Raw genomic sequence first — 57129 nt, forward strand, 5'->3', positions numbered from 1 at the left:
GGCTTTGCGCCCGCCAAGCCACAACCTGCGGCCGGGGCGGGCCAGAGTCTGGGCCAGTGCGCGCCCCAGGCCCGAGGATGCACCGGTAATAAGAATACTGTCGTGTTTCATGGTGGTGTCCGCCTTCCTTTGGCATAAAGCGCGGTGGCGCAGCATGGCCGCTTCTGGCATGAAGGGGCAAGATCGTCAGTTTGAACAGACAGGGTGTGAAAGAGCAGCATGGCGCACAATGGAAAGGCTCATCCGGGGCACACAACACGGCGGGGTGTATGCCTTGTTATTTCCGCCCCATCGGGTGCTGGCAAATCGACCATTGCCAATGCGCTGCGCGCATCGGACACAAAACTCAAGCATTCTGTTTCCGTCACCACACGCCAGCCCCGACCGGGGGAAAAGGAAGGCGTGCATTATTATTTTCGGACCATGGAACAGTTTGAGGCCATGGCGCAGGCGGGCGAGCTGCTGGAGTGGGCCATTGTGTTTGGCCGTGGCTATGGCACGCCCCGTGCGCCGGTGGAGCAGGCGCTTGCCGCAGGGCATGACATGGTGTTCGACATAGACTGGCAAGGCCACAGGCAGATACGCGAGGCCCTGCCGGATGATGTGGTCGGCCTGTTTGTGCTCCCCCCATCCCTTGAAGAACTTGAACGTCGGCTAACGGGCCGTGGTTCCGACCACCCGGACGAAATTGCCCGCCGCATGGCCGCGGCACGTGATGAAATTTCGCACTGGCAGGAGTTTGATAGCGTTATTGTCAACACCGAGCTGGACAGGGCAGTCACCGAGGCACGCTCCGTTCTGGTGGCGGCACGGCTGTTAACGCGCAGGCAGACCGGCCTTGCCGACTTTGTAGCGACTTTTGATGCCAGCTAAACCGCAGCCCCAGCCTGCACGCTGGCCATGCGCCAGCCCCGCCCCCGTAACAGGCCCATGATGTGAGCATGACAACACAGACCGACAAACCAAAAGAAGATGGCCTGCTGGGTTTAACCCTGCGCCAGCCCCCGGCCAATATTGAGGCCGAACAGGCCCTGCTTGGGGCCTTGCTGACCAACAACCGTGCGTATGACCGCGTATCCGACTTTCTGGCGGGTGAGCATTTTGCCAACCGGGTAAATGGCCAGCTTTATGCAGCTATTGCCCGCAGGGTGGAAAACGGCCAGCTGGCCGACCCGGTGACCATGCGCGCGGAGCTGGAAAACTCGGGCATGCTCGATAGCGTCGGCGGCATGGCCTATCTGGCCAAACTGCTGACATCCATGGTCGGGATTATCAACGCAGGGGATTACGGGCGCGCGATCCATGATGCGTGGATCCGCCGCCAGTTGATTGATATTGGCGAGACCGTTGTTAACAACGCCTTTGGCGCGACAGGTGACCTGTCCGGCCCGGACCAGATTGAAGCGGGGGAAGAAGCCCTGTTCAGACTGGCGACCGAAAAAGGCAAGGACGGAGATTTTGTCGCCTTTAACAAAGCGCTGACCGGAGCGCTGAATGTTGCAGCCCTTGCCTTCCAGAGTGCAGGGCATGTGACGGGCCTGACATCGGGGCTGCGGGATCTGGATAAAAAGACCGGGGGGCTGCACCCATCCGATCTGCTTATTCTGGCAGGGCGCCCGGCCATGGGCAAAACGGCGCTGGCTACCAAAATTGCGTTCTCGGCTGCGCGCGCCATTATGGACGAGGCAGAGGAAAAAGGGGGCAAACCCAATGGGTCTGTTGCCATTTTCTCGCTCGAAATGTCGGCCGAGCAGTTGGCAACCCGTATTTTGTCCGAACAGGCAGAAGTCTCGGGCGAGCGGATCCGCCGGGGGGACATCGGGCAAAAGGAGTTTGACCGCTTTGTAAGGGTCAGCCACGAACTGGCCCGCCTGCCCCTGCTGATTGATGATACGCCCGCCATCTCGCTCTCGGCCATGCGCACCCGGTGCCGCAGGCTCAAGCGCACACAGGGTCTGAGCCTGATTGTGGTGGATTACCTGCAGCTCATGCGGCCCTCCGTCGGCACGCGCCCAGAAAGCCGCGTGCTGGAAATTTCCATGATTACGCAGGGTCTCAAGGCCATTGCCAAGGAACTGGAAGTGCCGGTTATTGCCCTTTCCCAGCTTTCACGTCAGGTGGAAAGCCGTGAGGACAAGCGGCCCATGCTCTCCGACTTGCGTGAATCAGGCTCCATTGAGCAGGACGCGGATGCGGTCATGTTTGTCTATCGTGACGAATATTACCTGCAACAGCGTATGCCCAAGGAAACAGCCTACGATTCCATGGACAAATACTCAGTGGCCATGGACGAGTGGCAGCGCAAGATGGGGCTGGTCCACAACAAGGCCGAACTTATTCTGGAAAAGCAGCGTCATGGGCCAACCGGCACCATCAACCTGTTCTTTGAAGGGGAATACACGCGCTTTGCCGATCTGGACAATATCCACGAGCAGTAACGTGTATTCCGGGGTGGGGCTTACGGTGCGCGCACGGTCTGGCGGAAGGTGACGGGAATTTCGTTTTCCTGAAACGCCTGCCAGATTGCAAAAAGCGCGCTGCTGCGAGCCGTTTTGATTTCCACCCCATCGCGCGCCTTGGCCGAGCCGGTCAGCACGGCGGAGCCATCGGCAACCGATGTCATGCTCACGGTAGGGGGGCTGTCGGGGTCTGTATCCTCGCACGCGCTTAAGGTGGCAATGACCACGCTGCTGGCCTTGTTCAGGTCCGAGGCAAAGGGCAGGTCCAGTTCCACGGTAAAAACACCGGGTTTTTGCGCCCGTGTTGCGTTTTTGACCGCCGATGTAATGAACTGCGAGTTCGGGATAATCATGGTCGATTTGTCATCGAGCCGTATGTCCGTGGAGCGTACGCTAATGCGTTCCACCTTGCCGGTCACGCCTGCAATGGTCACCACATCCCCGACCGATACGGGGCGTTCGGCCATAAGAATAATGCCTGAGACAAAGTTCTGCACAATGGATTGCAGGCCAAAGCCGATCCCCACGGACAGGGCGCTGACAACCCATGTCATGCTTTTGAGTGTCACCCCAAGAGCTGCAAACATGGCCAGCCCGATCAGGATCCATGCGGCATAACCCAGTATGCTCAGGATGGAGGCCTGCGCCCCGATATCCAGCGACGTTGCGGGGAAAAACCTTTGCTGGAACCATGACTTTACAATTTTAATCGCCTGATACCCTACAAGAGGGAGGGCAATGCACAGCAAAATGGCGTCAAGCGAGACGGAGGAGGCATTGCTGTCCTCCGTGCCGTGGAACAGGGAGTAGAGTTGCTGCCATATCTGGGGTGGGTCAAAATTAGCACCCGATGTGGCCACGGCATACGCCACTGCCAGCAAAAGAACATTGACCAGACCGGGGATAAGAATACTGGCCTGGTTAATCAGCCGCGGTGGCAGCCCCAGCTCCACCAGATGGCGACCCAGAGGCGCGCGTGAGGCAAATAATGCGCCCCCGGCAGCCGTAACAAGCATGGACAGCAGCAAAAGCGTTGTCATGCTCAGGGCCATAACACTCACCCACGAGATAAGCGTGTAGGCAAGGGGGATGTAACCCGTCAGAACCGCAATCCAGCAGATAATGGAAATGCCCATGGCCAGACTGCGCAGGAACTGTGCAAGAGGGGGCGTCTGCTCGGTGCCGGTCTGTTCCGCATCCTCATCCTGTGCTGCAGTCAGGCGCAGCTTGCGCGGGATGGCAAACAGCAGCGGGCTGACCGCCAGAGTGTAAAGTCCATCCATCAACTGCACACTCAGCAGGGAGAGGCCGCTCTGCGTATCCACATAACGCAGGATTCCACGCACGATCATGGCAATGGCCAACCATGATGGGAACAGGCGCAGGTTGCGCGCCAGATCGTCCGACATGGTAAAAATGCGCCATTCCGCGTGGCGGCTGAGAAAACAGAACCCAAGCTCCAGCACCAGCCCGCACAGGGGGGCCTGTGTTGCCACCATGCTGGCAAGCTGGTCCAGATCATCCCCCACGGCGGGGTTGTCAAAAGCCAGCGTGTTCCAAAAAACCTGAAACGAAATGGCGCAGGCCAGCACACTCACAAGCCCACACACGACTGTTGCAGCAATGGGGCGTATGCGCCCCTGCGGCAAAAAGCGGGTTGTCAGCAGGCGGATGGGTTTGCGCGCACACAGCCACCCGACCAGCAGCAGCACGGAGCCACATAGACCGGCGAATGTGATAAAAATGCGCTTGCCAGTCATGGCGACGGCCAGCATGGCCAGTGTTTCCGCCCCAAGAGCGTGCAGTCTGCGGCCATCTTGCGGTACGGCCTGAATGAACTGGGACCAGAAGTTGATCCCCAGTGGGGAGGGCAACTGCTGCCACAGCGTTGCCTGCTGGATTGCGCTGTCATGCTGGCGCAGTTCGTTAACCAGTTGCTGTGCTTCCACCTGATAAAGCTTCAGCCGTGTCATGCGGGCGGAAATATCTTTTTGCCGCCTGTTCAGGCTTTCGCGCTGTTCGGTAATGGAGGCAACTTCGGGTGGATCGTCCTTGGTGGGGGGCTTGCCCAGAATGTCCACAAAGCTCTGGTACACATCCTGATAAGGCTTGATGCGCGCCATGAGCTTGTCAGTCCGGGTGGAAACGGCCGCTGCGCGCTGGAGCAGTGTGCTCAGGTCAATAGCGCTCTGCCCGGCATGTTCAGCCACACCACTTTTGTAGATGGAGCGTATTTCTGCCCCGATGTCATCCAGTGTTTTGTCAGAGACAATATCCTGCGCGCTGATAATCAGCGGGGAGGAGACGTTGCCTGCATTCAGGGCCGCTCTGGGCTGCTCCGTGGTCTGTGCCGTGCCCGGCTCTGCCAGCAGGGGAGTGGAAAAGAAAAAGAGCGAGAGCACAAATAATACGCGAGCAGGCATACGAAGCATCAGGCAACCTTGCGCCGTGGGAGGGAATACAACAGCTTAATACGGTTATGGTGGGTCACGGGTTGCGTGCCACCGTGGCGTAAAGCCAGAGTGCTTTATACCATGCCGCTATACTGTCGGAAAAGTTTATCGGTCTTTAAAATGCGGCGCAGGAGTTGGCATTGCCGGTTGAACGCAGCAGCAATGCCGGGGGTTTTGCGCATATATTGCCCCAGTAGGGGTGCTAGTTTTCGTTGCTGCTCAGGTGGTCATGGTAGCCCAGAGGCTCCCACTGTGCGGGTTTGGTCAGGTGGCGCGGCGGGTGGTGGAACATTCCGCAGGCGGAAAGCCCAAGTGCGCATGTCAGCAGCAGAACCGCACGTTTCATTGTGTGTTTTTCTCCACAGTATGGATCATCGTGTTTCTATCTCATCCGTGTTTGTTGCGGGCAAGAAAATTAGGGATATTGCGGCCTTTAACGCCTTAATTCCATGGTAATCGGGCCTTCGCGGCGGCCATGGGTAAACTGGTCCACGTAATCGTTCCCGCTGTGCATCAGCGATGCGGCAGCACCCTGCCAGACCAGCCTGCCTTTGTAGAGCATGGCGGCCTCATCCCCGATCCGCTGTGCGGAGGCCATGTCGTGCGTAATGGCTATGGCCGTAGAGCCCAGTTTTTTAACGCAGTCCACAATCAGCCCATCAATCACGGCCCCCATAATCGGGTCCAGCCCGGTTGTGGGTTCATCAAAAAACAGGATGTTGGGCTGGGCGGCAATGGCGCGGGCAAGCCCCACGCGCTTTTGCATACCGCCTGAAAGCTCGGAGGGGAACAGGTCCCCCACGGATGGGGCCAGCCCCACCTGCTCCAGAATGGCCCCAGCCTTGGCGCGCGCTGTAGTACGGGTCAGCTTGTTGAGTGCAAGCAGGCCAAAGGTCACGTTTTCCCAGACTGGCAGGCTGTCAAACAGCGCGCCGTTCTGGAACAGCATACCAATTTCGCTGCGGAGTTGGTCACGCCGTCTGGCAGAGGCTGCCAGAACATCCTCGCCATCAATTTCGATAGAGCCCGAATCCGGGGTCATCAATCCCAGAATACAGCGTAGCAGGACGGATTTGCCCGAGCCCGAACCGCCAATAATGACAAACGACGTTCCCTTGGGCACATCAAGCGAAATGCCGTCGAGCACCTTTTTATCCCCGAAGGATTTGTGCAGGTCGCGGATGCGGATTTTGGGGGGAGCACTGGTCATGCTCTGGTCCATGGCTGCGGCACTCATTGTGAGAAAAACAGGTCTGTAATCAGGTAGTCAAAGGCAAGCAGCAGAATGGAGGCCACCACCACGGCCGATGTGGTGGCCGAGCCTACGCCCTCGGCCCCGCCTTTGCTGTTGTAGCCGTAATAGCAGCCCATCAGCGCGATCAGGAACCCGAACAGGGCGGCTTTGACCAGACCGACCGTGACGTCCATGACCTTAACGGAGTTCATTGTCGCCGTAATATAGGCCGTGGGTGAAAAACCGAGCTTGACCACAGCAACCGTAAAGCCACCCGCAACCCCCAGTACGTCCGCTACCAGCACAAGCAGGGGCAGGGCGATCATGCCCGCCAGCAGGCGCGGTGCGACCAGATACTTCATGGGGTTGGTGGAGAGGGTGCTCAGTGCGTCAATCTGGTCGGTCACGCGCATGGTGCCAATCTGTGCCGCCATGGCAGCCCCAACACGACCGGCGACCATAAGCCCTGCCAGCACCGGCCCCAGTTCGCGGGTTACGGCCAGCACCACAATGCCTGCAATAGCGCTTTGGGCATGGTACTGGGCAAAACCCGTATAGGATTGCAACGCAATGACCCCACCCGAAAACAGGGCCGTAAGAGCCACGACCGGCAGGGAGAAGAACCCTGTCTCCATAAACGTGCGTATGAACACACGTCCGTAGAACGGTGGCCGCATGATGTGGGACAACCCGGCAAGTGCAAAGAGCGCCAGAGCGCCCGCACTGCGGATGAGCGAGAGTGTGGCGCGGCCTGTGCGGGCCACAAGATCAAGCACCATATCCATGGGTTCGGGCTGTCTGTTCCTGTTGTGTGTGGTCTGGGTCTGCTGTGGTGTGAGCCGTAACCCGTTCGGGCCGGGTTCGTCAAAGCATGGTTTTGTTCTGTCTGCTTTAATGGGGTGTTCCAGCGCTGTGGGGTGGTCTGGAGTGGGTCTTGAGTTTGTTCTTGTTTTATTCCATTTATGGGGTTCCAGAGCAAGGCAGGAACAGGGGAATGTCCGTGGCCAAAAAAACCTCCCGCCAGTATGTGTGCAGAGCCTGCGGGGCTGCCCATGCCAAATGGGCAGGCCAGTGCGATGCCTGCCAGGAATGGAACACGCTGGAGGAAATGGCGGTAGAACCCCTGGCCGCGTCTTCTGCCACAACCCGCGCAGGCAAGGGGCGGCGGGTGCAGTTGCATGGGCTGGGGGGCAAGGTGGAACTGCCACCACGCACGGGAACAGGCATTGCAGAGCTGGACCGCGTGCTGGGTGGGGGGCTGGTGCCAGCCTCGGTGGTGCTGGTGGGGGGGGACCCCGGCATTGGCAAATCCACCCTGCTGTTACAGGCAGCCAGCAGGCTGGCGGGCAAGGGGGAGCGGGTTCTCTATATTTCAGGCGAAGAGGCGGTGGACCAGATTCGGCTGCGCGCCATGCGGCTGGGTGTGGTGGAGAACAGCCTTGATCTGGCAGCCTCCATTAATGTTGCGGATATTGTGGCAACGCTGGAGGCCGAACCAGACGTAAAAGTTGTTGTGATCGATTCCATCCAGACCATGTGGCTTGAGACGGTGGATAGTGCGCCCGGCACGGTCTCGCAGGTGCGGGCCTGCGCGTTTGAGCTGATCCGGGCTGCCAAGCGGCGGGGCTTCAGCCTTATTCTGGTCGGGCATGTGACCAAGGAGGGCGCACTGGCTGGCCCGCGTGTGCTGGAGCACATGGTGGATGCGGTCATGTATTTTGAAGGGGATCGGGGGCACCAGTTCCGTATTCTGCGGGCTGCCAAAAATCGTTATGGCGCCACGGACGAAATTGGGGTGTTTGCCATGACAGACCGTGGGCTGGAGGAGGTGAGCAACCCTTCCGCCCTGTTTTTGGCGGAGCGGCGGGGCAACATAGCGGGCTCTGCCGTATTTGCAGGGCTGGAGGGGACACGCCCCGTTTTGCTGGAAGTGCAGGCGCTGCTGGCCCCCAAAGGGGGAGATGGCGCGCCCCGCCGGGCTGTGGTGGGGTGGGATACAGGACGGCTGGCCATGTTGCTGGCGGTGCTGGAGACCCGGTGCGGGGTCAAGCTCTCTGGCATGGATGTGTATCTGAATGTGGCGGGTGGGCTTAAAGTGGCCGAGCCTGCGGCTGATCTGGCGGTGGCGGCGGCTTTGGTTTCTGCGGCCACCGGGGTGCCGACCAGCCCCGGCGAGGTGTATTTTGGCGAAGTGGGTCTGTCGGGCGAGGTCCGGCAGGTTGCACAGGCGGATGCGCGGCTCAAGGAGGCTGCCAAGCTTGGCTTTACGCAGGCCGTTCTGCCGCGCCGCATAGCACGTGGCAACGCGCGCTCACGCCCCCCTGAGGGCATGAGTCTGCGGGAGCTTGGCCATATTTCCGATCTGGTTGGCCCGGATGTGGAGGCGGAATAATTGCCAGCCCTGCCGGTAAGGCATTGCACGTCGGGCGGGGGCACGCTATAAGCCGCCCACGCGCTATGCGGATGTAGTTCAATGGTAGAACGGCAGCTTCCCAAGCTGCATACGGGGGTTCGATTCCCCTCATCCGCTCCATGCGCTTTTCCCCCTTATGGCCATTCATGCTTCTGCTGCGCTGCTCTGGCGTGCCGCATGTATATTTTGTTGCCATTTGCTCCGGGTTCTTTGCTGCAACCGTAATAAAAATGCGGAGCACATGCGTGCAATGTATCCGTTTGGGCATGGTTGGCGGCACATGCCCAAAAGGGTGCAATTTGTTGCCGTATATATTATTTCGATCTCGGTACATTTAATCTGTTTTTCAGTCGAGAACGGAAAAGAAATGATATAAAATTCAATAATTACTTGTCTGTATAGCAATATAATTTAAAGAATACATAAAAGCATGGTAGGCATATTTTTCGTTATATAACCTTGAACATATTATAATATAATGCAATTATTATAAATAATTGCTCCATCCCTACAGTGGGGAGCGCAGGCTCTATAGCTTATTTTGGAGGGGAGTGCTTCTGAGCGTGAATGGTCTGCTAAAAAAAACCAAAAATCATAATGGACTGTTCTGTAACCCCATACGCCGGATGCAGCGTCCCGCGCCGGGGCGTAGGGTGGGGGAGCGTTGGTCTGCCCATGTCGGGGGCCGGGTTACTGGCGCATTCAGGTTTGGGGTCTGCTCCTTGTTGCTGGGCACAGCAGGGGAGGTTCTGCCCGCTAGGGCGGAGCAGACTCTTATCTCCGTCAGTGGGGTCAAGATTCAGAGTGGGCTGGATATTGGCGGCGCTGCTTTTCATCTTCCCAACACCAACTTTGGGGGTGGGTCCTATACCGCTCATCCATCGGGTGGGTACACGCGGCACGCAAACACCACCTATGGCGAGTTGTATGCCAAGCCCATGCTCAAGGGGGAGTGGCAGACCGGATGGGGGTTTGACGTAATCGGCAGCGCCTCGGCAATCGGGGCGACGACCCTTGGGGATGGGGATGCGCAGCAGGTCTCGCAAACATCTGGCACGCCGCGTTCAGTGTATCTGGAGGAGGCTTATGCCGGTGTTCGGGTGCCGGTCAGTCTGGTGGGAGGGCATCAGGTGCTCACCGTACAGGGCGGACGGCAGGCGTTTGCAGTGGATGACGGCTTCCTGATTGGTAAAGGCACGTATAGCGCCGGGGAGCGTGGGGCATGGTGGTACGCACCACGTTTTGCCTTTTCTGGTCCCGGTGTCATCAAGCTGGAGGGGGACCCCGTCCGTGCGGATGTGTTTATGCTCGAAAGCAATGCGGACAACAGCATTGACCGTGGTTACGACCGGCCCAAAACCAGCTTTGTCGGGTTTGACGTAACATGGTTTGTCAATAAATCGGGCGGGCATGGCGCTTCTGTTTATGCCGACCGTGCTGCCTATGTGACGCTCACCTATTTTCATGTACGCGACGCCGATACATCGGCCCATTATAACTATTCAACCCGCGCGGACCGTGACGGCATGAATGTGGCCGCCCTGAGCTGGGGCGGTACGCTGCTGCCGGTCAAGGCTTTGGGTATTTCCAAGAACTTTACGTTCTATGGCAATTTTGTCTCGGAACAGAATAGCCATCCGGGCAATGGGTACACGGGTGTTTCGGCTTTTGGTATGTATTTTGAGCCGGGGTACACGTTTTCCACACTGCCGTGGGCGCCACATCTTTTCTACCGGTACACCCGCTTTGGTGGTGGCAGCAATGCCGAAGGCGGCGTCAAGCATAACTATGACACGTTCTTTCTGTACGATGGCAAACGCTACACCTATGGCGGTTACTGGCCGGGCGAAATTGTGGGCATGTACCTTGCCCCCCTGTCAGACCTTGAGGACCACCAGATTGATCTGACGGTCATTCCCCCTGTGCATCTGTTCCGCCCTAAGGATTCGCTCAAGCTGGGGCTGCATTTTTATGACCTGTCCCTTATCCATGCCTCTGGCATGGGGCTGAAGAACACTGGCCGCCATGTCTCGGACGAGCTGGATGCCTCGGTTGAATACACGCTGGATGAAAACACATCCGCAGCCCTTGCCGGGGGGGCAGCTTTTGCCGGGCCTGCCGGTCGGGCGCTGTCCAAGGCCGGGGTGCCGGGGGACCAGCCCATGCCAAATATCAGCCGCCATGCCGGGGTGATCGAGGCTTATTTTTACAAGCATTTTTAAGGGACATTTCCCAGTTTGTTCCTCTTGAGTTATGAACGCACCAAGCCAACAAGAATAAAGGACCTCTCCATGGCCGAGCCGAATACCAAGTCTGTTGTTAAACCCGCGACAGGTCTGCGTAGCCGACACATCGCGATGATCGCACTGGGCGGGACAATTGGCGCAGGGCTGTTTGTGGGGAGCGGAGCTGCCATTCAGGCCACAGGGCCCGCAGTTCTGCTGGCTTTTTTGCTGGTAGGGCTGCTGGTTATTCTGGTCATGCGCATGCTGGGCGAAATGGTGGTGGCGGACCCCGGCCGTGGGTCATTTGTGGAATATATCCGTGCAGCACATGGGGACAGGCTGGGCTTTACCTCGGGCTGGCTGTACTGGTTTTTCTGGGTTGTGGTGCTGGGCAGTGAGGCAATAGCCGGTGCAATTCTGCTACAGGACTGGATTCACCTGCCTATATGGGTTTTGTCCATTGGGTTGATTGTGCTGCTTAAGCTGGTCAATTTTGCCGCCCCGCGCGTGTTTGGCGAGTGCGAGTTCTGGCTTTCTGCCATCAAGGTTTTCAGCATTCTGGCGTTTGTGGCCATTGGCGCGCTGTATGTGGTGCATGTGTTTGGCCCCGGTGTACCCGTGTGGCACAACCTGATCGGCCATGGTGGGCTGATGCCGCATGGCATTGTGGCTGTTCTGTCCATCATTCCCACCATTCTGTTCACCATGATGGGGTCGGAAATTGCAACGGTAGCTGCCGGGGAATCCCCCGAGCCAGACAAAAACGTGGCGCGGGTTACGCGTAGCCTTGGTACACGTGTAACCCTGTTCTATCTGGCCTCCGTTGCCATGATCCTGCTTGTGGTGCCGTGGAGCAGCATTGTTGCTGGTCGCTCTCCGTTTGTCACGGCCATGGACACAATGGGTATTCCCGGTGCGGGTATGATGATGCGCATTGTGGTGCTGAGCGCCATTCTGTCGTGCCTTAACTCCGCGATGTACATTACTTCACGCGTGTTGACCGAACTGGCCACACAGGGGGATGCCCCTGCCTTTCTGACCCGTCGCTCGGCCAGTGCGGCCCCTCGCATGGCCATTACGGTCAGCAGCGTGGCGGGTACGCTGGTGGCGTTCTCGTCCATTCTGGCGCCGCAGACCATTTTTGCGTTTCTGCTGAGCTGTAGTGGTGGGGTTATCCTGCTGATTTATAGCCTGATTGTAACGGCCTACATCACAACCCGCTTTGCAGCCCGCCGCAACGGGACGGAAAAAGACAACTACACGCTGTTCCTTTTTCCGCTGTGCAATTACGCAACCCTTGTGGGTGTGGTGCTGGTGTTTGTTGCCATGCTGATCAACCCCGCAGAGCGCATGACCGCGCTGGCCACATTGGGCACCTCGGTTGTCTGTTATGCCATGGCCTCGTATTTTGCGGCGCAGAATAAGCGGCAGGCCTGATTTTTTGTAACGCCTCACGTATCAAAAAAGGCCCGCCAGATTCTGGCGGGCCTTTTTTGTTTGTATGTTCAGGTCCGCTTACAGCCAATGCATCAGGGGATGCTCATCCGGTCCAGATGGAAGGCCAGTGGGTGTTTGCGCAGGAGCAGCAGGCCGCCTGCAACAACAATGGTGCCCCCCGCCAGCGCAATACCAAGCGAGACACTCCTGCTGGAAACCAGCGTGCCAATGGCTGCCCCCGCAAACAGGCTGAAAATGGCAGCCACGCGGCGCAGGGTGCCTGAACTGCTCCCCCCGGCGGCAGAGCTGTTGTGGGCCAGCCCATGCAGCACCATGGTTGCGGCGGGCAGAACCATGTCGGGCAGTTTGGCGTGCCGTGTGGCTGATGTCTGCAATCCCATGGCGCAGGACAACAGGGCGAGGGTTACGTAAATGTCGCCCGGAATATTGGTCGACCAGATCCATGCGGCAATGCCAACCATTGCGCCTACGCCAAGCAGAATATCGCCTACGGTCGCTCGTATGCTGCGCTGGCGGCGCACAAGCCGCCCCCCGACCATAGCACCCAGAAAGTAAAAACCAATTGCCTCAAGCCCCGACAGCACAATGGCCTGGGAAGTAGCGATGTTGACAGCCATCAGAATAATGGTGGCGGTCATGTAGCCTGCAAAAATCTTGAGATGCAGCAGAGAAATGGCGTCCAGCATGCCCATGGCCATGGTTACAAGCAAAATGGCGATGACCAGTTTGGCATCATGCCCCGCGCGGGTTGTCATTGTATCTCCTGAGAACAAGGGAAGAAAAAAATGGACCTGCGGCTTACGCCATAGTGTCCGTCTGGTGTTGTAACACTCTGCACGCTCACGGAAAAATGATCTTAATTGGATGGTGCCATGCTCCATGCCCAGAACATGGGCATGCAGGGTCAAACAAAAAAGGCCCGGCGGAAGGCCGGGCCAGTAACAGGGTTTATGCGCTCTGTCAGTTCAGGGTCATCAGGCTGGCGTTGCCGCCTGCCGCGGTTGTGTTGATGCTGCGTGACTGCTCCTCCAGCACGGCTTCAATCGAAGGCAGGCCACTGCCTGTAATATAGGCCGATACAATGGGGCCGTTCCCGGTGCTGAGCAGGGCACGCGTTGCGCAAAATGCGCTGTTGTCCTCCTCACTCAGGAGAATGCTGCACGTAACCGACTGGGCGGAGGAGACCGGGCGGACAAACTGCCCGATGGATGCAGGCAGGCTTGCAACGGCGGCAAGGAGTGTGGCGTCGGCCATAATGGCCGCGGTATTTCCCCCCGCCAGTGCGAGCGAGATCTGGTCATACAGACCAGCCTTGGTCTGGGCCATGCACAGCACGGTGCCACGGGCACCCAGCCTGTACAGGTTCTGCTCACCAACCGGGCCGGGCAGGGTGATCTGCCCGTTAACAACCGGCTGGCTGGCAAGGGTGTGGGCGCGTTGGGCGGCCTCGCTCTCGCCCTGTGTCCGCAGCCAGTCGGTCCAGCCTGCCATGGCCTGCGGGGTGCTGCCCCGTACAATCTGTGCTAGCGGTGGCACCTGCGCCAGCAGGCGGCGCAGAATAAGCGGGCCACCAGCCTTTGGTCCTGTCCCGGACAGGCCACGCCCGCCAAAGGGCTGCACGCCTACAACCGCGCCAATGGTGTTGCGGTTCACATACAGGTTGCCAGCATGCACATGCTCCAGAACGCTCTGTACGGTGGTGTCCAGACGTGTGTGCAGGCCAAAGGTCAGGCCGTAGCCGGTTGCGTTAATGTCTTCCAGCACTGTGGCCAGTTGCGCGCGCGGGTAGCGCAGAACATGCAGGACCGGGCCAAACACCTCCTGCCCGACTTCCCGAATGGACGTGACCTCAATCAGCGTTGGCGGCACAAAGCTGCCGTTGGCGCAGCTATCTGGCAGAGGTAGGGCATGGACCGGCGCATTTTTGCTACGGAATGCCTGAATATGCGCTGTAATGCCAGCCGCCGCTTCGGGGGTGATAACTGGCCCCACATCAGTTGCCAGTATGGACGGGTTGCCCAGCCGCAGTTCGGCCATGGCCCCACGGAGCATGGCCAGAATATGGTCTGCGCAATCATCCTGCACGCACAGGATGCGCAGCGCGGAGCAGCGCTGGCCTGCACTATCAAAAGCAGAGGCCAGCACATCGGCCACAACCTGTTCAGCCAGCGCGGACGAATCCACGATCATGGCGTTCTGGCCCCCGGTTTCGGCCACAAAGGGAACTGGCTGGCCCGTGGCTGTCCGGCGGTCCTGAAGCTGGCGGTTGATAAGCTGGGCAACGGCTGTGGAGCCGGTAAACATGACCCCCATAATCCGCGCATCACCAACCAGGGCCGCCCCTACATCGCCCTCTCCGGGCAGCAGGTGCAGCGCGGTGGCGGGCACGCCTGCTTCATGCAGGATGTTGACTGCTACGGCCGCGATCAGGGGTGTTTCTTCCGCCGGTTTGGCAATGACCGCGTTGCCTGCGGCCAGTGCTGCGGCAATCTGGCCGATAAAGATGGCGAGCGGGAAGTTCCACGGGCTGATACAGGCCACAACACCAAGGGGGATGTGGGTGGTGTTGGCAAAATCGCGGCGGATGGTGGCTGCATAATAGCGCAGGAAGTCCACAGCCTCGCGGATTTCGGCCACGGCATTGGGCAAGGACTTGCCCGCCTCGCGGCAGATCAGGGCCATAAGGGCGGGGTGGCGTTCTTCCAGCAGGTCGGCGGCGCGGAGCAGGCAGTCCGCCCGTGCGGCGGGGGAGGTGCTGGCCCAGTCTGGCTGCCCCTGCTGTGCGCTCTGTGCTGCCAGTGTTACGGTTTCGGGTGTTGCGTAGGTCACGTGGCCGACCACATCACGCCGGTCGGCAGGGTTGGTAACCGGGCGTGCCGTGCTCTGCACTGGTGCGCCCGGAACAATGGGGGCGGCCGTCCACTGCTGCGGTGCGGAGGCCATGCCCGCGGCCAGAGAGTCCAGAACACTGTCATCGGCCAGATCAAGCCCGGCGGAGTTCTGGCGTTCTGGTGCAAACAGGTCAAGCGGCTTGCGGATTTCGGTATGGGGTGCGCCAAAAGGGGTGTAGCGCTGGGCCGATGTTACGGGGTTTTCAATCAGCGAGGAAATGGCAATGGCATTATCCCCGATCTGGTTGACAAAGGAGGAGTTGGCGCCGTTTTCCAGCAGGCGACGCACCAGATAGGCCAGCAGGGTTTCATGCGTGCCAACAGGCGCGTAAATGCGGGCCGGGCGGTTGAACCTGTCTGCCCCGACGACCTGACGGTACAGGGGCTCGCCCATGCCATGCAGGCACTGGAACTCGTAAGACCCGATCTTATAGTCCTGCCCGGCCAGCGTGTAGATGGTGGAGAGGGTGCGTGCATTATGCGTGGCGAACTGTGGAAAAATCACATCCCGTGCGTCCAGCAGTTTGCGAGCACAGGCAATGTAGCTGATGTCCGTGTGGCATTTGCGGGTATAAACGGGATAATCCGCCATGCCCTCAACCTGCGCCTTTTTAATTTCGCTATCCCAGTAAGCGCCTTTTACAAGGCGGACCATAATGCGGCGGCTTGTGCGCCGTGCGAGGTCAATAATGTAATCCAGCACAAACGGGGCGCGTTTGCCGTAGGCCTGCACAACAAAGCCAATGCCGTTCCAGCCTTTCAGCCCCGGTGTGGCGCACAGGGCCTCCAGCAGGTCGAGCGACAGGTCAAGGCGCTCGCTTTCTTCGGCGTCAATGTTGATGCCAATGTCATACTGGCGGGCCAGCAGGGTGAGTTCTTGTACAATGGGCAGCAACTCGCCCATAACCCGTGCATGCTGGGCGCGGGCGTAGCGTGGGTGCAGGGCGGAAAGCTTGATGGAAATGCCGGGACGCTCGTAAACATTGGCCCCCTGAGCGCTGCGGCCGATCACGTTAATGGCGTTAATATAGTCCTGCCGGTAACGCTGGGCGTCTGCTGCAGTGTAGGCGGCCTCGCCCAGCATGTCGTAGGAATAGGAGAAGCCGATATCTTCGAGCTTTTTGCTGTTCTTGCGGGCCTGCTCAATGGTCTGGCCCAGCACAAACTGTTCGCCCATCAGGCGCATGGCCGCATCGACTGCCTTGCGGATAACGGGGCGGGTGCTCCGTTCCACAAAACCCATAAGGGCGCCACTCAGGGTTTTGTCATTATGTTCGGCGACAACACGGCCAGTCAGGGCCAGCCCCCATGCGGCGGCATTGGCAAACAGCGGTTTGCCCCGCCCGGCGTGGGCAAGCCAGTCACTCTCCCCGATCTTGTCCTGAATAAGCGCATCGCGCGTTGCCATGTCGGGAATACGCAGCAGGGCTTCTGCCAGACACATGAGCGCCACACCCTCGGCGGAGGACAGGGCAAATTCCTGCACCAGTGTTTCCACCAGTCCGGGGTTGCGCTGGTTGCGCAGGGTCTGGGCCAGTTGGGTGGCCATGTCCGCCACGGCACTGTCCTGTGCCGGGCTTAGGGTGGCGGCGGGGGCCAGAGCGTCCATGCATGTCTGCTCGGGGCGACGGATGGCTTGGATAATGGCTTTGCGCAGCGGGGTGCGGGATGCGAAGTCAGGAGCAAATGTGTTGGTGGAGGACATGGCGTTGTTCATCCGGATCAGCCGCCAAACCCATGGTCCTGCGGGTATGCAGGTTGGTTTTGGCTTCATAATGATTTTTTCGCTCTGACACGATAATATACGATTTGCAATAACATATATTATAATATCAGCCGTGCGATGGAGCGCCCTTGAGTAAGCCCCTGTAAATTATGGTTTTTTAAGTGCTGAAAATGCTTAACAGACAGTCAGGCCAGCGTGCCTGCGCCGGAAGACCTCTACCGAGATTCTGGATGCTTCCATAATATGTGCGCGGGTCAGACTGGCGCACAGGTCGGCATCGCGGTTGCGGCAGGCGTCCAGAATGGCCTTGTGCTCGTCGTGGGTTATCTCTGTGCGACCTTCAATAATCAGGTGGCCGCGTATGTAGCGGTCCAGTCTGGTGTTCAGGTCGGCTATCATTTCCAGCAGGCGGGGGCGGGGGGCTGCCGCGTAAATGGAATGGTGGAAAGCACGGTTGAGCGCTCCGGAGCGGACCATTCCCTGTGGTCCTTCCACGCCAGCTACAAAGGCCTCGTAGGCGTCTTCCACCCGGGCAAAGTCCACGCGGGTCATGTGGCGCACCCCTTCGGCTGCGGCCTGTTCCTCCAGCATTGCGCGGATCTGGGAGTATTCCAGAATATCGGCTTCATCCAGCCCGATCACCAGCGCGCCCTTGTTGGGCATGAACGCGACCAGCCCTTCCGCCTCCAGGTGCTTTAGCGCCTCACGCACGGGAATGATGCTGACCCCAAACCCCGCAGCAAGTTCTGATTGTGGCAGGGCGCGCCCCGCAGGCAACAGGTCTTCCAGAATAGCCTTGCGCAGGGCGGTACAGATATTTTCCGACGCGGTGCCGTGTGGCGCGGTCTCAACACTCATAAAAAGGCTGGCAGGTAGCATGTTGGTTATAAGCTCCCGCTTAGATTGTTACGGACTCGTTAAGGTTGTTATAGGATGGAAGGCCAAACTGTTCAATCGGCCAGCCTGTTTGTGGCCTGCGTGCAGGGGGCTGCGCATGGGCCAGAGGCATGTGTGGCGTTATATCACCTGATCGTGATTACGGGAGAGGCGGGTGGTGTAAATCCATGTCCGGCGTGCGTGATGGTGCCTGTAAACGGCTGTGTGGGGCTGCTGGGGCAGGGGCGTAATGCTGGGGGCAGGGGTGCCATATGCAAGGTGGCGCGGGTGGCTGGAGTTACAGAAGACAAAGATAATACCGTAATGTTTCAACACCCTATATTTATGCAACGCGGGTTGTGCGGGTGTTTGCAGCCTGTTTGTGCAGGCGTGTTGGGGGGCATGTTGGCGTGTGGTTGCGCTGGTGTGTTTTTGTTATGACAGCCCTCCCGCTTCCCCATATGGACAAGGCTGTGGTCTGCCATGTTTTTTGCGCGCGTGGGGGCTGCTTGATCTTTGTCGGGGTTACGGGGCAGTTTGGCGCATATTCCGTTTGGGAGATTCTGAATGAAACTGTTTGCCGTGCGTGCCCTGTCGGCGCTAGCCCTTACCACGTCCGTGCTGGCATCCGTGCCCGTACTTGCTCATGCCGAGGACCAGACCCTCAATATGCCGGTTATCCGCGGGGGGGATACGTCTCTCCTCTCCACCGTGGACCCATCGGGGTATGTGGCCTCCGTTGACCCGAAGGAAAATGCAGGTCTGCTGAACTACTGTGTGCAGAATGAATACGTCCCTGATTATGACGATGCCTTCCGCACGTTGCAGGAATACAACAAGAAGACCAACGCCGTCTCCGATGGTGCTGACGGCAACATGTTCTATGCCATCGGCTCTGCTGGTCAGATTCGCCTGAACGACCATACATACACCGTGGCAATGGCAACCCTGCCGCTGCGCCAGAAGACCTGCAAGGCTGTTCTGGAACGCGCCAAGGCTGCTCTGTAATACAGGGGCTGGCCCTTATTTCCGCGCCGACCGGATTTAAGGCTGAGGCGTAAAACGGCATTATGGAAAAGGCTGGTCATGTCTGTGACCAGCCTTTTTTTATGCGCGATCTGGCACATTTGTGCATGGGGGGGATGGACGCACCTTTCCTCGGGCCGCGCGATATGGTCAAAGACCATCTGGTTCGGGTGCAAAATAAGAACGTAAATGAAAGGACCAGTCCAAGTGGAAAACAGTGTTCCCTGCACAATGGAGACAGGCGTCTCCGATCGCTATGTTGAGCAAGTGCAGCGCGCGCAACGTGACCCGGAAGCTTTCTGGCTGTCGCAGGCGCGCCGACTGGTCTGGCACAAAGCGCCTTCCCACGCCTCCCGCTCCGATTTTGGCGGTGATGTGCGTATTGCATGGTATGAGGATGGACAGCTCAATGTTGCCCAGAACTGCCTTGACCGGCATGTTCTGACCCAGCCCGACAAACCCGCCCTGATCTGGGAAGGGCAGGAGGACGGGCAAAGGCTGGTCCTGACTTACCGCGAACTGCACGCTCAGGTCTGCCGTCTGGCCAACACGCTGCGCAGGCTGGGTGTGGGCAGGGGCGACCGCGTGGCCATCCATCTGCCCATGGTGGCGGAGGGTGTGGTCTCCATGCTGGCTTGCGCGCGCATTGGCGCAATCCATGTTGTGCTGTTTGGCGGCTTCTCGGCCGAGGGGCTGGCCGAGCGACTGGTGGACAGCGGCGCTGTTGTGGTGATTACGGCAGATGTGGCCCGCCGTGGCGCCAAGGCCATTCCCAGCAAAGTGACCATGGACGAGGCTCTGCTGGCCTGCGGGGCATCTAGCCATGTGCGCCATGTGCTGGTGGTGCCTGTAACCGGCACGGATGTACCCATGCAGCCCGGTCGGGACCTGTCCTACGCTGCTGAGGTGGCTATGGAAATACCCGACTGCCCGCCCGAGGTCATGGATGCATGCGACCCGTTGTTCCTGATGTACACCTCAGGCAGTACGGGGCGGCCCAAGGGCGTTGTGCATGGCACAGGCGGGTATCTGGTCTGGGCGTCCTATACGCATGAGCTGGTGTTTGCCGCCCAGCCGGGGGATGTGTTCTGGTGTACGGCGGATACAAGCTGGATTACCGGGCACACTTATGTTGTGTACGGCCCGCTGTGTAATGGTGCGACAATCCTGATCTATGAGGGCCTGCCCTCATGGCCCCAGCCGGGCCGCTGGTGGGATGTGATCGACCGTAACAATGTGAGCGTCTTTTATACCTCTCCCACCGTGGTGCGTGCGGCCATGCGTGAGGATGCAGACGTGGTGCGCAGCCGCTCGCTGAGCAGCCTGCGGGTGCTGGGCACGGTGGGCGAGCCGATCAGCCCCGAAGCGTGGCAGTGGTTCCATGATGAGGTGGGCAAGGCCTGCTGCCCGGTAGTAGATACATGGTGGCAGACTGAAACAGGCGGTGTCATGCTCACGGCCAGTGCCGGGCAGGTCCCGGGCCGGCCGGGGGCTGCTGGCCTGCCACTGCCGGGGATTGATGCCGTGCTGGTGGATGCGCAGAGCCAGACCGTGGTCGAAGGTGCCGGCGATGGTCTTTTGTGCATGGCCCGCTCATGGCCCGGTCAGGCCATGACCTTGTGGCGCGACCATGAGCGTTTCCGTCAGACCTATTTTACCACATGTCCGGGCCGTTACTTCTCGGGGGATGGCGCACGCCGGGAGGCGGACGGGTATTTCTGGATTACTGGCCGCGTGGATGACGTGGTCAATGTCTCCGGCCACCGCATTGGCACGGCGGAAATAGAAGATGCCGTGGCAACGGATGCAGAGGTGGTGGAGAGTGCAGCCGTTGGCGTGCCGCATGACCTGAAGGGGCAGGGGCTGGTTGTGTTTGTGGTGCCCCGCACCGAGGGGAGCCTGGACCCTGCTGCGGTGCGTCGCGCTATTGCCGAAGGCGTGGGCCGCTATGCGGTGCCTGAGCAGATTTATGTTGTGCGTGACCTGCCCAAAACCCGCTCTGGCAAAATTGTCCGCCGTCTGCTGCGCAAGATTGCAGCGCATGACCTGAGCAATCTGGGTGACCTGTCCACCCTGTCTGATCCAGACATTGTGGAGGACATTATTGCTCAGGTCGCGGCTCAGGCCTGAATGTGGGTGGCATTGTGGCGCGTTGGCCTGCCTGCGCGCCCGTGCCTAGCTGCCCTGCCCGGGTAAGGGCGTGCTGACAAAAGCAAAGCGCGGCGTGCCGTCAACACTTTGCTGCCACATGCTCAGGGGGCGTACCCAGTAGGTTCCCTGAGCGTCACACCTGTAGGTGACCAGCCATTCCTCTGTCTCGCTGTGGCGTCCCACGCACAGGAGTGTGTACAGTCCTCCCTTGTAATGGCGGTAGAGGCCGGGCTTGGGGTGCTGGGGGTTATTTGGGCTTGTCTGTTCGGACATGCTTGGGGTCTACTCCGGTTTGGAACGTCTGGTTCGGATAAAACACAGGGAATGTGCGCTTGAAGCATCGTGTGGGGTTGTATTGCGTGTTGGCGGGGTTGTCTGCCCTGTCCAGCGGTGTTTCCGCTCATGCGGGGGCGCATGGTGCAAAATCTGCGGCGCATGGTCGGGGGGAGGTCGTGGCTTTGACTGACCAGCGTGGCAGCGCGCTGGACAGTGCTGCACGGGAGCTGAACGCGGACGACCTTGCCGCCGCCGCACGACATAACGACAAACCACTGGTGCTGGTGGGGTCCGCCCCGTTGTCGGCACATGGCAAAAACACGGGGCTTTTTGTTCAGGTACAGGCCGCCAGCCTGTGTGGTTCCGCAGGCTGTTCCACCGATGTGTATCTCCAGCGTGGTGGTGCATGGACCAAGGTGCTGGATTCTGTCAGCGGGCCTGTGGAGTTACTGCCCACAAGCCACGGAGGGTACAGGGATATTCTGGTCGATGGGTCAGACCGATGGGTGTGGAAGAACAACACCTATGTGGACACGCTGGCTGCACAGGATGTGCCTGACCTTAAGTCCTCGGTGCGGGAGCATCAGGCGCATACGGGCGAGCAAGCCCACGGTTGGCGTTAAACGGCCATGGCGCAGAATGATGGTAGTATCCGCCTGACCTTGCTCAAAACCGGGGCGACAGTGGGGCTGAGTGCCCTGCTGGTTCTGCTGTTGCGGTGGGTTCTGGGTTTTCTCCCCCGACTGGATGCCATGACCGGGGGGCACGCTGGGGGCGATGTGCTGCGCTTTCTGGCCTCTAACGGGCAGGCGCAGGCCCAGCAGACAGTCTCCATTGTCATGATTGTTGTGTGTTTTGCGCTTGCGGTTCTTGTGGTGCATGGCACCGAGCGCCTGCTCCAGCGCAGGCGGAACCGCAGGTAGAAGTTGCTGAGTAGTCCCGGCCCCCGCAGGGTTTAGGGCAAGATGGTGCCAGATAAGGGAGATACGCCCAGAAGGGCAGCTTCTTGCGACCAGAAAAACGTCAGCTCGTGCTTGTTGTGCGCCAGATGGGCTAGAGCCCCGCCGGGTATGGCCTCAAAGGCTGCCACGGTTTCGTGGTCGGTTTCGCCTTGGAATTTGACTGTCAGCACAATGTTTTTGGTCTGCCCGGCCTCAATCCATGCACGGGTCAGGCGCAGCAGGCGCTGGGGGTAGGCAATAATGTCAGAAAAAACCCAGTTAGCCGCAGGGAGTTGCTTGGGGTCCAGCCCAAACGCGCTGGCTTGCTGAAAGCTGACACCGGGCATGGCGGCAACTGATGGCGCAAGGGGCGCGCGGTCAAATGCAGTAACCTCTGCACCAAGGCTTGCCAGCGCCCATGTCCAGCCGCCCGGTGTGGCCCCCAGATCGTAGCATCGCTCCCCTGCCGCAGGCCACCGGCCCAGACGGGTGCAGGCCTCCCACAGTTTAAGGTAGGCGCGGGAGGGCGGGTCTGTCCGGTTTTCCACAAACTCGGGCGCGCCATTGACAAACGGACTGGTTTTTGTGGCCGAGAACAGCAAGGTGGAGGTGTCCAGCAGGGTCCATGCCCCCAGCGGGCTGGCTGGTGCCGGGGTGGGGAATACCAGAGGTGCCGCTTTGACCGGGGGCAGCTTTTGCACAATCAGCCCGGCCCGGCGGAAGTTATCTGCCGCGTACAGGCTCCAGTTGCGCTGGATGGCGCGCAGCGTATCTGACGCATTGCGGATGGAGGTAATGCCCGCACGCTGTGGGGCGGTCCATATATCCAGCGCCCATGGGGAATAGACAGGGCGTTGTGTGGAAAGGGCGAGCATGCCGTGCCAGTTCACACTCTCCACGCCACGGAGCAGCAGATCTTCTTGCAAGACGTGCTTTAGACCGTCTGCGGCAAGCCATGCGCCCTGTATGGAGGTGCTCATGCCCGGAGCACCCAGCCCACGGCCAGAACCAGCCACGAAAGAATAAGAAAGCTGCCGCCAACTGGGGCAATATGGCTCCCGTGGATACCGGTAAAGGCGGTGTTATAAACGCCACCACAGAACATGATGGTCCCTACCAGCACCCCGCAGCCGCCCAAAAGCAGCAGGCGGCTGGTGCGCTCGCGCAGCCCCAGACCAAGGGCAAGCAGGGCAATGCCCTGCCACATCTGCATATCCATGGCGCTGCGTGCCATGACCCGCCCGCCTTCGGCAAAGTGGGGGTCTGGCAGATGTGCGGTCAAAGCGCCCATAATGGTACCCGTGGCAATAAGAAGCGCACCACAGATCCGCCACAGACGTGTAAGAAAAGGTCCAGTCAGCATAGGGGCGTGTATAGGCGTGTCTGTGGCAAACGGGAATAGTGCAGGCGGCTGGCGCACCAATTTTAGTGCAGGAAACGCCGGGAGCCGTGGTGCGTTTGCATCAGATAATCCAGAACCGGGGTGGGGAGTCGGGGTATGAGCATACGGATTGATAAGGTTGTCACGCGTGGCGGGGATGGTGGGCAGACATCTCTGGGGGATGGTACGCGTGTTGCCAAGGATCAGGCCCGGGTGGAGGTGCTTGGTACACTTGATGAGATCAATGCCCTTGTTGGGCTTGTGCAGGCCCACACCCCAGCGGGGGATGATGTGGTGCACCAGTTGACCATGGTGCAGAACCTGCTGTTCGATATGGGGGCGGATATCTGCCTGCCAGAGGATGGCCCCATGGCTGAACGTGCAAACCGCGTGGAGGAAGCCGCCCTGCTGGTGATCGAGAGCAGGCTGGAGGAACTCAGGAGCCGCCAGTCACCGCTTGCGGGGTTTGTGCTGCCCGGCGGTTCCGTGGCTGCGTCATGGGCGCATCTGACCCGCACACAGGTCCGCAGGGCCGAGCGCCGCATGGTGGCCCTGTCACGGCAGGAGCGTGTTAATCCTGTTCTGCTTAAAATACTGAACAGATTATCTGATTACTTTTTTGTGCTGGCCCGTCACTTTAACCATGATGGTCAGAGCGATGTTGTGTGGCAGCCCGTGCCAAAAGGCGAAAAATAGCCAAAACCCACACAACCCCTTGGAAAAAGGGGGGGCGTGTGGTATGAACAGCCACAGCAGACATTGCCTGCGCGGTAATGTGTAAAATACCCTGCTGCCGGTGCTGCGGCCATATTTCTGTTTTTATTCTGTTGTCTGGTTGCAAAGCATTTGCCTGGCATCTGTTTTGCCCCAATGTATAAAAACACACTTGGCTTTCTGGCAGCGTTTAAACAGACCATAAAATATCTGAAACGTGACATCTGAATTCATGAATACATCATCTTTTCTGTCTTCCCCCGTAGCAGACAGGGATAATGAGGAAGGGCTTGAAGAAGCCTCCATGCGCAACGCTCTTGAGCGCCTTGGACATTCTGCCCGCTCCCGCCAGCCCGCCCCTGCACCTCAGTCCCGCCCTGTAGCCGAAAGCGCCAATAACAAGCGCCGTCGCTTTGTGCGCGACGGAGAGGTGCAGGTGGAAAAACATTCGCTTGCACGCACAACACCGCGCACCGTGGCCCTGCCGCGTGTAGCGGGGTCCTCCCGCGCTGTGCATTTTAATGAAGAGGACAACAGCGAACTTTCCCGCCTGCGCCGCCATCTGGCAGAAGAAAAACTGAAGGTGGAAGACAGTGAGCGCCAACTGGCTGACCTTCAGGCCGCTCAGCGTGGGTTGACCACACGCATGGGCCACGCGGATGCCCTGATTGCTGAGCAGAAGGGTAAGCTGGCCGAGCGTGAGGCAGAACTGGCGCAGGCAGGGCGCGAAATCCGTGCCGGTCGCCGCCAGATGGAGGTGCTGGAAGCAGAGGTGGCAGACCTGCGCCGCCAACTGGAAGCCAAGCCCCGTGGCCGCCCCCGCAAGGAGCTGGAGGTGGCTGAGGATGCTACTGCCGAGGCAGAACCCCAGCCCGTTAAATGGTGGAAGGACTGAGCCCGCGGAGCATATGGTACGGGAGTGCCGCGTATGACCGGTAAAACCGCAACACCTGCACTTGCTTTTCTGGTTCTGGATGTTGTGGTGGGGGTGGCGTGCATGCTCCTGCCACCGGTGGTCATGGGCTTTGTTGGCCTGCTGCGGGATGTGTTTGGTGTGCTTGTGCTGCCATTCAGCTTTCTGTTCGGGCTGGCCGGCTGGTCATCCGACCTTTCTACCCTCTCCAGCGTGCAGGATGGTCTGGCACCACAAGCGGGTGGTTACCCGCTATACGCCATTATGGCAGCAGCGCTGCTCGGCGTTGGGGGTGTATGTTCCGTTCTGGCCTGCAACACACCCAATGGGGCGCGGGTAGAGCGGGCAGCGGCCCCTATTCTGACCGGCCTTGCCATGATTATGGCGGGGTGGGACCCCGGGCTTATTGTTTTGCCAGCATTTATTTTACAAATACTGTGTTTTTGGCGGCCAACTCTGGCATTTTCTGCTCGCGGGCAATAAAGCCCACATCTGTATTGGGGCAGTATTGTGCCAGATGCCGGGTGGTCTGGCCAAAGGCGCGCTGAACTGCGCCCGGCCAGTACCATGGTGTGCTCAGGCTGGGGGAAGCACCTTGCCGGGGTTCATGAGGTTCTGCGGGTCAATGGCAGCTTTAATCTGGCGCATGGTTTGCAGCTCGGCCCCACCCCGCCAGGACGGCATCATGTAGGTTTTGAGCTGCCCCACGCCATGCTCGGCCGAAAAAGACCCACCCAGTTTGCGCACAATGGCTGCTACTGTATCCATCATGGCATGGTCCTGCGCCAAAAACGCGGCTGGGTCGGCTCCTTCGGGCTGCACAAGATTGAAGTGAATATTGCCATCACCAATATGGCCAAAGGGTGCCACCCGAATACCCGGAATCAGCGCCTCGCAAGCCTTGGTGGCATCTGCAATAAACTCCGGTATGGCTGCCAGTGGGACAGAAACATCGTTTTTGACCGATGCCCCGGCACGTTTCTGGGCTTCGGCGTGTTCCTCACGGATCATCCACAGGCTCTGGCGCTGGCTTTCACTCTCAGCCAGTACGGCGTCTGTTACCAAGCCCTCTTCCAGTGCGCTGCCCAGAATATCTTCCATAAGGCTGCGCAGGCTGTCATCTGCGCGGGGGCTGGCCAGTTCCACCAGAACATAGGCGGGAGCAGGGGCTTCCAGCGGCAGGCTGGCACCCTCGATCAGGTTGTTCACCAACGCCATGGACGTGCCGGACATGAACTCGAACGCATGAATGGCGGATGGGTCCTGCTTGCGGAACGCCGCAAACAGATTGAGCGCGCCCTGTGGGTTTTCTACCGCGCATAACGCAGTCTCGCGCGAGCGGGGAGCAGGCTGGAGCTGGATAACGGCCTGCGTAATCAGGCCCAGCGTCCCCTCCGAGCCGACCAGCAGCTGGCGCAGGGCATAGCCTGTATTGTCCTTGCGCAGCTTGCGCATCAGATCAAGTACACTGCCGTCGGGCAGAACCGCTTCCAGCCCAAGGGCCAGCTCACGCGCATTGCCGTAGCGCACGGTATTGTTGCCGCCTGCGTTGGTGGCCAGAATGCCGCCAATGTCGGCCGAACCTTCGGACGAGATGGACAGCGGGAGCAAAAGCCCCTGTGCACTTGCCGCATCCTGAGCGGCTTTAAGAGTGACCCCGGCATCCACGGTCATGGTCAGGTCAGCATGATCAATGCTGTGGATCTGGTTCATGCGGGTGGTGGAAATAACAACTGCAAGCCCGCTTGAATCCGGGGTGGCCCCCCCAACCATGCTGGTGTTACCCCCCTGCGGCACCATGGGCACATTATGCGCATGGCACAGGGCAACGGCTTGTGCACATTCTGCTGTGTTGGCCGGACGCAGGACAGCAGCGCATTTACCGTGGTAGAGGGCGCGCCAGTCCACGCAGAACGCTTCCGTATCCGCCGGATTGGTCAGTACGCCAGATGGGCCAAGAAGCTGCACCAGCGCATCATGTAGGGGCGGGGGAAGGGGCGTTTGTGTCATGGCTCTGGTTTTCCCTGCAAAAGCACAAAAGACAAGGGGGAGGGCAGTCTGTTCTACCCTTTAGTAAAGGTAGTGGGTGTTATCGGCCAGAGTGTGGGGGGGGATGGGCGTTGGCCACAGGGCATGAACAGCCTGCGAGCCCGCAACCCCCACCAGCAGGCCGACAAGCAGGCTAATGGCAATGGTGAGCGGTTTTTTCTGGCTCTTGCTGGCCTGAAGCGTTGCCAGATGGGTCTGGAGTTCGGCGCGTGACTTCTGGGTCAGGTAGAGTTCGGATTTAAGTGTTTCATTCTGCGAGTGGGCAACCCGCAGGTTGCGGTCCAGCCGGGTGATGCTGTCGGCCATTTCGCGCAGTTGTACGCGGTACTGGTCCGGCATGTCCGTTGTTTTGGACCTGCTGGCCGAAGCCCGCGTGCCTGTCTGGCGGGTTGTGGTGCGGGCCTTGGAGGGATTGACCGCAATGGTCTGGAACAGGTTTTTAAGCGCGCCGCCTGTTGTGCTGTTTTTGCGCGCCCGGTTGCGCAGGGCCTGCAGGGCCGTATCTGACTGGCCGGGATGGTCTTCAAGCACCAGAGCCAGAATGTCTGACAGGATCTTGAGTTCCTTGGGGTCAATCTCGCTCATGGTGCAGCGTCTTCCACGCCGTCTTGCGGGCGGGGGGCGGCGGCACGGTTCAGGCGGTCCTGTATGGCGCGGCCCAGACCATGCTGGGGTATGGGGCTGACGGCAATCCGCTCCAGCCCAAGAGCCCGGGCCTGATGGTCCAGTGTGCGCAGGCCGGTAAACAGTCTGGCCGCAGCCTCTTCCAGATTGCCATTTTCACTCAGGTTCCACACCAGCGGTGCCTCGGTGGGGCGGGGGGCGCCAAATGCCAGCAGGGCCTCGTCCGCCTGTGCGTGCAGGGCATTCAGCCGCACCGGCAGATGGGGGGCGTAATGCGAGATCAGGCGACCGGGCGAATGGGGGAGCACGTCACTGTTGGTCTGCGGCAGGCGGATATGGGGGCAGATGGCCTGCAACTCCTCCAGCGTCACACCACCCGGCCTGAGCAGGCAGGGGGCCTGCGGGTCGGTCAGGTCCACCACAGTGCTTTCCACCCCGACCATGCAGGGGCCGCTGTCCAGCACCGCGTCTATGCGGCCTTCCAGCTCTTCCAGCACATGGGCGGCATCTACCGGGCTTATGCGGCCCGAGCGGTTGGCCGAGGGCGCGGCTATGGGGCGGTCCACCTGCTCCAGCAATGCACGGGCCGCAGCATTGGCGGGCACGCGTACCGCAAGGCTGGAAAGACCATCTGCCGCCAGATCGCTGATGCAGCATGCCGGGGCGCGGGGAAGGATGAGTGTGAGTGGCCCCGGCCAGAATGCCTGCGCCAGCCTGTGGGCCATGGCATTGGGCACAACCTGCGTAAAAGCGGCCTGAGCATGGGCAAAGTGGCTGATAAGCGGGTTGAAGCGCGGCCGGTTTTTGGCCTCAAAAATACGGGCAACGGCCTGCGGCTGGCTTGCATCTGCCCCAAGGCCGTAAACGGTTTCCGTGCCAAACGCCACAAGGCCCCCAGCACGGAGAATGCTGGCGGCTGTGGCAATGCCGCTTGGAGTGGCATCCAGACGTCTGGTCATGGTCTTCTCATGGCAACAGGGTGCAATCCGTAGGCCGATCGGTGGGGCAGGCAATGTTTTGGCAACAGGCAAACCCTGCGTAAAGGGGCTACGGGTGGACTGCGCTGGTCATAGTGTTCCGGTACAGACAAATGGCGGATTTTTCCAGCCCGTTTTGCCATAAACGAGGGGCGACCCGTCCAGCAGTGTAATGTGCCCGCCCGCAGCCTCCACAATGGCCTGCGGGGCGGCGGTATCCCACTCCATCGTCGGGCCGAGGCGGGGGTACAGGTCGACCAACCCCTCTGCCACGCGGGCAAATTTTACGGCTGAACCGATGTTGCCCAGATGCGCGATTTTTTTGCCGTTCAGGTATTCGGCCAGACGTGTGTCATCCGCATGATGGCGGGAGGCCAGAACACTCAGCCCCTCCTGCGGGGCCGTGCGGACATGAATGGCCTGCACGCCGTTTTTGTCCTCGCGGTAGGCGCCAAGGCCCACGCCGCCGGTGTAAAGCTGGTGGTAGGCAGGCAGGGCCATAGCTCCCAGTGCTGCGCGGCCATTGCGTACAAGGCCGATATTAACGGTAAAGTCGTCCCGTCCTGCGGCAAACTCACGCGTGCCGTCCAGCGGGTCGACCAGCCAGTACGCCGGGGTTGCGTAGGCTTGCAGGCCCGCAGCCACTTCCTCTTCCGCAATAACGGGTATGTCGGGTGTGGCCGCGCGCAGGCCCCGCAGAATATGCGCTTCCGCTGCGTGGTCCGCCTCCGTTACGGGGGAGGAGTCGGTTTTGGTCACGGTCTCAAACCCCCGCGCGCGAATGGTGCGGATGATTTCGGCGGCTTCGTTGGCCAGTCTGGCGGCAAGGGCCAGCAGGTCCGTATCTGCAAAGGTGCTCATGCACCTAGCATACGCCAGCTTGGGGCCGCCGTCATGCCCTGTGGTGCGGTGTTGGTGTTTATCATGCAATCGGGTTGTGCTGGGGGTGTGGCTATTGCCAAGACGGGGTGGGGGACTTAGGCAGAAAAGATGTGGTTTTCAGGGAGATCGGTCAGAACCATGCTACAGATTTCATTTTCCACCCACACACAGCCTACGGCTGGCGCGCTGGCTATTCTGGTGCCCGAAGGAGACGCGCAGTCTGCGGCTTTTCAGGCGTTTGACGCGGCAACACATGGTGCACTTGGCCGTGCCGCCAAGGCCGAGGGGTTTAAGGGCAAGGATGGCACAAGCTGTGTCGTGCTCGCCCCATCGGATAGTTTTGAGCGCATTGTACTTGTCGGGATCGGCAAGGCGGACGACGTGGATGCATGGGCGGCCGAAAAGGCAGGCGGGCTTGCCGCGTCCCTGCTGGCGCGCGCACCCAAGGCTGCGCTGGCCGTAGGTGCACTGTCCGGCGTGCTGGCAGCGCATGTGGCGCTGGGGGCCGTGCTGGGGGCTTATCATTTTGGCCTGTACCAGACCGAGGACAAGGACGATAAAAAGCGTGCTCTGGCCGAACTGAGCGTGCTGAGCGCACACAGCGCCGAGGCACAGGAGGTCTGGCCCTCTCTGCTGGCCGTTGCGCGCGGTGTTGTGCTGACGCGCGACCTGGTAAGCGAGCCAGCCAATGTGCTGACCCCGGTTGAATTTGCCGAGCGGGCGACAACCCTGCGTGCCCATGGGGTAGAGGTGGAGGTGCTGGACCGCGCCGCCATGACTGCGCTGGGCTTTGGTGCGCTGCTGGGTGTGGCACAGGGAAGCGCCAACGAGCCGCGCACGGTTGTCATGCGCTGGAACGGCGGCAAGGAAGGGGACGCCCCGATCGCCTTTATTGGCAAGGGCGTCACCTTTGATTCGGGTGGTATCTCCATCAAGCCTGCCGCGGGCATGGAAGACATGAAGTGGGACATGGCCGGGGCCGCAACGGTAACCGGGCTTATGGCGTCACTTGCATTGCGCAAGGCTGCGGTGAATGCTGTGGGTGTGGTGGGTCTGGTGGAGAACATGGTCTCCGGCACGGCCCAGCGTCCGGGGGATGTGGTGCGCAGTGCCTCTGGCCAGACCATTGAGGTGCTGAACACGGATGCCGAAGGCCGTCTGGTTCTGGCCGATGTGCTCTGGTATGCGCGTGACCGTTTTGCCCCCCGGCTTATGGTCGACCTGGCAACCCTGACGGGGGCCATTATTGTGGGTCTTGGCCACGAATATGCGGGTCTGTTCTCCAATGATGATGCGCTGGCCGTGGGGCTGGCCGATGCCGGGGCGTTTACAGGGGAAAAACTGTGGCGCATGCCCTTGGGCAAGGAATATGACGCCCTGCTGAAGTCCGATATCGCAGATATGCAGAACATCAGCGGTGGTCGTGCTGGCGGTTCCATTACTGCGGCACAGTTCCTCAAGCGGTTTGTGGGTGAAACCGCATGGGCGCATCTGGACATTGCCGGGGTTGCATGGGCCTCCAAGGCCAAGAACGGTCAGCCCAAAGGGGCTACCGGCTTTGGTGTGCGCCTGCTTGACCGGTTTGTGCGTAACGGGTTTGAGCAGGGCTGACGCCCGGCCAGACCTTTGCCTGCCCGAACAATCGGGCAGGCATTTTTTTTATCCTGCTTGCTATTGCCGGGGCTAGCGGGCGCGCTTCCAGCCCCTGTCCTCCTGCCGCCAGTAGGCCAGGTCGTGCCCGGCTTTGTGTGCCTGTGCCCAGCGCTCCCGCGCAGCGGCTACGGCGGTCTCATCATGCCCGTCAAACAGGTCGAATATCCGCTCAAAACGGGTGGGGTCCGTGCACTGCCTGTTCTGTGTCAGAAAAAGAAAGCGGGCCTCGTTGGGGCAATCCTCCCCGGTGCTGAGCCAGACAGGTTGCAGGTCGGGGCAGGCTATGCCCGCACTGCCATGGGGGAGCCATCTGGGCGTTGCAACCTGCCAGAGTGTTTTGTCCAGCTCTTCCAGCAAGGGTTTGTCGGCACACCAGACCACGGCCTTTTGCCCACTGTCCAGCGTGCGGGTCAGCAACTGTGGCAGGGCTTCGCTCAGGCTGGTGCGGGTCAGGTGGTAAAAGCCGATCTGGGTCATATATCAACCATAACAGTTTTGCCCTGAGGTGGAACAAAGCAGGGAGCAGGCCTGTTTTATGCTGTCTGATGGTGCAAGGACACAAGGAGTTAAAATGGTCATGACCAGAACCATATCTCTGCCAGATGGAACATGCCTGCCAGCACTGGGCGTGGGCACATGGAATATGGGCGATTCCACAGTCCGTAGGGAGGAGGAGATAGCAAGTCTGCGCTACGCCGTAGAGCAGGGTGTGCAGGTGGTGGACACGGCGGAAATGTACGGCAATGGCCGCTCGGAACATCTGGTGGGGGAGGCCATAGCCCCCCTGCGCAAACAGGTTTTTCTGGTCAGCAAGGTTCTGCCCAGCAATGCATCGGCCAAGGGTGTTGCGCAGAGTTGCCGCCAGTCACTCCGGCAACTGGGAACAGACAGGCTGGACCTGTACCTGCTGCATTGGCGTGGCAACGTACCGCTGAGCGAGACGGTGGAGGCCTTCCGCACCCTCCAGCAGGAGGGGCTGATCCGCTACTGGGGAGTCTCCAACTTTGATACCGATGACATGCATGACCTTGAGCGCTGCACCCACTCCGGAGAGTGCGTGGCCAATCAGATACTCTACAGTCTGGAGCATCGGGGCGTGGAGTATGACCTGCTCCCCGCAGACAGGCAGCGCCGGGTTGTCAGCATGGCTTATTCTCCCATTGGTCAGGGTGGTGCGCTGCTCCACAACCCGGTGCTGGGGCGGGTGGCGGCGCGGCATACGACATCACTGGGGGTGGCAACGCCTGCACAGGTGGCGCTGGCCTGGGTGTTGCGCCAGCCCAATATGCTGGCCATTCCCAAGGCGGGAACGGTTGCGCATATGCGGCTCAATCTGGCCGCGCAGGAGCTTGTGCTGAGTGCGCAGGATTTGGCGGAACTGGACGGCGCTTTTGCGCCCCCCCGGCGCAAGGAGCCACTGGCCATGATTTGACCAGCCGCACGGGCACCATGCCTGAGGGCCAGTGTATTCTGCCATTTGCGGCTGGCTGCCTGTTATGGTTCAAGCCGCGTTTTTAAGAGCCAGATTTCACACCCGCAGGTTGGGTGGACCTTAATGGAAGCCCCCATCCTCGGACAGGGGGCGCAGGCCCACGCGTATGCTCAGTGTCTGGGGGTGGGTGTTGCGCAGGATGGCCAGAGTGGCCTCACTCCCCGGTTTGGCCGCAGCTATGGAGCGGATCATGGCACGGGCGGTATCCACATGCTCCCCGTTCAGCATGGTAATAATGTCCCCCTTGCGCAGCCCCCCACGGGCTGCGGGACTGTCACGGTCCACCTCGGTCACTTTTGCGCCGTTATGGAGTGTGATGTCGTCCAGCGTTGCGCCCAGCCAGCCCCGGTCTATGTGCCCGGTCTGGCGCAGGGTCTGCACAATGGGGATGACAATTTCGGACGGAATGGAAAACCCCAGCCCAACGGACCCTCCGGTGGGGGAGACAATGGCGGTGTTAAGGGCCACAACCTGCCCGGCAAGGTTAAAGGTCGGGCCGCCGGAATTGCCGGGGTTTATAGGCGCATCAAGTTGTAGAAAATCATCAAACGGGCTCGCGCCAATATCGCGCCCACGGGCGGATACAATGCCAGCCGTTACGGATGAGCCCAGACCAAACGGGTTACCTGCCGCCATGATCCAGTCGCCCACCTGCACCTGTCTGCTATCCCCCCATTCCACATAGGGCAGGGGCTGGGGGCTGATGATCTTGATAACCGCAATATCGGTCAGCGGGTCCATGCCCACCAGTGTTGCGGTAAACTCCTTCCCGCTGGCAAGGGATACGGTAATGGTGTCCGCGTCTTCCACGACATGACCATTGGTTACAATAACGCCGCCGGGGTCGATTAAAAAACCCGACCCGGCCTCCAGCAGTTCATCCCCATGGTGGCGCATGCGCTCGCGGTAGCGCCGTTCCAGCGGTGTGCCTTTGACCGAGGATGGCAGCCTGTGGTGGCTGTCGGCGGCAGAATCATCGCGCGTTACGGCAATATTGACCACGGCGGGAACAACCTTGCGCACAAGTGGGGCAAAGCTGACTGGACCGGTAGTTACAAGGGGCGCTGCCGGGGTGGAGGGTGTATCGGCCCATGCAGCGTTTGCGCCGTGGAGCGGCGCACAGCACAGGTAGGCCAGTGCCATGGAGGGCAGGCCTTGTAGCAATCTGTTCATCAAATGTGGTGCCATGGAGCCAAGCATATAAACTTTAGGCCATGTTTGGCGGGCTTGTGCAACCTTGTGCTGTGCCGGGGTGTGTTCTGGCGTGGGTAAAACCCTGTGGGAGGTCGCGCAACATGGGCAGGGCCACTGGGCAGGCAAGAGCCCGCCCGTGGTGTGGGGGGAGTACGGCTGGCCCGCCTAGCCCGGGCGCGGGCGTGGCTTGGCGGGGGCAAGGGCGGGGTTTTCCGGCCAGTCATGGCGGGGGTAGCGGCCGCGCATGTCCCGCCGCATGTCTGCCCAGCCCCCCTGCCAGAACCCGCCCAAATCTGCCGTAATGGCCTGTGGCCGCCCGGCGGGGGACAGGAGCGCCAGCCGTAGCGGCACCTGCCCACCCGCCAGTAACGGCGTGCGCTCCGTGCCATAAAACACCTGCGCGCGGGCAGAGGCTACGGGCACGGGTTGTGTATAATCCACCTCCGCGCGGCCACCGGGGAAGGGGAGATGGGTCGGCAGTTGGCTCTCCAGCCACTGGCATTGGGCGTAGGTCAGCAGGTTGCGTAAAAGGGCATGGCAGTCCAGAGCCTTGAGGGTGGCAACAGAGGTGCAGCCTGCCATGTAGGGGGCCAGCCACTCGTCCACACGCGCAGCCAGCGCGGGGGAGGAAAAATCGGGCCATGCCTGTGTCTCTTCCACTGCGCCGGTATGGGGTGCGGTGGGGGCGGATATGCTGCGGGCCAGTGCAACGCGGGCCTGCAACTGCTTTACGGCGTCTGTCCAGTTCAGGGCGGTTTCCATCGCATCGCGCGCATGGAGCAAAAGGAGGGATGCCGCTTCCTCTGGTTTGACCTTTTCGGTCCGGTCCTTGAGCACAAGGCAGCCAATGCGTGTGCGCCTGCGTGCAAGAATATTGCCCGATACAGGGTCTAGCGTGGTTTCCACCTGCTCATGTGTGCGTGCCAGCAGGGTGGGGGGCAGGTCGTTCAGGTCCAGCGGGGCAGCCAGCCGGATTTCGGCTGCTGTGCGCAGGTGCAGCCCGGCTACGGCCAGCAGGCGGTGGGGGGCGAGTGTGTCATCTCGTTTCAGGCGTGCGTTGCTGCCGTTAGCCAGCCGGTAACTGCCCGGCTCGCCCCGGCACAGGGCAATACGGTCGGGAAAGCCAGCCGCCAGCAGGGCCGCAGCATTCCCCTGTGCACGCAGGTGCTGGGGAACATTCAGCCGGGCACGAAAGCGCTTGGCAGCCAGTCTTATGCGGCTGAGTGCGGCCCGGTCTGCATCGGGGTGGTCCTCTCCCGCGATCAGGTCCAGCCTTAGCCCGATATCGGCAGGGGGCGTTACAGGGGGGCGGCCCTGTGCGCTGTGGCGTGGCCGCAGGGGGTCGCGCTCTTCCAGCAGGGCGGCCATGTCTGCGGCCAGTGCGGCTTCCTCCGCTGTGCGCGCGGCCAGTAACATGGCGGCAAGGCGCGGGTGTGTGCCAAGCTGGGCCATCTGTTTGCCAAGCGGGGTAATGTCTCCCGCGCCGTCAAGCGCTCCAAGGTGTTCGAGCAGTTCCCGCGCTGCGGCCAGTGCGCTGCCGGGGGGCTGGTCTGGCAGGGGCAGGGGGTCGGTGCTCCCCACAGTGTCGGCCCACAGGGCTGTAGCCAGAACGTAATCCGCCAGATCAGCCTCTAAAATTTCGGGGCGGTCATGCTGGGGCATGGCGCGTTGCGTGTTCGCACTCCACAGGCAGTAGGCCGTTCCCGGAGCCTCGCGCCCGGCACGGCCTGCGCGCTGGCGTGCTGCTGCCTTGGAAATGCGTAGCGTATCCAACCGCGAAAGCCCGGCTCCGGCATCAAACCGGGGGGCGCGGCGGTACCCGCAGTCCACGACCACACGTACCCCCGGTACGGTGAGCGATGTTTCCGCAATGGAGGTGGCCAGAATAACCCGCCGCTCGCCAGCGTCTGCCGGGCGGAGCACGCGGGCCTGTTCTGCCGGGTGCAACTCGCCATGCAAAGGCAGGACCGTGGCCGCTATCCCGTCCAGCAACTGGGCGGTGCGCCTGATTTCACCCGTGCCGGGTAAAAAGGCCAGAATGTCGCCCTGTGTTTCTGCCAGTGCGAGCCGAATACCCGTAGCGGTAGCTGGCGCAATGTCACGCAGGGTGGGGATGTCTTTTTTGGCGTGGTGCACCTCCAGCGCAAACATGCGGCCCTCGCTGGTCAGGACGGGTGCGTTCATCAGGCTGGCCAGCCGCTCGGTCTCGGCTGTGGCAGACATGGCGACAAGCCGCAGGTCCGGCCGCAGGGTGCGTTGTAGGTCCAGACAGAAGGCAAGAGCCAGATCGGCCTCAAGCGAGCGCTCGTGAACCTCGTCCAGAATAACGCAGGCCACGTCCTCCAGCATGGGGTCTCCCAGCAGGCGGCGCAGGAACAGCCCTTCTGTCAGCACCTCTATGCGTGTCCGGGCCGATACGGCGCTGTCTATACGTGTGCGGTAGCCTGCAAACCCGCCAACCTCCTCCCCCATAAGGGCTGCAATGCGCTGCGCGGCAGCCCGGGCAGCCAGCCTGCGGGGTTCGAGCATAATAATCCGCCCGCTCTCCCCCCGCCACGCGCAGGCTGCAAGAACGGGAGGGATGGAGGTGGTTTTGCCTGCCCCCGGCGGGGCGACAACTATGGCGCTGGCCGGGCGCTGGGGCGTTGGGTCCGCGGCCAGAAGAGCGCGCAGTTGTGGCAGAATGTCTTTGACCGGCAGGCCATCGGCAATCTGGTCAGGGTCGGTGGGATTGGGCAGGGGCGTCATACCGCCTTTTATGGCGCTGCGGTGGGCACGCTGCAATGCCTGAGCCCGCCTCACATGCCCAGTGTCTGGGCCGGAGGCGGGGTAAAACGGGAGTTAGTGCGCTGTTTTTGTGCTGGAGGGGAGGGTGAGAAAACCAGCTTTGGGGGAGAGGGTCTTCTTGGCTGGTGCCTGCGTGGCACCATCGTCCATTCCGGCGGGGAAGATGGCACTGGGTTCACTGTCTTGCGCAGTGGGTGCGGCGGTCGGTGCGTTGGTGCTGGACGCTTCCGTGCTGGCAGGGTCCACAGTGGTTGCGGCTGTTGTTCCTGCGCTGCTGGCAGCAGTGGTGCCGGAGGGGGCGCTCAGGCCGCTTGCATCCGATGTTGTGGCCGCGGCTGGCTGGGCATCGGGCGTGCCAGTCAGGGACTGGGTCTGGATGGCGTTGTTCATGGGGGTGCCACCAGCATCCACCAGCCATTTGTTCAGGGAATGACGGACCTGATACTCGAACTCGACATTGATGGTCTGCATCATGTCTTTTGTAATTTCGTACAGATTGGCCGGGCTTTCCACATCCTGCGACGGGTCAGGGTGTAGGGTCTGGGTTGCCTGGGCTGATGCCGTGGCCACGCGTTTGCCCTCGGGGTTGAGCAGGTCCAGATGAATGTCCATCTGTCCGTCCAGCGTGCCGCCGGGCTGGTGGAGGATAAACGCCCGGTCAATAACAAAATGGGCTGTGGTTGCTGCTGCGGTGTTCCCTACCGCGACCAGCCTGTCCGATGCCATCTGCCGCAGGGTGTGGTCTGGCGGGGAGGGGGATTTGTAGCCAATATCGCCCGGTTCGGGGTTGGTTACGGAATTGTCCACAATATCCAGCGTTGCGACATTGAGGTGGATTTTGCCCAGATAGTCATAGTTCAGCGGGGCAAACTGGGTTGGCTGTGGCTGCCCCGCGCACCCTGCAAGGGCTACGGGCAGAACAAGGGCCGTGACCAGATGGGAGAGACGCATACGGGGGAACAGCATCATGGCACAACCTCTTTGCAGCCGACTTGTAACGATCCAGCACAGCGCCCTGTGCAGGGGGTATTTTATGGCCCCGCCAATCTGCTCCGGAGCAGGTGGGGCGTCAACCATGTGGCAGGCAGGAGCGCCTCAGCCCATGGCCGAGGCAATATCCTTGCGCGGGAAATGAAAGTCCTTGTTACAGAACTCGCATGTCATGACGATTGTGTCATTGTTCACGCACATGTGGTCCAGATCATCCTCGGGGAAGCGTTGGAGCACGTCCACCAGCCGTGCGCGTGAGCAGCGGCAGCCAAAGGCCAGTGCGCGGGACTGGCTGACATGGAGGTCTTCCTCGTGGAACAGGCGGTGCAGCAACTGGGGGGCTGGCAGGTTGTCATCGAGCAGTTCGGCTACGGTGAGCGTGGTGGCCAGAATGGTTGCGGTTTCCCATGTGCTGTCATCATGTGCTGCGCCGTCGGGGGTGCTCAGTTCTGTATCAGCCAGTCCGCCTGCCCCGGCAATGCGTTCAAGCACCAGCGCTCCGGAGCGCCAGCCCGCATCGGTCAGGGTACAGGCCAGCATAATCCAGCAGGCATGCTGCTCGCTGGTGGCAAAGTAATGTGTGGCCATGGCGGACAGGTCATCGCCTGCAATTTCCACAATGCCCTGATGGCGCTCCATGTCCGCCCCTTGATCAACGGTCAGGGCAAGGTAGCCATTCCCCAGCAGTTCGCGGTCGGTGGGGGCGGGGTTGCTGGCCAGCAGGCTGTCCAGTGCTGCATCGTCCTTGCGGGCATAAAAGCGCAGAGCACCATCATGCGTGCAGTCTGCCACCAGCATGGAAACGGGGCCGTCCCCCTTGATTTGCAGGGAGAAGGAGCCCTGAAATTTAAGGGCTGAGGCCAAAGCCGCAACAAGGGCGAGCGCCTTGCCTGCAAGGGCTGTGACCTGTGCCGGGTTGTCATGGCGGGTGAGCATGGCGTCCGCCAGTATGCCTGTGCGGATCAGCCGCCCGCGCACGGGACGCCCTGCCAGATAGAAGGGCGTTACACCGCCCGGAACCACCAGACCGGGCACATCGGGGCGGTCACGGTCGAGAAAAGCCGGTTTTTCCATAAAAACGTTCTATCCTGCCAAAAACAAAATCAGGTCAGACCTGAGCGGAAATATCCAGCTCAAGCTTTTCAAGCTGCTGCTCAAGGGTGCGCGCTGCGGCGGGGGCAAGGCCCAGAGTGTCTGTCAGGGCGCGGAGCAGGCCCTTACGGCAGGCATCGTGCTCCATGTCCAGATCTTCCGCACGACCACACCCGGCCAGACAGTCCAGATAAGAGGCGCGCAGCGGTGCCAGCTTCTCGCGCTCAATGGGGAGTGTCGCCAGAATATCATCCAGTGCGGGTTCCACCCAGCCGGGAACCGACGGGGTTTCTTCCGTAGTGGTGGGGGTGGCGCCTTTTTGCACGTTTGTCATTGGCTTATTCCTTGCCAAAGGAGGTCCAGTTCGTCCCTCCCATTGTCCATGCCAGAATACCCTTTTGGGCGTGCAGGCGGTTTTCGGCTTCGTCAAACACAACGGAATGGGGGCCTTCAAACACATCCTGCGTGACTTCCTCCCCAATATGGGCAGGCAGGCAGTGCATGAACAGGGCATCGGGGGCGGCAAGGGCCATAAGCCCTGCATCCACACGGTAAGGCTCAAGCCGTGCCATGCGCGATGCAGCCTCCTCGTGTGAGTCGGACATGCTGACCCATGTGTCGGTAACAATGCAGTCTGCTTTTTCTACGGCTGCGCGGGGGTCTTCCATCCACTCCACATTGCCGCCTTCCTGCTTTGCCCAGTCGAGCACGTCCTGCGGGGGTTTCATTTTTGCAGGTGTTGCCGCCCGGAGGGTAAAGCCAAAGCGCACTGCCCCTTCAATGAGCGAGACCAGCACGTTGTTGCCGTCCCCCGTCCATGCAAAGGTGCGGCCACGCACGGGGCCGCGGTGCTCCTCAAAGGTCATGATATCGGCCAGAATCTGCACGGGGTGGGAGTGCGGGGTCAGGCCGTTGATAACCGGGCTTGTGCTCCAGCGTGCGAGTTCATGCAGGTTTGTGGTGTTGCCTGTGCGCAGCACAATAGCGTCCACAAAGCGTGAGAGCACACGTGCCGTATCGGCCAGAGTTTCCCCCCGTCCGATCTGCATGTCCTGCGGGCTGAGCACCACGGCATCGCCCCCAAGCTGGCGCATGCCCACTTCAAAGGAGACGCGTGTGCGCGTGGAGGGCTTGGACAGAATAAGCCCAAGCTGCCGCCCGGCCAGAGGCTGGCGTGGGTGTAGCGGAAAGCGGCGGTTCTGCTGCATCCGCTTCATGCTGCTGGCAACGTCCAGAATCTGCCGCAGGGTTGCCCCGTCCAGGTCCCGGAGGTCAAGAAAATGGCGAAGACCCGTCTGCACCGGTGTTATGGATGAGGTGGAAAGGGCAGCACTCATGGGGTTGTCTCCAGCACGGGCTTGTTTTTGTTATCAGGTGTGCCGCGCAGGGCTGTTACCGCCTGCACCAGCATGGCCACGGCCTTGCGGCAGTCTTCCTCCGTTACGGTCAGGGGCGGGACAAGGCGCAACACGTTGTCCCCCGCTGTAACGCACAGGAGTCCGGCCTGCTGGGCTGCGGCCTGCACATCCCCCACGGCAGGGACGCAGCGCAGGCCAATAAGCAGGCCAAGGCCACGGCGCTGCGCAAAAATATCCGGTGCATCGGCTACAAGGCTGTCAAGCAGTGTGTCCAGTAATGCGGCACGGGTGCATATCTGGTCCATAAAGCCCGGAGCCAGCAGCACGTCCAGCACGGCATTGGCGGCAGCACAGGCCAGCGGGTTCCCGCCAAAGGTGGTGCCATGCGTGCCTGCGGTCATGGCCTGGGCCACGGTCTCGGTCGCCAGAATGGCCCCGATGGGGAACCCCCCGCCCAGCCCTTTGGCCGTGCTCATGACATCGGGGGTAATACCTGCCCACTGGTGGGCAAACAGGCGACCGGTACGGCCAACACCACTCTGCACCTCGTCAAGGGCGAGCAGTACGCCGGTCTGGTCGCACAGGGCGCGCAGGGCGCGCAGGTAGTCCACGCTGGCGCATTTAATGCCGCTTTCGCCCTGCACGGGTTCAAGCATAACGGCTGCGGTACGCGGGGTTATGGCGGCCTTTACGGCCTCAATGTCATTAAAAGGCACATGCACGAAGTCGCCTACCGGCGTGCCAAAGCCTTCCAGATATTTCGGGTTGCCCGTGGCGGAGAGCATGGCCAGCGTACGGCCATGGAACGCACCGTCCATGCAGATGATTTCGGTCCGTTCCGGGTGGCCTGCCAGCATTTGCGCGCGGCGGGCCATTTTGACCATGCCTTCGTTGGCTTCCGCGCCGGAATTGCAGAAGAACACGCTATCGGCAAAGCTGTTGGCCACGAGCCGCTCGGCCAGTTTTTCCGCCTGCGGAATGCGGAACAGGTTTGAGACATGCATGACCCGCCCGGCCTGCTGGCTTATGGTTTCCACCAGATGGGGGTGGGCATGGCCAACGGAGCAGGTGGCAATGCCTGCTGCAAAATCCAGGAATCGTCGCCCGTCCGATGCGTACAGCCAAGAGCCTTCGCCCCGCTCAAAGGCGAGGTCGGCACGCTTATAGGTCGGCATCAGGGGAGGAATCATGGAATCTGGTCTTTACGTTGGTGGTTATCAAACCTGAATGAGGGAGTCTGGAGCAGCGCAAAACAAAAAACGCCCGCTACCGTAAAAGGGTGGAGCGGGCGGCCCGTTGCGCATCTGGGTATAATGCCGCGTTCATGTTGTGGGTGTCAAACTTCTGCATTGAACAATTTGCATACCTCATATGCGGTTCTGAACTTTAAAGTGTGGGGGCGTAGTGGTGTGGAGGGGCAACATGGGCATAGTATCCGTTCCCATGGACAAGACCGTGCCCCTTTCCTTTACCTGCCCGCCGCCGCAGCGTTCCACTCTGCGGGAGGCGGCTTTGGCGCATCTGGCCCGTTTTGGCACGACCCGGCAGGGGCTTGAGCAGGTTCTGCTGCGCCGGGTAGCCCGCTGGGCACAAAAGGCCCAGCGCGCAGGCGACTGTGCGGAGGCCGTGGCCGAACATGCGGCGGAACTGCGCCCTGTTGTTACAGGTATTGTGGATGACATGGTGCGCCTTGGCGCGGTGGATGACGCGGTATTCGCCCGCTCACGCGTACGCAGGCTTGTGCGCTCGGGGCGCTCGGGGCGTGCTGTGGATGCGCATCTGGCAGCAAAAGGTGTGGCCTCCACCGTGCGGGATGAGGCGCTGGAGACAGCGGTAGGCACGCTCGGCCCCGCAGAGCGGGAGGTCTGTGCGGCTCTGGTGCTGGCGCGCAAACGCAGGCTCGGCCCTTTTTGCCCTGCCGACATGATGGATATGGATCATGAGGGCGAGGCCACAGCCATGGCCGCGCGGCACCGGGCGCTGGGGGTTCTTGCGCGTGCAGGCTTTGCGCGTGACGTAGCCCAACGTGTGCTGGACATGCAGGCTGAGGAAGCGGAGGCGTGGATGGATCGTTTGAGGGCCGAGTCGTGAAAGGCGGGCGCTTCTGCCTTGTCCTTCCGTTGCTGCTGTCGGCCTGCGCGGGTTCGGGTAGCGGGCATGGTAGCTGGCATGGGGCCGTGCAGTGCGCGCCCTACGCCCGTGCGCATTCGGCCATCAACCTGCGGGGGGATGCCGCAACATGGTGGTGGCAGGCGCGTGGGCAGTATGCGCGTGCGGCCAGCCCAAGGGAGGGGGATGTGCTTGTCTTCCGCTCTTCACACCGTTTGCCTTCTGGGCATGTCTCTGTTGTCCGGGAAGTGCGTAGCAGCCGTCTGGTGCTGGTAGACCATGCCAACTGGGAGCCGGGGGAGGTTACGCGCCACGCCCCGGTGCAGGATGTCTCCCCCAGTAATGACTGGACGCGGGTGCGGGTGTGGTGGTCGCCCGTCCATGCGTTTGGCAAGACGGTTTATTCGACCTACGGGTTTATAGAGCCCTACGCGCCGGGAAATAGCTGAAAAGGCGGTTTGGGCGCGGCTGAAAAGGAAAGACTTGCATCCCGGCGTGTTCGCCCTCATGTAAAACAGCAAATTCAGGTCATGCAGACTGGCCGCATCACGCGCGCCGCAAGGTTAAGGAAGAGTGGAATGGGCAGCTTGAGCATCTGGCACTGGCTTATTGTTCTGGTGGTCGTGCTGGTGTTGTTTGGTGGCGGCGGCAAGATCAGCACCATCATGGGGGATATGGCCAAAGGCATAAAATCCTTCAAAAAACATATGGCTGATGACGAGCCAATGGATGATGCCCCCCCGCGTGCGGGCTCTGCCCACATTGCTCCTCCTCCGGCCTCCACCGCCGAGCGGACCACCGCTCCGGCGGACAAGCCGGTCCAGCACTGACCACCGCCGGGGAAGGCCATTACCATCATGACGGATAACGCCACCACGGATCTTGTCCGCGGCGCGCAGGATATTGTCCATGCCGGACAGCGGATGGACGCGCGCGGCTGGGTGCCCGCCACGGCTGGCAACATCAGTTGCCGGTTGCCAGACGGGCGCATCGCCATTACCCGCTCGGGCTGCCACAAGGGGTTCTTGACCGAGGCGGATGTTATTACCGTGGATCTGGCAGGCCAGCCCCACCAACCGCAAAACAAACCGAGTGCAGAAACTCTGCTGCACTGTCAGGTTTACCGTCTGCTGCCCAATGTGGGGGCCGTACTGCATGGCCATTCCGTGGCGTCCACCGTTCTGTCCATGACCGAACCTTCGCCTGCACTCATGTTGCAGGATTACGAAGTCCAGAAGGTGTTTGAGGGCCAGACCACGCATGACGCCAGCGTGCGTGTGCCGCTTTTTGCCAATGATCAGGATATTGCCCGTCTGGCGCGTGAGGTTGAGCCGCATTTTGCGGACATGCCCGCAGGCTACATTATTCGTGGCCATGGTGTGTACGTGTGGGGCAAGAACATGGCCGCAGCCCTTGCCCGGCTGGAAGGGCTGGAGTTCCTGCTGGCCTGTGTTCTGGAGAGAAGGAAGCTGGGCATATGAGCAGCCTGAGTGTGTTTGAGGACACCCGCCCCGGGACCCCCCTGTTACAGACGCATGATGCCGCCGAAATTGCGGAGGCGCTTGCCCCCTTTGGCATCCGCTTTGAGCGGTGGGACGATGTGCAGCCCCCACCCAAAGAGGCGGACGAGGCGACGGTTCTGGCAACCTACCGCCCATGGCTGGACAAGCTGATGGGGGAGACCGGGGCAGGTTCGGCCGATGTGCTGCGCGTTAATGCCCAGACCCCCAACAAGGAGGCCCTGCGCAGCAAGTTCCTGTCCGAACATACGCATAGTGAGGACGAGGTGCGGTTTTTTGTGCATGGGGGTGGTCACTTCATCATGCACATCAATGACCGGGTGTATGATGTGGAATGCACACAGGGTGACCTGATTTCCGTGCCCGAAGGGTATAAGCACTGGTTTGATGCAGGCCCCACGCCCGATATGGTGACGCTGCGCATATTCACCCACAAGGAAGGTTGGGTGGCGCAGTACACGGGGGCGGACATTGCCCGCCAGTTCCCCTCCTTTTCCAGCTAGGCGAAGAACAACCATGACGCAGAACCCGGGTTCACCCACGCCACGCGTGGTGCTGCTGGATATTGAGGGCACAACGCTGCCAGTCGCCTTTGTGCACAAGGTGCTCTTCCCCTATGCGCGCGCGCATCTGCCTGCATTGCTGGTGCAGCAGCATGATAATCCGGTGGTTGTGCAGGCTCTGGCGGAAACGGCGCAACTGGCCCCCGGCGTGCCAGCAGCCGAACAGCTGGAGCGCTGGATGGACACGGACGCCAAGGTTGCGCCGCTCAAAAGCCTGCAGGGGCTGTGCTGGGAGCAGGGCTACCGTCAGGGTGAACTGGTGGCGGATTTATATGCCGATGTGGTGCCCACCCTGCAGGCATGGAAAGCCGCCGGGCTTACTCTGGCTGTCTATTCCTCTGGCTCGGAAGCAGCGCAGAAGCTGATTTATGGTTATACCGAGCAGGGGGATGTCACGCCCCTGTTCAGCGCGTTTTTTGACCTGAAGGTCGGCGGAAAAAGAGAGAGCGCGAGCTACCGGGCTATTGTGCAGCAGGCAGGCTGGGTTGCAGCGGATGTGCTGTTCCTGTCCGATGTTGTTGCCGAGCTGGAGGCAGCGGAGCAGGCTGGCTTGCAGGTCTGCCAGATCGCCCGGCCGGAGGATGGTACGGTCTGTGGTGTCCGCCACCGGGTTGCGGCCTCTCTGCCGCAGGCTGCCCGCCTGTTTGGCCTGCCCGAAGGAGCGTAATGGGGCAATGACGATCAGCCTGCACACCAACTGGCGGGATATTCCCGCAGCGGCCCACGGCTGCGCTGCCGCACTGGGCAATTTTGATGGTGTGCATCTGGGGCATGCGCATCTGCTGCGGTCTGTGTTTGCCGCCCGCCCGGACCTGCCGCCTGCTGTTGTCACTTTTGAGCCGCACCCGCGTGAGCTTTTCCGTCCGCAGGACCCGCCATTCAGGCTGACCCTGTGCACCGAGCGGCTGGAGGCCCTGCGTGCGCTAGGTGTGCGCCATGTGTTCCAGATCGGGTTTGACAGGGCTTTTTCCGAGCTGACTGCCGAACAGTTTGTGGATGATGTTCTCCATAACGCCCTGCACCTGCGCCATGTTGGCTGTGGTCCGGACTTTGCCTTTGGGCACCGGCGTGGTGGGCATGTCGGGTTTTTGGCCGAGCGTACCCACCAGCTTGGCATGGGGTTTACCGCCGTGCAGGCGCTGGCTGATGAGGGCGGGCCTTTTTCCTCCTCCCGTATCCGCCGGCTACTCCAGGATGGCTACCCGAGCGAGGCTGCGGGTGAACTGGGGCGGCCATGGTGCATCCGTGGCGTTGTGCAGCACGGGGACAAGCGCGGCAGGCTGCTTGGCTTCCCCACCGCCAATATACCACTTGGCCGTCACCTTGAGCCCGCACGCGGTGTGTATGCGGTGACAATCCGCCTGCCAGATGGGCGCAGCCATATCGGTGTTGCCAACATAGGCCGCCGCCCTACCATAAATGATGGGCAGCAAAGCAGGCTGGAGGCGCATCTGTTTGACTTTGAAGGGGACCTGTACGGCCAGGAACTCTCGGTCTGCCTGCACACCCTGCTGCGTGAGGAAAAGCGGTTTGACGGGCTGGATGCGTTAAAAAACCAGATTACGCTGGATGCCGCACTGGCGCGTCAGGCGCTGGGCGCAGCCCCTTCGTCCCACTGATCAGGAGAGCGCAGGCAGGGCGGGGTTGAACCCTGCTGCCCGGTTTGGCGCTTGACCCTGAGCTTTTCCTTTTTGATAAGACAGTAACGACCAAGGTGGCGTGGGGGTAAAACCCCATATGCCATGAACCCGAACCGAAGTGACCTTAGCCTCCCATGACCTCATCGAGCAGCGAACCCGACAAGACATCCCTGGCCGATCAGTATCGCGATACGGTGTTTCTGCCACGGACCACGTTTCCCATGCGGGGCAACCTGCCCCAGCAGGAGCCAAAATGGCTTGAAAAATGGCGTGCAGGCGGGCTGGATGAGCGGTTGAAGCAGCAGGCACAGGGCCGCCCAGTCTTTACCCTGCATGATGGCCCGCCCTATGCCAACGGGCACCTGCACATTGGTCATGCGCTCAACAAGATCAACAAGGATGTCATCAACCGCGCCCACCGCATGGCGGGTTACGCGGTGCGGTACGTGCCGGGCTGGGACTGCCACGGCCTGCCGATTGAATGGAAGGTGGAGGAAGGGTACCGTAAGGCCAAGCGGGACAAGGATTCCGTTCCCGTTCTGGAGTTCCGTGCGGAGTGCCGCAGCTATGCAGGCAACTGGCTGAACATCCAGATGGAGGAGTTCCAGCGTCTGGGCGTTCAGGCGGAATGGCAGAACCGTTACGCCACCATGGATTTTTCATCCGAGGCGGCGATTGCGGAAGAAATTGGCCGGTTCCTGCTCAATGGCAAGCTGTACCGTGGCCTGCGCCCGGTCATGTGGAGCCCGGTTGAAAAAACCGCGCTGGCTGAGGCCGAAATCGAATATCACGACCACACCTCCACCACCATTCTGGTCGCTTTTCCCGTGGTCAAGGACCCCACACCAGCGCATGCGCTGGCCGATGTGTCTGTCGTGATCTGGACCACAACGCCGTGGACCATTCCGGGCAACCGCGCACTGGCATATGGGCCGGAGATCACCTACGTGGTCCTGCGGGTGGACGAAACGCGTGAGGGCGCGATGCTCGAACCCGGCGCGCGGGTACTGGTGGCCGAAGCACTGGTCGAGTCCTTCTGTGCCGAGGCGCATGTCAGCGCGCATCATATTCTTTACACCCTGCCCGGTAGTGCGCTGGCGGGGGCAGTCTGTGCCCATCCGCTGCGGGGTGCGGGGTATGATTTTGACGTGCCTATGCTGGCGGGCGAATTTGTGACCACCGATGCCGGGACCGGCCTTGTGCATCAGGCCCCTGCTCATGGTGAGGATGACTTCATGCTCTGCCGCGCCAATGGCGTGGATGTGCCCGAAACGGTGCTGGATGATGGCACATACGCGCCGTGGGTTCCCGGTTTTGCGGGCGTGCATGTGTTCAAGGCGGCCGATGTGGTCTGCACGACCCTTGCCAGTGTGATGGAGCGGGCCAATGCTGCGGGTACGGCCCCGGCAGGGCTTGTGGGCCGGGGGCAGATTGTGCACTCCTACCCGCATTCATGGCGTTCGCGCGCGCCGATCATCTACCGCGCTACCCCGCAATGGTTCATCCGCATGGATGGGGAAAACGCGCTGCGTGAGAACGCGCTCAAGGCGCTGGATAACGTGACCTTTGTGCCCGCACAGGCCCGCAACCGCCTGACCTCCATGATCCGCACCCGCCCGGACTGGTGCATCAGCCGCCAGCGTGCATGGGGCGTGCCCATTGCCGTGTTCGTGGAAAAGCGCACGGGTGAAGTGCTGCGTGACCCCGCCGTCATGCAGCGTGTGGTGGATGCCTTCCGCTCCGAAGGGGCCGATGCATGGTACACCTCCGAGCCATCGCGCTTTCTGGGCGAGGGGCGTAACCCGGATGATTATGAGCAGGTGTTCGATATTGTGGACGTCTGGTTCGAGAGCGGGTCAACCCACGCCTTTGTTCTTGGACGTCCGGGGCTGAGCTTCCCCGCTGATCTGTATCTGGAAGGTTCGGACCAGCACCGTGGCTGGTTCCAGTCCTCTTTGCTGGAAAGTGTTGGCACACGTGGTGTCTCGCCTTTCAAGGCCGTGGTCACCAATGGCTTTGTGCTGGACGAGCAGGGGCGCAAGATGTCCAAGTCCCTGGGCAACGTGATTGCCCCGCAGGACGTAAACGACAGCATGGGGGCAGATGTTCTGCGCCTGTGGGTCATGAACTCCGACACCAACGATGACCTGCGGATTGGCAAGGAAATTCTCAAGCAGCAGGGTGAACTCTACCGCCGCCTGCGCAACACGCTGCGCTGGTTGCTGGGTGGGCTGGACGGCTTTACCGATGCCGAAGTGGTCCCCTATGCCGAACTGCCCGAACTGGAACGCTGGGTGCTGCACCGCCTGAGCGAGCTGGGCGGGCTTGTGGCCCGTGCGGTGGAAACGCATGAGTGGGTTGGTGTTTACCCCGCGCTGCACGGCTTCTGCACCACTGATCTGTCCGCTTTCTACTTTGATATCCGTAAGGACGCGCTGTACTGCGATGCACCATCCAGCCCCACGCGCCGTGCTGTGCGTACGGTGCTGGATGTGTTGCACCGCTGCCTGAGCACATGGCTGGCCCCGGTGCTGGTCTTTACGGCGGAAGAGGCATGGGCAGCGCGGTTTGGCGAGCAGGCCAGCGTGCATGAGCAGGCCTTCTTTGACCTGCCAGCAGAATGGACCGATACCGATCTGGACGAACGCTGGGCGCGTATCCGCTCCGTCCGCCGCATTATCACAACCGAGATCGAGGGTGCGCGCCGTGCGGGCACTATTGGTTCCTCGCTTCAGGCGCAGGTCGAACTGACCTTCTCGGAAGAAGAAGCCAGCATTTTTGCGGGTGTGAACTGGGGCGAACTGGCCATTGTCTCCCATGTTGAGGTGGTGATCGACCCCACGTCCTCCTCCATTTATGTGGATGGGGATGAAGGGGGAGACCTGCATGGGGCTCCCGTGGTTCGGGTGGCAGAGGGCGAAAAATGCGCCCGCTGCTGGAAAGTCCTGCCCGAAACCGGGTCGAATCCAGCATACCCCGGTGTGTGTCCGCGCTGTGCGGATGTGGTGGCCCAGAACGGCTTTGCCAGTGTGTCCGCACAGGCGGGCGCGTGAGCAGGCCGTTTATGCTCCGCCCAGCAGGTATTGGCCTGCTGGTGCTGATGCTTGTGCTGAGCGCTGACCAGCTCAGCAAGTTCTGGATTTTATATGGGCTGGACCTGCCTGCGCGTGGTTCCGTGGCTGTGCTGCCCTTCCTCAACTTTACCATGGTCTGGAACCATGCCGTGACATTTGGCATGTTTGGCGGGCTTGGTGGGGCGGGGCGGATTGTGTTTTCCGTCGTGGCAATGGTAGTAGCGTGTTGTCTGCTTGTGTGGATGGCCCGCACACCCAGCAGGCTGACGGCAGCATGTGTGGGGGCCGTGACCGGCGGCGCCATAGGCAACGTTATTGACCGTGTGCGCTATGGGGCGGTGGTAGATTTTTTGCACGCACATGCTTTCGGGTGGTCTTGGTATGTATTCAACGTCGCAGACTCCGCTATAGTGTGCGCGGTCTGTGTGTTGCTGTTGCAGAACTTTCTGTCCGATGGGCAGCAGACATCTTAGGCATAAGGCAGCCCGCGCCAGAGCGCGCGGTTTTCAGGATGAGTGGAAGGCAGATGATAGTGCGCCGTGTTTCGACCCTGATTTCTCCGGTGCTGCTGGTAGGCGGCTGCATGATGCTGAGCGGCTGCTCCGGGCATGAGGCCGCACAGGCATTCGGCCTTGAACGGAGCATGCCTGACGAATACACGGTCACAACCCGTGCACCGTTGTCCATGCCCCCTTCGGACGAACTGGTTAAGCCCGGCAAGGGCGATGACCGCAGGCAGGATGAGAGCGAGCGCCTGCAGGCACTCGAAACCCTCTCCCCCGACGTGGCCCTGCGTGGCACCAATGGGGACACCAGCGAAGGCCAGACCATTCTGGTGAACGAGGCAACGGCTGCGGCGGATGAACCCGATCAGGGCGAACTCGGTGCCGCAGGGTCGGGTTTTGTGGAACAGTTGATGTTCTGGAAAGGTGGCAAGGCTGGAGGCGTTGTGAATGCGGACGAGGAAAATCGTCGGCTCAAGACCAATGCCGCCCTCGGCGCCCCCCCCACCAAGGGTGTGACCCCCACCCAGCACCCCAAAAAGAAGTAGGATACGGGTCTGACCATGTCAGACCGGTCTGATCAGGTGAGTATGCCGGGGAATGTTCCCGTGCAGCCGCATGTACGGCGGCTGCCGGAGGTTATTGTCAACCGCATTGCTGCGGGTGAAGTGATCGAGCGCCCGGCCGCTGCGGTCAAGGAACTGATAGAAAACGCCATAGACGCCGGGGCCCGCCGGTTGGACATCTCGCTCGATGGGGGCGGGGTGGAACGCATGATCGTGACTGACGATGGTGTGGGCATGTCCCCCGATGACCTGACGTTGGCGGTCGAGCGGCATTGTACCTCCAAGCTGGGGGACGAAACGCTGGTGCATATCAACACTCTGGGCTTTCGGGGGGAGGCGTTGCCTTCTATCGGGGCTGCGGCACGCCTGAGCATTACCTCCCGTCCGAGGGGGGAAAGCGGGGCGTGGCGCATCCGGGTTGAGGGCGGCAAAACCTACGCGCCCGAACCTGTGGCGGGGGCGTTTGGCACCAGCGTTGTGGTGGAAGACCTGTTTTTTGCCACGCCAGCACGCCGCAAATTTTTAAAAAGTGCCCGGGTGGAAGGCCGCCACGTGGAAAGCGTTGTGCGCCGTCTGGCTCTGGCCGTGCCCCAGACTGCCTTCCGTTTTGTGCTGGATGGGCGCGAGGTGCTGGACCTGCCAGCACAGGACATGGCCGCGCGTGCCGCCGCCCTGCTGGATGCAAGCGAGGCAGATGGTTTTTTAAGCGTTGACGGCGTGCGCGATGGCATGACCCTGAGCGGCTTTATCTGCCCGCCGTCGGTCCACCGTTCCACCGCCAACGGGCAGTTCATGCTGGTCAATGGCCGCCCTGTGGTGGATCCGGTGCTTAAAACTGCTGTGCGCGTGGCGTATCGCCGGGTGATAGAACCCGGTCGCCACCCCGTTGTGGCCCTTATGCTCAGTGTGCCGCCAGAACAGGTGGACGTGAACGTACACCCGGCCAAAACCGAACTGCGCTTTGCAGATGAAGCGGCCGTGCGCTCCCTTGTGATTGGCACACTCCAGCGCGCGCTGGAGCATGGGGCGGGTGTTGCGGGTGTGCGCCCTGTCCTGTCCTCCGCACCGCGGGCAAGCCGCATCTGGTACCCGCCAGAGCAGGGGCAGGGTGCTCCCTCGCCCGCTCCGGCCTATCCATCTGCTCCGCAGGCCTCTGGCATGGCTGAGCCGAGGCTGATGTTTGGGGATACACCGTCCGCCAGAACCCTGCCCCCGGTATCTCCGGCCATGTCTTTTTCGTCCATGAGTGAGCAGGATGTCAGTGCGTTTGGCATGGGTGCCCAGCAGGCGGCGGGGCAGGCGGGTGCCGGGGCCAGCATGCCCGCGCCACCGCAGATGGGTATGGCCGCCCCCAGCGGGCCGGACCACCCTTTGGGGGCGGCTGTGGCGCAGGTGCTCGATACGTATATTCTGGCCGTGGCGGCAGATGGCGCACTGGTGCTGGTTGACCAGCACGCTGCCCATGAGCGGCTGACACATGAGCGGTTGCGGGAGCAGTATCTGGGCGGGCGGGTGCAGGCCCAGCGCCTGCTTGTGCCAGATGTGGTGGAACTGCCCCGTGTACAGCAGGACCTGCTGCTGGCGCGCCAGCCCATGCTGGAAAAACTGGGTGTGGAAATAGAAGAGTTTGGTGCAGGCTCCATTCTGGTCCGCGCCTTGCCAGCCATGCTGGGCCGGAGTGATGCGGTCAGCCTGTTGCGCGATCTGGCCGATGAGCTGGAAGCGGATGAAAACGGCGCTCCGGATGAGATGGCATCCCTTGATGGCAAGCTGGATGCGGTGATCGCGCGGATGGCGTGCCACGGCAGTATTCGGGCAGGAAGACGCCTGACGCCGGAGGAAATGAACGCCCTGCTCCGCCAGATGGAGGCGACGCCGCGGGCAGGCACCTGCTCGCATGGACGGCCCACATGGCTGCGGCTCAGTCGCAATGATCTCGAAAAATTGTTTGGTCGGCGCTAGGCGCTTCCGTGCGGCAGAGCGTGTGATCGGCGGAACGTGAACAGCCCCCTGCTGGCCTCATGCGGTAAAAAGGCGCACTCTTAAAAAAGTGTCATTAAACCCGGATGGTGAGAAGCCGTGCAGCCAATCCTGCTTTCGCTGGTAACCTATCTTCCTCTTGCAGGCGCGGTTGCGGCCTTTCTCTGTCCCGGTCAAGGGCCGGAGCGGGACCGTACTGCCCGCTGGCTGGGGCTGTGGACAACGCTCCTGACATTTGGGTTGAGCGTGTTGATGTGGGTCGGTTTTGACCCGAACCAGCCCGGCCTGCAATTTGAAACGCGGCTGAACTGGCTGTCCGACTACGGTATTTCTTACCATACCGGGGTGGATGGGATCAGTCTGGTCTTTATTCTGCTGACGGCTTTCCTTACGCCATTGGCGCTGGGGGCGGGCTGGCGCAGCGTGCAAACACAGGGGCGGGATTTTGTGGCGGCCATGCTGCTGCTTGAAACTGCCCTGTTTGGCCTGTTCTCCGCGCAGGACCTGGTGCTGTTTTACGTCTTTTACGAGGCAACGCTTATTCCGGGCAGCCTGATGATTGGTATATGGGGGGGCAGCCGGCGGGTCTGGGCATCGTTGCAGTTCTTCCTGTTTACCTTTGGCGGCTCGCTGTTCATGCTGGTCGGGCTGATTACCATGTGGCTGCATGCGGGTACGACTGATATTCCCGCGTTAATGCATGCTGGTTTTTCCCACTCGCTGCAGGGCTGGCTGCTTTTGGCCTTTCTGCTGGCTTTTGGCGTCAAACTCCCGCTTTTTCCGCTCCACGCCTGGTTACCCGATGCTTATACGGAGGCCCCAACTCCTGCCTCGGCCATGTTGTCGGGCGTTCTGTCCAAAACAGGAGCTTACGGGTTGCTGCGTTTTGGGGTGCTCATGTTCCCCGATGCAGTGCGTACATTTGCTCCCTATGTGCTGGCACTGGGTGTTGTGGCCATTCTGTACGCAGCCTTTGTGGCCTTTGCCCAGACGGATATGAAGCGCCTTATCGCCTATTCCTCCTTCTCCCACATGGGCATGATTGCGGTGGGGCTGTTTACACTCACAGCCGAGGGGATTGATGGCGCCATCTTTCAGATGCTCTCCCACGGTGTGGTGATCGCGGCCCTGTTCTTCTGTGTGGCGGCTGTGGCATGGCGGGCGGAAACGCGCGATATTGATGCACTGGGTGGGGTTGCGCGGCAAATGCCAGTGCTGGCTCTGCTGGCCATGCTGTTCACCATGGCCAATGTGGGGTTGCCGGGCACAGGGGCCTTTGTGGGCGAACTGCTGGTGCTTATGGGGGCAGTGCATGTGTCCATCTGGGTGGCGTTGCTGGCTGGTGGCACCATGATTATGGGCGCGGTTTACATGCTCTCGCTTTATCGGCGCGTTCTGTTTGGCAGCGTGCGCGGCACAGTGGGCCTGCTCCGTGACCTGACCGTGGGGGAACTTGCCGTGCTTGCGCCGCTGGCCGTGGTAACAGTGTGGATGGGGGTGCACCCCGGTACCTTCACCCGGCTTTTTGACCCCATGATCATGCAGGCCGTGCATGGCGACACGGTCAACGTGGCCTCTTCTTCCGTGCATGACACGGTGCTGCATCTGGCCAGCAGGTAAGGGCGGCGTAACGGGGCAAGCCCCCGTTACTACTCGGGAAGGGCCGGTCCGTCGGGTGCTGTGGCTTTGGTCCGTTGGGGCATAAGCACGGTACCCACAGACGCCAGAACAACACATAAAATACCGCATAAACGCAGCAGGGACGGTGCCTCGTGCAGCAGTATTGCGCCTGCTAGCGAGGCGGAAACGGGTTCGAGGCTGCACAGCACGCCAAATTCACGGGCCGAGAGTTTTTGCATCGCCTGCATTTCCAGCGTGTAAGGCAGGGCGGACGAGCAGAGTGCAACAATAACGCTCACACCCAGCAGCAGCGGGGCCTGTATGCCCACCCAAAGGGCAGGGATGGTGCAGGGCATAAAAACAGCGGCTCCCCCGCACAGCATACCAAGCGAACATGCCTGCCCGGATGGGAGCTTACCGGCAATGTTGCGCGCAAAAATAATATACAGCGCCCAGCACAGGGCTGCCAGCAGGGCAAAGACAATGCCAATGGGGTCTGGCCGTACAGCAGATTCGGGGCGCAGCAGCAGCACAAGCCCCAGCACGGTCAGGCTGGTCCACACCACATCGGTCCAGCGGCGGGTATGGATAAAGGACAGGGCCAGCGGGCCGGTAAATTCGAGTGCTACGGTCGTGCCCAATGGCAACCGCCCTAGCGAGAGGTAGAAAAAATAGTTCATCGCCGCCAGCGACAGCCCATAGGGCAGAACCAGCCAGAGCACCCTGCGTGACAGGCTGTGCCACGAGCGAAAAAACAGCATGAGCATAATGGCGGCAAAAAAAGTGCGCAGCCCCACCATGCCCGCAGCCCCAAAAGTGGGGAACAGCATTTTGGCGTAGGAGGAGCCAAACTGCAGGCAGAGCATGCCACCTACAACCTGCACGAGTGCTGTAAAACGCTCCCGTGCCGAAAAAACAGCAGTGCTCATGAACGGCTCACTTTATGGCCCTGTGCGTGGCGGAACCGAAGGCTATAGGCTGGTGGGTCAGATATCCAGCAGTTCATCAACCGAGCGGGCATGTTCCTGAATAAAGGCAAACCGGAGTTCGGGTTTGCGGCCCATCAGACTTTCCACCCGCTCGCGCGTGCTCAGCCGGTCTTCTGGCGGGGCAATAACGCGCAGCAGGGTGCGGCTGCGCGGGTCCATTGTGGTTTCCTTCAGGTCCGCCGGGGGCATTTCCCCCAACCCTTTAAAGCGGGAAACGTCAATTTTGCCGCGTTTTTTGCTCAGTGCGGTCATTTTGCGTTCGCGGTCCGCATCGTCCATGGCGTACACGCTGTGCGCGCCCTGTGTCAGGCGGTACAGGGGAGGCTGCGCCAGATACAGATGCCCGTTGCGAATAAGCTCGGGGAGTTCGCGGTAGAAAAACGTCATGAGGAGCGATGCAATATGCGCTCCATCCACGTCTGCATCGGTCATGATAATGACGCGGCCATAACGCAGTTTGGTCAGATCGAATCGCTCACCCGACCCACAGCCCAGTGCTTCAATCAGGTCACGGAGTTCCTGATTGGCGCGCAGCTTTTCCGTTGTGGCGCTGGCCACGTTCAGAATTTTGCCGCGTAGGGGGAGCACGGCCTGTGTTTCGCGGTTGCGGGCCTGTTTGGCAGACCCGCCTGCCGAGTCCCCTTCCACCAGAAAAATTTCGGTGTCGGGGGCGTGCTCTTTTGTGCAGTCGGTCAGCTTGCCGGGTAGGCGCAGGCGGCGGGTGGCACTTTTACGCGGTGTGTCCTTGAGCTCGCGGCGGCGCAGGCGTTCTTCTGCCCGGTCAATGGCAAAGCTGAGTAGCGAGTCCGCCTGTGGCGGGTTTTGGGCAAGCCAGTGGTCAAAGCGGTCTCGCAAGGCAGTCTCTAGCAGTTTGCTGGCTTCTGCCGTCGTCAGTTTTTCTTTTGTCTGGCCCTGAAACTGCGGGTCGCGGATAAAGGCGGACAGGCGGGCGGCAATCATGCCCAGAATGTCCTCGGCGGTAATGCTGGCCGCTTTTTTTATGGACCGCTGGTCCCCCCATGCGCGCAAGCCCTTGAGTAGCGCATTGCGGAACCCGGTCTCATGCGTGCCGCCAAGTGGAGTCGGAATAGTGTTGCAGTAGGAGATCAGCGATGCCGGGCCGCTCTCCAAAAAAGCGACAGCCCATTCCACCTTGCCGTTATCCGTCCCGTCCGCCTGAGGGGGCAGTGGGGCTTCCCCCGACCAGAAGGGGGTCAGCAGGGGGGCGTTGGGGCCAAGCTCATCAGCCAGACTGTCGGCCAGCCCACCGGGGAAGTGCAGAACAGCTTCTGCTGGCGTGTCATCCCCAGCCTTGATTAGGGAGGAGTCGCAGGACCAGCGGATGGTTACCCCACGGAACAGAAAAGCTTTGGAGCGGCACAGCTTGTACAGGCGTGCGGGCACAAAAACATGCGTGCCAAAAATTTCCGGGTCGGGCTGAAAAGTAATCTGGGTGCCGCGCCTGTTTGGGGCTGCCCCTGCTTTTTCCAGCGCGGTTACGGGTTTGCCCCGCTCGTAGGACTGCTGCCACAAGGTGCGGTCACGCGCGATTTCCACATCCATGCGAGAGGAGAGGGCATTGACCACGGATGACCCCACGCCATGCAGACCGCCCGAGGTCGCATAGGCCTTGCCCGAAAACTTGCCGCCTGCGTGCAGGGTGGTCAGGATGACTTCCAGCGCGGAACGGTCGGGAAAACGCGGGTGCGGGTCTACGGGAATCCCCCGCCCGTTGTCGCGTATGGCAAGCCGGTTGCCGGGAGCCAGATGTACGTCAATGGTGTTGGCGTGGCCTGCCACGGCCTCATCCATTGCGTTATCCAGAATTTCGGCGGCCAGATGGTGCAGAGCACCTTCATCTGTTCCACCAATATACATCCCCGGCCTGCGGCGGACTGGTTCCAGCCCTTCCAGCACCTCAATGGCGCTGGCGTCATACGCCTCGGCCTCCTGCCCTTTTGGGCGGGCTGCTGTGCTGGCGGGTTTGCGGGGCGGTGTGGGGGCGGAAAACAGATCGCTCATGCGGGAAGTCTGTCCCGCTTTGGCGTTGATTCGTCAAGCACCAGAGGCGGCCTGAGCGTTAAAAGCCCGGCATGCCGCCTGTGGTCGCCTGTCATTACGCGCCTTTGTGGGCTGCCCGGCGGCGGACTGGTGCGCGTGTGGTGGTGGGGGCTGCGCAGCTTTCAAACGATGCAGGCTGGGTGACATCCTTGGCATCGGAATAATTGGAGAGGTCTTCCCCGGTATCCAGTGCATTCACCTCATCAAACATGGCCATGCGCTGCTGGCAGAAGATGGTGCCTGATTGCAGGCCACGCTCGGACTGCACA

Annotated in this window: 51 protein-coding genes, 1 tRNA gene and 1 pseudogene (1 of these 53 only partly in view); 27 read left to right on the forward strand and 26 right to left on the reverse strand. The window is 60.9% G+C overall.

Annotated features, from left to right (window positions below; genetic code table 11):
- A pseudogene (locus tag HK26_RS13850) lies at positions 1 to 111 on the reverse strand (SDR family NAD(P)-dependent oxidoreductase); the annotation flags it as partial.
- Positions 112 to 219: 108 nt separating this feature from the next.
- Here HK26_RS13850 and gmk point away from each other — a divergent pair.
- Complete coding sequence (gene gmk, locus HK26_RS04915; RefSeq protein ID WP_086638755.1) at positions 220 to 873, forward strand: guanylate kinase; 654 nt, start codon at positions 220 to 222, stop codon at positions 871 to 873.
- Positions 874 to 941: 68 nt separating this feature from the next.
- Entirely contained in the window at positions 942 to 2438 is a 1497-nt protein-coding gene (locus HK26_RS04920; protein ID WP_035372199.1) for a replicative DNA helicase, read from the forward strand.
- A gap of 20 nt (positions 2439 to 2458) precedes the next feature.
- Here HK26_RS04920 and HK26_RS04925 read toward each other — a convergent pair whose 3' ends face one another.
- The 4 genes from HK26_RS04925 to HK26_RS04935 all read right to left on the reverse strand — a co-directional run bounded on the left by HK26_RS04925 (position 2459) and on the right by HK26_RS04935 (position 6931).
- Positions 2459 to 4891, reverse strand: a complete 2433-nt coding sequence (locus HK26_RS04925; RefSeq protein WP_086638756.1) for a DUF3772 domain-containing protein — start codon at positions 4889 to 4891, stop codon at positions 2459 to 2461.
- A gap of 223 nt (positions 4892 to 5114) precedes the next feature.
- Positions 5115 to 5258, reverse strand: a complete 144-nt coding sequence (locus HK26_RS13420) for a hypothetical protein (protein ID WP_180539322.1) — start codon at positions 5256 to 5258, stop codon at positions 5115 to 5117.
- A gap of 87 nt (positions 5259 to 5345) precedes the next feature.
- Positions 5346 to 6134 carry an ABC transporter ATP-binding protein gene (locus tag HK26_RS04930; protein WP_180539328.1) on the reverse strand — a complete coding sequence of 263 codons (789 nt, stop codon included), beginning with the start codon at positions 6132 to 6134 and terminating at the stop codon, positions 5346 to 5348.
- An 11-nt stretch (positions 6135 to 6145) separates the two neighbouring features.
- Positions 6146 to 6931 carry an MlaE family ABC transporter permease gene (locus HK26_RS04935; RefSeq protein WP_086638757.1) on the reverse strand — a complete coding sequence of 262 codons (786 nt, stop codon included), beginning with the start codon at positions 6929 to 6931 and terminating at the stop codon, positions 6146 to 6148.
- Between the two features lie 215 nt (positions 6932 to 7146).
- On the opposite strand from HK26_RS04935, the gene radA reads away from it, so the two are divergent.
- From radA to HK26_RS04955, 4 genes are all read left to right on the forward strand, one after another.
- On the forward strand, positions 7147 to 8538 hold the full coding sequence (gene radA / locus HK26_RS04940) for a DNA repair protein RadA (protein ID WP_086638820.1): 1392 nt from the start codon (positions 7147 to 7149) through the stop codon (positions 8536 to 8538).
- A 67-nt stretch (positions 8539 to 8605) separates the two neighbouring features.
- A tRNA-Gly gene (locus HK26_RS04945) sits at positions 8606 to 8679 on the forward strand.
- A 443-nt stretch (positions 8680 to 9122) separates the two neighbouring features.
- A complete protein-coding gene (locus HK26_RS04950; protein WP_257640860.1) occupies positions 9123 to 10781 on the forward strand; it encodes a hypothetical protein in 1659 nt (552 codons plus the stop codon).
- 69 nt (positions 10782 to 10850) lie between these two features.
- Positions 10851 to 12221, forward strand: coding sequence for an amino acid permease (locus tag HK26_RS04955; RefSeq protein ID WP_086638758.1), 1371 nt, complete (start codon positions 10851 to 10853; stop codon positions 12219 to 12221).
- 92 nt (positions 12222 to 12313) lie between these two features.
- On the opposite strand, the gene HK26_RS04960 is transcribed toward HK26_RS04955, so the two are convergent.
- From HK26_RS04960 to HK26_RS04970, 3 genes are all read right to left on the reverse strand, one after another.
- Entirely contained in the window at positions 12314 to 12997 is a 684-nt protein-coding gene (locus tag HK26_RS04960; protein WP_086638759.1) for a YoaK family protein, read from the reverse strand.
- A gap of 205 nt (positions 12998 to 13202) precedes the next feature.
- Complete coding sequence (putA, locus tag HK26_RS04965; RefSeq protein ID WP_374188220.1) at positions 13203 to 16838, reverse strand: bifunctional proline dehydrogenase/L-glutamate gamma-semialdehyde dehydrogenase PutA; 3636 nt, start codon at positions 16836 to 16838, stop codon at positions 13203 to 13205.
- Between the two features lie 195 nt (positions 16839 to 17033).
- Complete coding sequence (locus HK26_RS04970) at positions 17034 to 17738, reverse strand: GntR family transcriptional regulator (RefSeq protein WP_086638761.1); 705 nt, start codon at positions 17736 to 17738, stop codon at positions 17034 to 17036.
- Positions 17739 to 18302: 564 nt separating this feature from the next.
- Between HK26_RS04970 and HK26_RS04980 the strand changes: the two genes are divergently transcribed.
- Entirely contained in the window at positions 18303 to 18743 is a 441-nt protein-coding gene (locus HK26_RS04980) for a DUF2501 domain-containing protein (protein WP_086638763.1), read from the forward strand.
- A gap of 249 nt (positions 18744 to 18992) precedes the next feature.
- A complete protein-coding gene (acs, locus tag HK26_RS04985) occupies positions 18993 to 20891 on the forward strand; it encodes an acetate--CoA ligase (RefSeq protein WP_086638764.1) in 1899 nt (632 codons plus the stop codon).
- Between the two features lie 45 nt (positions 20892 to 20936).
- Here acs and HK26_RS04990 read toward each other — a convergent pair whose 3' ends face one another.
- Positions 20937 to 21185 (reverse strand): DUF1653 domain-containing protein, encoded by a 249-nt coding sequence (locus HK26_RS04990; RefSeq protein ID WP_086638765.1) that lies wholly within the window; start codon positions 21183 to 21185, stop codon positions 20937 to 20939.
- 59 nt (positions 21186 to 21244) lie between these two features.
- Here HK26_RS04990 and HK26_RS04995 point away from each other — a divergent pair, with 59 nt between their 5' ends.
- Positions 21245 to 21811 carry a hypothetical protein gene (locus HK26_RS04995; protein WP_086638766.1) on the forward strand — a complete coding sequence of 189 codons (567 nt, stop codon included), beginning with the start codon at positions 21245 to 21247 and terminating at the stop codon, positions 21809 to 21811.
- Positions 21812 to 21817: 6 nt separating this feature from the next.
- Positions 21818 to 22111: a hypothetical protein gene (locus HK26_RS05000; protein WP_086638767.1), complete on the forward strand. Its 294-nt coding sequence runs from the start codon at positions 21818 to 21820 to the stop codon at positions 22109 to 22111.
- Between the two features lie 32 nt (positions 22112 to 22143).
- On the opposite strand, the gene HK26_RS05005 is transcribed toward HK26_RS05000, so the two are convergent.
- Positions 22144 to 23109 (reverse strand): SAM-dependent methyltransferase, encoded by a 966-nt coding sequence (locus HK26_RS05005; RefSeq protein WP_086638768.1) that lies wholly within the window; start codon positions 23107 to 23109, stop codon positions 22144 to 22146.
- Positions 23106 to 23492, reverse strand: a complete 387-nt coding sequence (locus tag HK26_RS05010) for a DUF423 domain-containing protein (protein WP_086638769.1) — start codon at positions 23490 to 23492, stop codon at positions 23106 to 23108. The genes HK26_RS05005 and HK26_RS05010 overlap by 4 nt, the downstream gene beginning before the upstream one ends.
- A gap of 135 nt (positions 23493 to 23627) precedes the next feature.
- Between HK26_RS05010 and HK26_RS05015 the strand changes: the two genes are divergently transcribed.
- The 3 genes from HK26_RS05015 to HK26_RS05025 all read left to right on the forward strand — a co-directional run bounded on the left by HK26_RS05015 (position 23628) and on the right by HK26_RS05025 (position 25620).
- Complete coding sequence (locus tag HK26_RS05015; protein ID WP_086638770.1) at positions 23628 to 24206, forward strand: cob(I)yrinic acid a,c-diamide adenosyltransferase; 579 nt, start codon at positions 23628 to 23630, stop codon at positions 24204 to 24206.
- A gap of 250 nt (positions 24207 to 24456) precedes the next feature.
- Positions 24457 to 25119 carry a hypothetical protein gene (locus HK26_RS05020; protein WP_086638771.1) on the forward strand — a complete coding sequence of 221 codons (663 nt, stop codon included), beginning with the start codon at positions 24457 to 24459 and terminating at the stop codon, positions 25117 to 25119.
- 33 nt (positions 25120 to 25152) lie between these two features.
- On the forward strand, positions 25153 to 25620 hold the full coding sequence (locus HK26_RS05025) for a hypothetical protein (RefSeq protein ID WP_086638772.1): 468 nt from the start codon (positions 25153 to 25155) through the stop codon (positions 25618 to 25620).
- A gap of 93 nt (positions 25621 to 25713) precedes the next feature.
- On the opposite strand, the gene HK26_RS05030 is transcribed toward HK26_RS05025, so the two are convergent.
- The 4 genes from HK26_RS05030 to cysQ all read right to left on the reverse strand — a co-directional run bounded on the left by HK26_RS05030 (position 25714) and on the right by cysQ (position 29648).
- The gene (locus HK26_RS05030) at positions 25714 to 27147 is read right to left on the reverse strand and encodes an FAD-binding oxidoreductase (protein WP_086638773.1); all 1434 of its coding nucleotides are present in this window, start codon (positions 27145 to 27147) and stop codon (positions 25714 to 25716) included.
- Positions 27148 to 27207: 60 nt separating this feature from the next.
- The gene (locus tag HK26_RS05035) at positions 27208 to 27771 is read right to left on the reverse strand and encodes a hypothetical protein (protein ID WP_086638774.1); all 564 of its coding nucleotides are present in this window, start codon (positions 27769 to 27771) and stop codon (positions 27208 to 27210) included.
- Positions 27768 to 28769 (reverse strand): L-threonylcarbamoyladenylate synthase, encoded by a 1002-nt coding sequence (locus HK26_RS05040; protein WP_086638775.1) that lies wholly within the window; start codon positions 28767 to 28769, stop codon positions 27768 to 27770. Before HK26_RS05040 ends, HK26_RS05035 begins: the two co-directional genes overlap by 4 nt.
- Before the next feature lie 108 nt (positions 28770 to 28877).
- Positions 28878 to 29648, reverse strand: a complete 771-nt coding sequence (cysQ, locus tag HK26_RS05045; protein WP_086638776.1) for a 3'(2'),5'-bisphosphate nucleotidase CysQ — start codon at positions 29646 to 29648, stop codon at positions 28878 to 28880.
- A gap of 159 nt (positions 29649 to 29807) precedes the next feature.
- Here cysQ and HK26_RS05050 point away from each other — a divergent pair, with 159 nt between their 5' ends.
- Positions 29808 to 31280, forward strand: coding sequence for a leucyl aminopeptidase (locus tag HK26_RS05050; RefSeq protein ID WP_086638777.1), 1473 nt, complete (start codon positions 29808 to 29810; stop codon positions 31278 to 31280).
- A 72-nt stretch (positions 31281 to 31352) separates the two neighbouring features.
- Here the strand turns inward: HK26_RS05050 and HK26_RS05055 are convergent, their stop codons facing one another.
- Positions 31353 to 31799 (reverse strand): DNA polymerase III subunit chi, encoded by a 447-nt coding sequence (locus HK26_RS05055; RefSeq protein WP_086638778.1) that lies wholly within the window; start codon positions 31797 to 31799, stop codon positions 31353 to 31355.
- 100 nt (positions 31800 to 31899) lie between these two features.
- Here HK26_RS05055 and HK26_RS05060 point away from each other — a divergent pair, with 100 nt between their 5' ends.
- Entirely contained in the window at positions 31900 to 32754 is an 855-nt protein-coding gene (locus HK26_RS05060) for an aldo/keto reductase (protein ID WP_086638822.1), read from the forward strand.
- Positions 32755 to 32874: 120 nt separating this feature from the next.
- On the opposite strand, the gene HK26_RS05065 is transcribed toward HK26_RS05060, so the two are convergent.
- The 7 genes from HK26_RS05065 to HK26_RS05095 all read right to left on the reverse strand — a co-directional run bounded on the left by HK26_RS05065 (position 32875) and on the right by HK26_RS05095 (position 41425).
- On the reverse strand, positions 32875 to 33987 hold the full coding sequence (locus HK26_RS05065; RefSeq protein WP_086638823.1) for a S1C family serine protease: 1113 nt from the start codon (positions 33985 to 33987) through the stop codon (positions 32875 to 32877).
- 186 nt (positions 33988 to 34173) lie between these two features.
- Positions 34174 to 36756 (reverse strand): ATP-dependent helicase HrpB, encoded by a 2583-nt coding sequence (gene hrpB / locus HK26_RS05070; protein ID WP_086638824.1) that lies wholly within the window; start codon positions 36754 to 36756, stop codon positions 34174 to 34176.
- A gap of 93 nt (positions 36757 to 36849) precedes the next feature.
- Positions 36850 to 37872, reverse strand: a complete 1023-nt coding sequence (locus HK26_RS13425; RefSeq protein WP_257640862.1) for a hypothetical protein — start codon at positions 37870 to 37872, stop codon at positions 36850 to 36852.
- 18 nt (positions 37873 to 37890) lie between these two features.
- Positions 37891 to 38859, reverse strand: coding sequence for an Hsp33 family molecular chaperone HslO (hslO, locus tag HK26_RS05080; RefSeq protein ID WP_086638780.1), 969 nt, complete (start codon positions 38857 to 38859; stop codon positions 37891 to 37893).
- A 34-nt stretch (positions 38860 to 38893) separates the two neighbouring features.
- Positions 38894 to 39211 carry a hypothetical protein gene (locus HK26_RS05085; protein ID WP_086638781.1) on the reverse strand — a complete coding sequence of 106 codons (318 nt, stop codon included), beginning with the start codon at positions 39209 to 39211 and terminating at the stop codon, positions 38894 to 38896.
- A 4-nt stretch (positions 39212 to 39215) separates the two neighbouring features.
- Positions 39216 to 40214, reverse strand: a complete 999-nt coding sequence (gene argF / locus HK26_RS05090) for an ornithine carbamoyltransferase (RefSeq protein ID WP_086638782.1) — start codon at positions 40212 to 40214, stop codon at positions 39216 to 39218.
- Positions 40211 to 41425 carry an aspartate aminotransferase family protein gene (locus tag HK26_RS05095; protein WP_025827045.1) on the reverse strand — a complete coding sequence of 405 codons (1215 nt, stop codon included), beginning with the start codon at positions 41423 to 41425 and terminating at the stop codon, positions 40211 to 40213. The genes argF and HK26_RS05095 overlap by 4 nt, the downstream gene beginning before the upstream one ends.
- Positions 41426 to 41657: 232 nt before the next feature.
- Here HK26_RS05095 and HK26_RS05100 point away from each other — a divergent pair, with 232 nt between their 5' ends.
- From HK26_RS05100 to HK26_RS05155, 12 genes are all read left to right on the forward strand, one after another.
- The gene (locus HK26_RS05100) at positions 41658 to 42326 is read left to right on the forward strand and encodes a regulatory protein RecX (protein ID WP_374188219.1); all 669 of its coding nucleotides are present in this window, start codon (positions 41658 to 41660) and stop codon (positions 42324 to 42326) included.
- Positions 42296 to 42793: a CHAP domain-containing protein gene (locus tag HK26_RS05105; protein ID WP_257640863.1), complete on the forward strand. Its 498-nt coding sequence runs from the start codon at positions 42296 to 42298 to the stop codon at positions 42791 to 42793. Before HK26_RS05100 ends, HK26_RS05105 begins: the two co-directional genes overlap by 31 nt.
- A 129-nt stretch (positions 42794 to 42922) precedes the next feature.
- Complete coding sequence (locus HK26_RS05110) at positions 42923 to 43174, forward strand: twin-arginine translocase TatA/TatE family subunit (protein ID WP_086638784.1); 252 nt, start codon at positions 42923 to 42925, stop codon at positions 43172 to 43174.
- Positions 43175 to 43201: 27 nt separating this feature from the next.
- Positions 43202 to 43825 (forward strand): methylthioribulose 1-phosphate dehydratase, encoded by a 624-nt coding sequence (locus HK26_RS05115; protein ID WP_086638785.1) that lies wholly within the window; start codon positions 43202 to 43204, stop codon positions 43823 to 43825.
- Complete coding sequence (locus HK26_RS05120) at positions 43822 to 44367, forward strand: 1,2-dihydroxy-3-keto-5-methylthiopentene dioxygenase (RefSeq protein ID WP_086638786.1); 546 nt, start codon at positions 43822 to 43824, stop codon at positions 44365 to 44367. Before HK26_RS05115 ends, HK26_RS05120 begins: the two co-directional genes overlap by 4 nt.
- 13 nt (positions 44368 to 44380) lie before the next feature.
- Entirely contained in the window at positions 44381 to 45094 is a 714-nt protein-coding gene (gene mtnC / locus HK26_RS05125; protein WP_086638787.1) for an acireductone synthase, read from the forward strand.
- A gap of 7 nt (positions 45095 to 45101) precedes the next feature.
- Entirely contained in the window at positions 45102 to 46046 is a 945-nt protein-coding gene (locus tag HK26_RS05130; protein ID WP_086638788.1) for a bifunctional riboflavin kinase/FAD synthetase, read from the forward strand.
- Positions 46047 to 46201: 155 nt separating this feature from the next.
- Positions 46202 to 49120 carry an isoleucine--tRNA ligase gene (gene ileS, locus HK26_RS05135; RefSeq protein ID WP_086638789.1) on the forward strand — a complete coding sequence of 973 codons (2919 nt, stop codon included), beginning with the start codon at positions 46202 to 46204 and terminating at the stop codon, positions 49118 to 49120.
- Positions 49121 to 49131: 11 nt separating this feature from the next.
- Complete coding sequence (lspA, locus tag HK26_RS05140) at positions 49132 to 49614, forward strand: signal peptidase II (RefSeq protein WP_086638790.1); 483 nt, start codon at positions 49132 to 49134, stop codon at positions 49612 to 49614.
- A gap of 56 nt (positions 49615 to 49670) precedes the next feature.
- A complete protein-coding gene (locus tag HK26_RS05145; RefSeq protein WP_081774786.1) occupies positions 49671 to 50192 on the forward strand; it encodes a DUF3035 domain-containing protein in 522 nt (173 codons plus the stop codon).
- Between the two features lie 15 nt (positions 50193 to 50207).
- Positions 50208 to 52172, forward strand: a complete 1965-nt coding sequence (gene mutL, locus HK26_RS05150) for a DNA mismatch repair endonuclease MutL (RefSeq protein WP_257640864.1) — start codon at positions 50208 to 50210, stop codon at positions 52170 to 52172.
- A gap of 117 nt (positions 52173 to 52289) precedes the next feature.
- Positions 52290 to 53810, forward strand: a complete 1521-nt coding sequence (locus HK26_RS05155) for a complex I subunit 4 family protein (RefSeq protein ID WP_086638792.1) — start codon at positions 52290 to 52292, stop codon at positions 53808 to 53810.
- 29 nt (positions 53811 to 53839) lie between these two features.
- Here HK26_RS05155 and HK26_RS05160 read toward each other — a convergent pair whose 3' ends face one another.
- The 3 genes from HK26_RS05160 to HK26_RS05170 all read right to left on the reverse strand — a co-directional run.
- Positions 53840 to 54739, reverse strand: a complete 900-nt coding sequence (locus HK26_RS05160) for an EamA family transporter (protein ID WP_086638793.1) — start codon at positions 54737 to 54739, stop codon at positions 53840 to 53842.
- Positions 54740 to 54796: 57 nt separating this feature from the next.
- The gene (parE, locus tag HK26_RS05165; protein WP_086638794.1) at positions 54797 to 56821 is read right to left on the reverse strand and encodes a DNA topoisomerase IV subunit B; all 2025 of its coding nucleotides are present in this window, start codon (positions 56819 to 56821) and stop codon (positions 54797 to 54799) included.
- Between the two features lie 94 nt (positions 56822 to 56915).
- A protein-coding gene (locus HK26_RS05170; RefSeq protein ID WP_086638795.1) for a hypothetical protein crosses the window boundary here: on the reverse strand, positions 56916 to 57129 show its 3' end. It continues 305 nt past the right edge of the window; the window shows 214 of its 519 coding nt (coding positions 306–519); the start codon falls outside the window, past its right edge; the stop codon is at positions 56916 to 56918.

This window comes from Acetobacter okinawensis, assembly GCF_002153655.1.
Lineage (GTDB): Bacteria > Pseudomonadota > Alphaproteobacteria > Acetobacterales > Acetobacteraceae > Acetobacter > Acetobacter okinawensis_A.

Bases quoted from the DNA above. Each gene is read 5' to 3' on its own strand.
- gmk (WP_086638755.1), top strand. From the start codon at position 220: ATGGCGCACAATGGAAAGGCTCATCCGGGGCACACAACACGGCGGGGT.
- HK26_RS04920 (WP_035372199.1), top strand. From the start codon at position 942: ATGACAACACAGACCGACAAACCAAAAGAAGATGGCCTGCTGGGTTTA.
- HK26_RS04925 (WP_086638756.1), bottom strand. From the start codon at position 4,891: ATGCTTCGTATGCCTGCTCGCGTATTATTTGTGCTCTCGCTCTTTTTC.
- HK26_RS13420 (WP_180539322.1), bottom strand. From the start codon at position 5,258: ATGAAACGTGCGGTTCTGCTGCTGACATGCGCACTTGGGCTTTCCGCC.
- HK26_RS04930 (WP_180539328.1), bottom strand. From the start codon at position 6,134: ATGGACCAGAGCATGACCAGTGCTCCCCCCAAAATCCGCATCCGCGAC.
- HK26_RS04935 (WP_086638757.1), bottom strand. From the start codon at position 6,931: ATGGATATGGTGCTTGATCTTGTGGCCCGCACAGGCCGCGCCACACTC.
- HK26_RS04955 (WP_086638758.1), top strand. From the start codon at position 10,851: ATGGCCGAGCCGAATACCAAGTCTGTTGTTAAACCCGCGACAGGTCTG.
- HK26_RS04960 (WP_086638759.1), bottom strand. From the start codon at position 12,997: ATGACAACCCGCGCGGGGCATGATGCCAAACTGGTCATCGCCATTTTG.
- putA (WP_374188220.1), bottom strand. From the start codon at position 16,838: ATGTCCTCCACCAACACATTTGCTCCTGACTTCGCATCCCGCACCCCG.
- HK26_RS04970 (WP_086638761.1), bottom strand. From the start codon at position 17,738: ATGCTACCTGCCAGCCTTTTTATGAGTGTTGAGACCGCGCCACACGGC.
- HK26_RS04980 (WP_086638763.1), top strand. From the start codon at position 18,303: ATGAAACTGTTTGCCGTGCGTGCCCTGTCGGCGCTAGCCCTTACCACG.
- acs (WP_086638764.1), top strand. From the start codon at position 18,993: ATGGAGACAGGCGTCTCCGATCGCTATGTTGAGCAAGTGCAGCGCGCG.
- HK26_RS04990 (WP_086638765.1), bottom strand. From the start codon at position 21,185: ATGTCCGAACAGACAAGCCCAAATAACCCCCAGCACCCCAAGCCCGGC.
- HK26_RS05000 (WP_086638767.1), top strand. From the start codon at position 21,818: ATGGCGCAGAATGATGGTAGTATCCGCCTGACCTTGCTCAAAACCGGG.
- HK26_RS05005 (WP_086638768.1), bottom strand. From the start codon at position 23,109: ATGAGCACCTCCATACAGGGCGCATGGCTTGCCGCAGACGGTCTAAAG.
- HK26_RS05010 (WP_086638769.1), bottom strand. From the start codon at position 23,492: ATGCTGACTGGACCTTTTCTTACACGTCTGTGGCGGATCTGTGGTGCG.
- HK26_RS05015 (WP_086638770.1), top strand. From the start codon at position 23,628: ATGAGCATACGGATTGATAAGGTTGTCACGCGTGGCGGGGATGGTGGG.
- HK26_RS05020 (WP_086638771.1), top strand. From the start codon at position 24,457: ATGAATACATCATCTTTTCTGTCTTCCCCCGTAGCAGACAGGGATAAT.
- HK26_RS05025 (WP_086638772.1), top strand. From the start codon at position 25,153: ATGACCGGTAAAACCGCAACACCTGCACTTGCTTTTCTGGTTCTGGAT.
- HK26_RS05030 (WP_086638773.1), bottom strand. From the start codon at position 27,147: ATGACACAAACGCCCCTTCCCCCGCCCCTACATGATGCGCTGGTGCAG.
- HK26_RS05035 (WP_086638774.1), bottom strand. From the start codon at position 27,771: ATGAGCGAGATTGACCCCAAGGAACTCAAGATCCTGTCAGACATTCTG.
- HK26_RS05040 (WP_086638775.1), bottom strand. From the start codon at position 28,769: ATGACCAGACGTCTGGATGCCACTCCAAGCGGCATTGCCACAGCCGCC.
- cysQ (WP_086638776.1), bottom strand. From the start codon at position 29,648: ATGAGCACCTTTGCAGATACGGACCTGCTGGCCCTTGCCGCCAGACTG.
- HK26_RS05050 (WP_086638777.1), top strand. From the start codon at position 29,808: ATGCTACAGATTTCATTTTCCACCCACACACAGCCTACGGCTGGCGCG.
- HK26_RS05055 (WP_086638778.1), bottom strand. From the start codon at position 31,799: ATGACCCAGATCGGCTTTTACCACCTGACCCGCACCAGCCTGAGCGAA.
- HK26_RS05060 (WP_086638822.1), top strand. From the start codon at position 31,900: ATGACCAGAACCATATCTCTGCCAGATGGAACATGCCTGCCAGCACTG.
- HK26_RS05065 (WP_086638823.1), bottom strand. From the start codon at position 33,987: ATGAACAGATTGCTACAAGGCCTGCCCTCCATGGCACTGGCCTACCTG.
- hrpB (WP_086638824.1), bottom strand. From the start codon at position 36,756: ATGACGCCCCTGCCCAATCCCACCGACCCTGACCAGATTGCCGATGGC.
- HK26_RS13425 (WP_257640862.1), bottom strand. From the start codon at position 37,872: ATGGTTGACGCCCCACCTGCTCCGGAGCAGATTGGCGGGGCCATAAAA.
- hslO (WP_086638780.1), bottom strand. From the start codon at position 38,859: ATGGAAAAACCGGCTTTTCTCGACCGTGACCGCCCCGATGTGCCCGGT.
- HK26_RS05085 (WP_086638781.1), bottom strand. From the start codon at position 39,211: ATGACAAACGTGCAAAAAGGCGCCACCCCCACCACTACGGAAGAAACC.
- argF (WP_086638782.1), bottom strand. From the start codon at position 40,214: ATGAGTGCTGCCCTTTCCACCTCATCCATAACACCGGTGCAGACGGGT.
- HK26_RS05095 (WP_025827045.1), bottom strand. From the start codon at position 41,425: ATGATTCCTCCCCTGATGCCGACCTATAAGCGTGCCGACCTCGCCTTT.
- HK26_RS05100 (WP_374188219.1), top strand. From the start codon at position 41,658: ATGGGCATAGTATCCGTTCCCATGGACAAGACCGTGCCCCTTTCCTTT.
- HK26_RS05110 (WP_086638784.1), top strand. From the start codon at position 42,923: ATGGGCAGCTTGAGCATCTGGCACTGGCTTATTGTTCTGGTGGTCGTG.
- HK26_RS05115 (WP_086638785.1), top strand. From the start codon at position 43,202: ATGACGGATAACGCCACCACGGATCTTGTCCGCGGCGCGCAGGATATT.
- HK26_RS05120 (WP_086638786.1), top strand. From the start codon at position 43,822: ATGAGCAGCCTGAGTGTGTTTGAGGACACCCGCCCCGGGACCCCCCTG.
- mtnC (WP_086638787.1), top strand. From the start codon at position 44,381: ATGACGCAGAACCCGGGTTCACCCACGCCACGCGTGGTGCTGCTGGAT.
- HK26_RS05130 (WP_086638788.1), top strand. From the start codon at position 45,102: ATGACGATCAGCCTGCACACCAACTGGCGGGATATTCCCGCAGCGGCC.
- ileS (WP_086638789.1), top strand. From the start codon at position 46,202: ATGACCTCATCGAGCAGCGAACCCGACAAGACATCCCTGGCCGATCAG.
- lspA (WP_086638790.1), top strand. From the start codon at position 49,132: ATGCTCCGCCCAGCAGGTATTGGCCTGCTGGTGCTGATGCTTGTGCTG.
- mutL (WP_257640864.1), top strand. From the start codon at position 50,208: ATGTCAGACCGGTCTGATCAGGTGAGTATGCCGGGGAATGTTCCCGTG.
- HK26_RS05160 (WP_086638793.1), bottom strand. From the start codon at position 54,739: ATGAGCACTGCTGTTTTTTCGGCACGGGAGCGTTTTACAGCACTCGTG.
- parE (WP_086638794.1), bottom strand. From the start codon at position 56,821: ATGAGCGATCTGTTTTCCGCCCCCACACCGCCCCGCAAACCCGCCAGC.